Here is a 57,671-nt window from a genome sequence, read left to right on the forward strand (position 1 = left end):
CTACGAAAACCACCTTAGGGCACTGGTGAGCCAGGACCTCCTGGCTGACATCGAGATGCTGGCGTCCTAGGGAACCGATGATACTCCCCCGCGTTGCCTATTACGCCCACCATCACGGAACCGGACACCTGCGTCACGCCGTGGCGATCGCCCGGTTGCAGGTAGTTGATCTTCTGGTGACTGGCTCTACCGAGCCGCCCGGGCTAAGCGACATCCCCCACACCCGGTTTGCCCAGCTCACCACTGATGTCGCTCCCGACGGCGAGCCCTTCCCGGTGCCCCCTGAACCCTTCCTGCATTACACCCCCACCACGTCAACCATCAGGGACCGGTTCTCCCAACTGCATGCCGCCTGGCACGAGTTCAATCCCCAGGTGGTGATCATCGATGTCTCCGCCGAGGCTGCAGTCTTCGCCCGGCTCTGCGGATACCCGGTGCTGTATCGGCGGATGCCCGGTGACCGATCCGACGTGGCGCATCAGACCGCCTACGCTGCGGCCACCGGACTGTTCGCCTATTACCCCGCGGCGCTTGAGGATCCCGCCTATCGAGACGCGGATGGTGGCCGGACGCAGTACCTGGGAATGCTCGACCCAACGCGTTCAACGTCTACCAGGACCGCCGCCTCCGCCAGCGGGAAGGTCATAGCGGTGCAGACCAGCCTGGGCGGCACCGGGGTCAGCGTCGCGGAGATTACGAGAGCCGCACGGTCCTGTCCCGAATGGCAGTGGAATGTGGTTGGCCTTAGCTCCGGCAACGCCGACCTGCCACCGAATGTTCGGTTGCTCGGCGTTCTCGAAGACCCGCGGCCGGAACTGTCGGCGGCAGATCTCATCATTACCTCCGCCGGTTACCACGCCGTCGCTGCGGCGGCTGCCGCGGGCAGGCCTACCATCCTGGTGCCGGAAGAGAGGCCCTTTGGTGAGCAACTTGCCTTTGCCCGGGCACTCAACAGGTCAGCGGGAATCCCGATGGCTGAGACCTGGTCGGCTGCAGCGTGGCCGGACCTCCTGCGCCAGGCGGTGGAATCGGATGCTGGAGCGCTGCGGGCAGCCCTGTTTGTCAGCAGCGACACCTTCAGTGACCGGTTACTCGACCTGGTCTCCAGGGCCTCGGTGACAGGCTCCTAGTACGGCGCGTCCACCCTGGCCGCTGCCACCTCACCGGTAGTGGGCAGTCTGAGCATGTCGATGGTGGCGCCGTCGGCCGCCCATGCGATGTACCCTGCGTCGGCGAAGGCGGTCAACCAACCGGTCATCGGCCACACCCCCCGTTTCCGGTGGAACACCCTACTGTTCGCAACAATGTCCGAGAAGTGTTGCAGCGGGGGCCGGGTTACCCCGTGGTGCTGGTGGAACATGGTGGCACTGGAAAACGAGAGCGTCACACCACAATCCCTGGCGGTAAAGGAAAAGTCGGTGTCTTCGCCGCCGTACCCGGTGAACGCCTCATCGAAACCGCCGATCCGCCTGAAATCGTCGGCCGTGACAGTAAAACCCAGGGACCAGAACAGCTCATACCGGTCGGTGGGGGTAGGTGGTTCGCCGTTTGCCGGAGCCAGGGCCGTCCTCGCGTGGTGCGGGATCGAGGCGCGCATCAGCCCTGCATCGCCGTCGTGCGTAGGGGTCCCTGCGGCACTCAGGTAGCGCGGCTGGGCCATGACTATTCCCCCGGCGTCGGCCAGATCCAGGAGCAAGGTTCTGCACAACGTGGTGGCTGGGATGCAATCCACATCAAGGAAAATGAGGATGTCGGTCGAAGCGGCTGCAGCTGCTGCGTTGCGGGCTGCAGCAAGGTTAAGTGCTCCTGTGGACGACGGCGGTAGGTGGACAATCCGCTGGGGGATCCTTGACCTCAGTGGTGCCGGGTCGGGCTGGCCCATATAGGCGACCACCAGCTCGGTGGGCTGTAAGGATGACCGGTTGAGGCCCGCCACCAGGTTGGCGAGGTGGTGATCACGGTTGGCGCTGAGAACGAGAACGGAGAATCTGGGGCTTGAGGTACTGGAGACTTCCGGGCCAGTCATGAAGCGACCGGTTCAATCAGCTGCGGCCCGTTGTTGCGAACCGATCCGACGGCGTTGCCAACGATCCGGGGAACCAGTTGAGGTTCGGGAATGGAGTCGATCAGTGTCTGCACATCAGCACTACTGGTCATTCGTGGGTTGAGCCACTCCGGGTAAAGGTCAGGGGGAAGAATGAGCGGTGTCCGGTCGTGAATATGACCGAGCGTGTCGCTGGCAGTGGTGGTGATAATGGTGCAGCTACGCAGCCATTTATTCTGATGATCCTCCGGAAGTGCTGGGTCCGGCCAGTATTCGTAAAGTGCAGCAAAGGCGAGCATGTCGTTGGTTTGGCCATGAAGATAGGTAGGTATTTTGCCGTTAGGGCCCTTCTCCCACTCGTAATAGCCGTTGGCCATCACGATGCCCCGGCGACGTGAGGCAGCGGTGCGGAAGGAGGGCTTTTCGAGGATGGTCTCAGCCCGAGCGTTGATCAGTGGCGGGCCTTTCTTTGGGTCCTTCTGCCAGGACGGCACCAGCCCCCATCGGGCGGTGGTCAGGCGTCTGGCGGGTCGACCTGTTGAGTCATCCAGGCGCTCCAGCAAGAGCCTTACGGTGTCGGTGGGAGCAACATTGTAGGAGGGTTCCGGGAGGTCCTTGTCAACAAAGTCAACATCAAACAGGTCGATGAGGTCCTTGTCAGATCCTGCCACCACAAAACGTCCGCACATGAGGATAGGGTACTCCGGGGGACCTCCCTACCGTGTGTCTGGAGGATCTGGAGCGCTGAACAACCGATTGACTTAATCGAACATATATTCGAAAATTAAAGGGTGAGTGCACCAGCAACCAGCCCAGTGATGGATCCGGGATACACCCCGGATCAGGACTTTCCAGTGCCCGAATCCGCTGGTCAATCCCGCAGTGAATCTGGGCTGCAGGAAAAGATCAATCAGATGCAGGGCAGCCGGTTGGGATCCCGGCGGTTACCCACCATTCCTGCTCTCGGACGGATCCTCCCCGGCGGTGGCCTGATGGCTGGTGCGGCCTACTCGGTGGAAAATTCCACCACACTGGCCATGGCATTACTTGCTGGCCCATCAGGCTCTGGCGCCTGGTGCAGTGTGATCGGTATCCCCGATTTCAACGTTGAGGCTGCATCAAACCTGGGTATTGATCTTGATCGTTTGATTCTCATTCCTCATCTGGATGGCCAATGGTTAGCAGTCACCGCAGCAATGGTTGATGTGGTGTCGGTCATTCTGACCAGGGCGCCATCAACAATTACTGGCTCGGATGCAGCGCGACTCAGGGCACGGCTCCGACAGCGCGGTGCAGCATTGATTACCATGGGCGCCTGGCCGCAGAGCGAAGCAGCGCTCAAGGTGTCAGAAAACAGCTGGGGAGGCTTGGGGTCCGGGTCGGGGCATCTCCAGGTCCGGAGGTTTAAGGTCACCGCCACTGGACACAACGGCCGCTCCCGGAGTTCTGAGCTCTCCCTGACCGAACTGCGGCAAAGCACCTGGTCCCCATTCCCCGGTAGTGGGAACTCCCTTGCCGGGCAACCGTTCATCCCCCGGGTGGTCGGAGCATCGTGACACTGCAGGTACTTCCTCAACCACTTCTGCATGGCTCCACCAGAATCATGATGCTCTGGATCCCGGACTGGCCAATAACAGCCGCACTTCGTGAACACGACGTTCCAGTCAATGCTCCACTTGCACTGATCGACAAGGGAGAGGTGTTTGCCTGTTCCCCTTCGGCTCGTGCTGAGGGAGTAAAACGTGGGTTGAGGGTCCGTGAAGCCCAGGCTCGGTGCCCTGAACTGGTCGTTGAACGTTATTCCTCGGACCTCGATGAACGGGTCTTTGAACCGGTAGTCGCTGGCATTGAAAAGATCATGCCGGGGGTCCAGGTGGTACGTCCTGGGTTGTGCGCCATCCATGCCCAGGGGCCCAGCAGGTACTACGGTGGTGAGTCTCCCGCGGCTTCGGTACTCCTCACCACACTTGCTTCGTTTGGTCTGACCACCGCAAGAGTTGGTGTTGCCGATTCACCGTTCGCAGCAGAGCATGCTGCCCGTGCCACAGAAGTTCTCGAAGGAGCTGAACAGGACCCTATCTGGGTTGTCCCACCTGGAGAATCACCACATTTTTTGAGCACCTTCCCCCTGGATGTGCTGGGTGAACCAAAGCTTGCAGTTCTGTTGCGACGGTTGGGAATCAGGACTCTCGGTGATTTTGCCTGTTTGGATCCTGGCGATATCCGCAACAGGTTCGGCATCGAGGGAGCCATCGCTCACCGCAAGGCCAGCGGGCTCGATCACCGTAAAGTGGTGGCGCGAAAACCCCCACCCGAACTGGATGTCGTAGTCGACTTCGAACCTGCACTGGTTCGAATTGATGAACTCGCTTTTGCCTTCCGCACCGCTGCTGACCGCTTTGTTGATCGGCTTCACGCAACAGGTCTTGTGTGTACAGCAGTGCGCGTGGTGTTGTACTCCGAGTCAGGTGAAGTCTCTGACCGGCTCTGGCGGCACCCACGATGGTTTGATGCCGACGATGTGCTGGATCGCGTCAGGTGGCAGCTGCAAGGCGGAGGACTGATTGAGCACGGACTGCAATCAGGCATCACCCGGGTACAAACCATTCCCGACACTGTTGAGGATCTCGGTGACCATGCTGACGGGTTGTGGGGTACCGGACCCGATGAAAGCATTCATCACGGGCTGGCACGTGTCCAAAGCATGCTGGGTCATGGAGCAGTGCTCACTGCCATGGTTGCGGGAGGCAGGATGCTCAAGGACCGTAGGGTCTTCATCCCCTGGGGTGACTCATCAACCGGTTATCCAGCAACGGCACATTCGCACCAGGGCCAGCCCTGGCCAGGACGGTTGCCGGGGCCGGCTCCGGCAACCGTCTTCGATAGTCCTCTTGAGGTACTTGTTCAGGACGGTGCGGGGTGCACCGTTGACGTTGACCCGCGCGGGATGCTCACCAGCACTCCCGTGCAATTTGCTGCGCCCGGAACTACCAGTACCCAGCGAACCGTGCAGCACTGGGCTGGTCCTTGGCCAATCAATGAACGCTGGTGGGATTCAACGGGCCGTATCCTGAACCGCTTCCAGTTGGTCGACAACACCGGCGCAGCCTGGCTACTGCTCCTTGAGGATCATCGATGGTGGGCTGAGGCCAGCTATGACTAAGGGCATACCGCTGGGGAAACAGTGGGGCAGTCATGGGATGGAGTAATCCGCCCATCTCGTGGTCTGAGTTTGAGCGAACCCTCTCCGACCGCCGTCGTCCAGGCGCACCACCCGTCGGTGCCGATGGTGGTGACAGCCCTGCTTGGTCACCGAAACGCCAACCGTACTGTGCGCTAGATACAGAGATTGCCGAGCACACCGGACCTGTGGTGCCCTATGCGGAACTCCACGTTCACTCCAACTTCAGCTTTCTCGATGGTGCATCAAGTCCCGAGCAACTGGTTGAGGAAGCTCACCGGCTGCGGCTGCATGGTCTGGCATTGACCGATCATGACGGCCTCTACGGTGTGGTGCACCTCGCTGAAGCCGCTGAAAAGTACCCGCAGTTGAGCACCGTCTATGGCACTGAGCTATCCCTGGATCTGCGGAAACCCCAGAACGGTGAACCTGATCCGGAGGGCAGCCATTTGTTGGTCCTCGCCCGCGGCGCAGAGGGGTACCGGAGGTTGGCTGGTGCCATCACCGCTGCACAGTTGGCCGAAGGAGCAGAGAAGGGAAAACCAAGGTACAGCCTTGAGGGGCTGGCAGGGCAGGCATCTGACAGTTGGATGATCCTTACGGGCTGCCGTAAGGGCACAGTCCGTCAGGCACTGATGCGCGACGGTGAAAGGGGTGCCCGATCCGCCGTCGGACAACTGGTTGAGATGTTCGGGCGGGACAATGTTGCTGTCGAGCTTTCAGACCAGGGGAACCCCTTGGACAGCGCTGTGAACGATGCGTTGGCTACAGTGGCTGCCCGGCTGAGGCTTCCAGTGATCGCCACCAACAACGTGCACTACGCCTCACCTGCACAGCACCAGTTGGCCACAGCCCTTGCTGCTGTGCGGGCTCGGAGGAGTCTCGATGAGATGAACGGGTGGTTACCCGCTGCAGGAACGGCACATCTGCGCAGCGGTGCGGAAATGGCTGCACGGTTTGCTGCCTTTCCTGGTGCCATCGAACGAACAGTGGATCTCGCCGATGATCTTGCGTTCAGGTTGCGGAGCGTCAAACCAGGACTGCCCAATCTGACCCTTCCCGACGGGCATACCCAAATGAGCTACTTGCGGAAGCTCGTCTGGAAGGGTGCCGAGAAGTTCTACCCTGGACGCACCGATGTGGTGGAGCGGATTGAGAAGGAATTGAAGGTCATCGAGGACAAAAAGTTCCCCGGCTACTTTCTGATAGTTCATGATCTGGTGCATTTCGCCCGGAACCAGGGGATCCTCTGCCAGGGACGTGGTTCGGCAGCCAATTCGGCTGTCTGCTACCTGCTGGAAATCACTGCTGTCGATTCGATTCTGTACAACCTGCCCTTTGAGCGTTTTCTTTCCAGCATGCGGGATGAGGAACCGGATATTGACGTCGACTTCGATTCCGACCGTCGGGAGGAAGTCATCCAGTATGTGTACAACAAATACGGGCGATTCAATGCGGCCCAGGTGGCCAACGTGATCACGTACCGGCCCAAATTTGCTGTCCGCGACATGGCCAAAGCGCTGGGTCACAGTCCGGGGCAGCAGGATGCTTGGTCCAAGCAGATTGAACGGTGGGGTGGGCTCGTATCCAGCGACGACCACGACATCCCTGAGGCTGTGGTGCATCTGGCCCAGAGCGTGCTGAAATTTCCCCGGCACCTTGGTATCCATTCGGGAGGGATGGTGCTCACTGATCGGCCAGTGGGTGAGGTTTGCCCGATTGAGCATGGACGCATGGAGAACCGCACCGTCCTGCAGTGGGACAAGGATGACTGTGCGTGGATGGGGTTGGTCAAATTCGACCTGCTGGGGCTGGGAATTCTTGCCGCCATCCAATACAACTTCGATCTAGCTGACAGGCATTTTGGTGAAAAGTGGAATCTGCACACCATCCCGAAGGAAGAACAGGGCGTCTATGACATGCTCTGCTTCGCAGATTCCATCGGCGTCTTCCAGGTGGAAAGCCGCGCCCAGATGGGTATGCTGCCCCGCCTCCAACCACGGGAGTTCTATGACCTGGTGATTGAGGTGGCGCTGGTCCGGCCTGGACCCATTCAGGGTGGCGCCGTCCACCCGTACATCAAACGGAAGCTCAAAGAGGAGAAGGTCACCTACCTGCATCCCAAACTGGAACCCGTGCTGGAACGAACCCTGGGGGTACCGCTTTTTCAGGAACAGCTCATGCAGATGGCCATGGTGGTGGGGAACTGTTCGGGCGCGGACGCCGACCAGCTCCGCCGGGCCATGGGATCAAAACGAGGACTGGAACGCATTGATACCCTGCGCGACAAACTGTATAAGGGGATGGCTTCCAATGGCATCACCGGGGAGACGGCTGATTCCATCTACCTCAAGATCCAGGCCTTCGCCAATTTTGGTTTTGCTGAGAGCCACTCCATCAGCTTCGCCCTCCTGGTGTACGTCAGTGCCTGGTTGAGACTGCACTATCCCGGGGCTTTCCTTGCCTCACTGTTACGAGCACAACCGATGGGCTTCTATTCACCACAGACCCTGGTGGCCGATGCCCGCCGGCATGGGGTGATGGTCCTTCGACCGGATTTGCTGCACTCGGGAGTGCATGCAGATCTTGAGCCCCTCGAAGGACCTGCTGGTGGTGCAACCGGACAGCCCCCCGGAATGGACATTTGCTGTGATCCCCAACAACCACCTGTTGGACCTTTTGACCGGAAGATCCCTTTCGATTCAACGTTACATAGGCGGGATACCAACTTTGCCGTGCGGTTGGGGTTGGATAGCGTCCAATCCATCGGGACCAGGGTGGCAGAACAGATTGTGTCCGAACGGCTGAGCAACGGCGTCTTCGCTGATATGGCCGACCTGGTGCGGCGCACTGAACTCAATGCCGCCCAGCTTGAATCGCTGGCAGCGGCGGGGGCATTCGAGTCGATGGGGCTCACAGAGCGGGAAGCATTATGGAACGCCGGGCCGGCTTCAACCGAACGGGCAGGACAGCTCAAGGGCACCACCGTGTATATCCAACCTCCGTTGTTCCCCGACCTCACTGCTGCTGACCGGGTGGCCTCTGATCTTTGGTCCACCGGTATCACCCCCGATGACCATCCGGTACGGCACATCAGGCCCACCTTGGCCAGGCGTGGCGTTCTGACTGCCGCTGAACTGGTCCACGCTGACTCAGGACGCAGGGTTGAAGTAGGAGGTGTAGTCACCCACAGGCAACGACCAGCAACTGCCAGCGGTATTACCTTCATGAATCTCGAGGATGAGACGGGGCTGGTGAACGTGATCTGCTCGGTAGGAGTCTGGCAGCGTTACCGGCGGATCGCCCGGGAGGCAAGCGGTGTGTTGGTCCGGGGGATGCTGGAACGCTCCTCTGAGGGCGTCGTCAATATTGTGGCTGACAAGTTTGAAGTACTGAAGATGAAGGCGACCACCAAATCGCGGGACTTCCAGTAGCAGGAGGCTCACCGGCTCACATCGTCCTGGTGCACCGTGCACCCCTACCCACGCGAAGCTTAACGAAAAAGACCCCCGGATAACCGGGGGTCTTAGCCGTGCGCGAGGGGGGATTTGAACCCCCACACCCTTTCGGATACTGGCACCTGAAGCCAGCGCGTCTGCCGTTCCGCCACTCGCGCGCAACCGCTCGAAACATCATCGAAAAACCTTCGAAGACCTCCGAGAACAGCAGAAATAAGCATAACGGAGCAGCACCGGAATCACCTAAACGCCCGCCTCCCACGTTCCGGGACAGTCAGCGGCACGCACCCGATCCCTGGCGTCCGGGTACCGGAATTGTTATCACAAAGTGGTGGACGGACAACTGGTGGTTAAGGCCTTTTACAGAGGTCCCCAGTAGTATCGAACTGATCGTGTCGTACGTCGACCATGCCTTCGCGCACAATGAAGGCCCTGGACGGCTGTTCCGACCAGCTAACCAGTGAAAGGGTGAGGAGGCAGCGCATGGGCATTCTGGATAACGTTGAACGCGGATTGGAAAAAATTGTCCGGGGCGCCTTCTCCACCGGATCGCGATCCCAGGTACAGCCTGTCGAAATCGCCAGTGCCCTGCGGCGGCAGCTGGACAACAAAGCCATCACCCTCGCAGAGGGCCGTACCCTCGCGCCGAACGTCTTCACAGCCCGGCTGTCCGAGTCGGACTTTGTCCTGGCCCAGGAGTGGGGCGCGCCACTCGCTGAAGAGCTGTGCGACGTCGTCATCAAGCACGTCAACAGTCAGGGCTACACCCTGCGGGGCCCCGTCAAGGTGTCATTCACCCGGGACACTGGCCTGAAGGCCGGAGTTTTCGAAATCGATTCGGCGACCGAGAAACAGGATGGGCCGCGACGGCCCGCCACCCCCAACGCTCCCACCCGCCAACCGACCAGGTTGCAGCCCGTCCTTGATCTCGACGGCCAGCGGTACTCACTCAATGCTGGATCGATAGTCCTTGGCCGCTCCTCCGAAGCCGACATCCTCGTTGATGACACCGGGGTATCGCGAAAGCACCTCGAGATCCGCACCCAGGGTGGCACCACCCAGGCCGTCGACCTCGGCTCAACCAACGGCAGCTATGTCAACGGCCAACGCGTTCAAGGAGAAGCCGACCTGACTGACGGATCGATTATCACCATGGGTCGCACGCGCATGACCTTCCGGCTCATCCCGGTCCCGAACGGTGGCCGCTAGACATGAATGACCTCAGTGAACTGACCCTTACCGTGCTCCGGTATGGCTTCCTGATCCTGATCTGGATTCTCGTGATCAGTGTGGTCAGCGCCCTCCGGCGCGACCTGGTGGTAGGCAGCAGAAACCGCCTCGGTACCCCCTCGGCACGTCAGGCACGGAAGCACCCCGAACTGGTTGAGGAGGCGCCCCCCCGCGTATCGGCGCGCACCCTGGTGGTCACCGAGGGTCCGTTGAAGGGCACCACGCTCGACCTTTCCTCAAGTCCCATCCTGCTGGGGCGGGCACAGGAGGCAACCCTGGTGCTCGAGGACGACTATGCCTCTGGTCGCCACGCACGACTGTTTCCCCAGGGAAGCCGTTGGTTCATTGAGGACCTCGGCTCCACCAACGGCACTTTCCTCGCTGGCAGTCAGCTGACCCGCGCGCTGCCCGTTGACCTGGGTGTTCCCGTTCGGATCGGCAAGACGGTCATCGAATTGAGGTCATAGCGTTGGCCTTCATCATGCGTTTCGCTGCGCGCTCGGACGTTGGAATGGTCCGCGCCAAGAACGATGACTCCGCCTACGTTGGCCGCTACCTTGCGGTCGTGGCTGACGGTATGGGTGGGCACGCGGGCGGCAACGTGGCATCCGCGTCGACCGTACTGGATCTGGTTCATCTGGACCGGAAGGATTACGACGACGGTGAGGCTGCCAACCAGCTCGCCGACGAAATCCAGACTGCCAACTCCCTTCTGTCCGAACTGGTCAGTGCCAATCCCCAGTTGGCTGGGATGGGCACCACTGTCACAGCACTTTTGCTCAACGGCAACCGGCTTGAATTTGCCCACATCGGTGACTCCAGGGCGTACCGGCTCAAGGGTGACGAGTTCGAACAGATCAGCGTGGATCACACCTTCGTGCAACGGCTCATCGACGAGGGACGCCTCAAACCCGAGGAAGCGGACGTCCACCCTCACAAGAACGTGTTGATGAGGGTCCTCGGTGACGTTGACGCGAGCCCCGAACTGGATCTAAATTCCTATGAAGTCACCGCTGGAGAACGCTGGCTGTTGTGCTCGGACGGGCTAAACGCTGTTCTCGGAGATCCCCTCATCGCGCGGATCATGCGTGAGACGCCTGATCTTCGGGCCTGCGTGGACACACTCGTCGATCTGACCCTGGCTGGCGGGTCTCCCGACAACGTGACAGTCGCCGTCGTTGAGATCGTCGAAGCGACCCCCGAGGACCTCCGGACCGCGGCACTCACCACCATCCCTCCTGCAAAGGCTGCTGCGGGCGAAAAAGAGGACACCGAAACACCCGATCTAGCGCCCGGCACGGCGATCCGGGCCGACGCCATCCGTCAGGACCTGTCATCGCGGCCGCATCTGCTGGTCGGTTCGGCGGCCTTGGCCACCGAAACTGGCCAGATTCCCATCGTGACGCAGCGCACCACCGAGCGCCGCGCCGCCATGATGCTGACCCATAAAGCCGCAGTTGATGCGGAAATGTTCGACGACGACGATGATGAGCCCACCAGTGCCCGCAACCGCTGGCTCATCCCATCGTTCCTCGGGTTGATGGCCCTCATCCTTGTTGCCGTCCTGTGGTTTGGTTATGCGTGGACCCAGACCCGCTATTACGTAGCGGCCTACGAAGACAATGTGGCGATCTTCAACGGGGTGTCCCAGACCATCGGGCCAGTAAGGCTCAGCCACCTCGACCAGGAAACTGACATCCCGGTATCCAACCTCCCCGAGTATCAGCGTGCCCGGGTTGCCGGATCGCTGCCAGCCACCGACCTTGAACACGCCCAGCGCATTGTGGAAGACCTCCGCTCCGACCTGCGTGCGGTGGCGTGCCCGCCGGACGATGAAGCTCCGTCACCGTCCGCTTCACCGTCGACGTCGCCGTCTGGGTCCACCACACCGTCCCCGTCAGGCACTACCGATCCATCAGCCGAACCATCCAGCAGTCCCAGCCCGGAGAGCAGCGCCCAGGCCACATCCGGCGACGCACAGGATTGCCGAGACGAGACACCATGAGCGACGTCCTGACAATCCCCAAATCCCGCCGCAACGTTGAGGCACTGCTCTTGGTAGTGGCTCTTGGCGTAGCGATCAGCGCCAACCTCATCGTTGGCCTCGAAAAGGACAATCCGCTCGACTCCGCCTTTTGGACCCAGAGCGGCATTCTCACTGGCCTCGCCCTGGCATTCCACCTCGTGCTGCGCGTCCGGGCAAAATATGCCGATCCGGTAATACTTCCGATTGTGATCGCCCTCAACGGGGTTGGTCTGGCCATGATCTATCGGATCGACCTCGCGAATGACACCACCGTCGCCGAAAGCCAGTTCCTCTGGACCTCGGTGGCCATGGCAGCATCGATTGCCGTACTGCTGGTCTTCAAGGACCACCGGATGCTTCGACGGTTCACCTACATATCCCTGATAGCCAGTGCCGTCCTGCTGTTGCTGCCGCTGTCGCCGCTCGGGCTCGAGATCAACGGTGCCCGGATCTGGATCAATGTGGGGTTCGGTACCTTCCAGCCCGGAGAAATTGCCAAAATCACCCTCGCGATCTTCTTCGCAGGCTACCTGTCAACCAACCGGGATCTCATCCTGCTGGCCGGCAAGAAGGTGGGTCCGCTCCAACTGCCCCGGTTCAAGGATCTTGCTCCCATGGTCGCCGCCTGGTTTGTGAGCATTGGAGTCCTGATCTTCCAGCGCGACCTGGGATCCTCGGTGCTCTTCTTCGGCCTGTTCATGGTGATGATCTACGTAGCCACCAGCCGGATCAGCTGGGTCCTCATCGGGCTCCTGATGATCGCAGCTGGCGGGTTTGCGGCCATCCAGCTATTCAGCCATGTGTCGTTGCGCATCGACAGTTGGATCAACGCGTTCGACCCGGAGGTATTCAACCGTCAGTCCGGGAGCAGTTTCCAGGTGGTGCAAGGGCTCTTTGGTCTCGCCAATGGTGGTCTCTTTGGCACCGGTCTTGGTGAAGGCCGCCCGGATCTGGTGATATATGCCAACAGCGACATGATCATCGCCGCGCTCGGCGAGGAGTTGGGGCTGATCGGGCTCTTCGGCATCATCATGCTGTTCGTCCTGTTGGTATCCCGTGGCATCCGCACGGCACTTGGCACCCGTGATGGATTCGGCAAGCTGTTGGCCTGCGGCCTGTCCTTTACGATCGCCCTACAGTGCTTTGTCGTCATGGGTGGGGTGACCCGGCTGATTCCCCTGACCGGCCTCACCACGCCGTTCATGTCCGCCGGCGGGTCCTCGCTTCTCGCCAACTGGATCATCGTCGCCATCCTGCTGCTCATCTCGGAATCCGCACGCCGTCCAGCAGTCACGGGGCCCATGAAGGACTCGTTCCCTGACCGGCAGGATTTCCGCGCCGGGCCGTCAACCGGCCGATCCAAGGAGGTCAGCGTATGAATCAGGCAATAAGGAGCGCGTGGCTGGTAGCCCTCGCCATGTTCACCCTGGTCCTCGGATCGCTTACCTTCGTCCAGTTCTTCGAGGCCGAAGCCCTGGCCGACAATGACTGGAACAACCGCTCACTGCTTCAGGACTTCGGCAAGAACCGCGGGTCCATCCTCGTCGATGGACGGGCCGTGGCTGAATCGGTCCCCTCCAATGATCAGTTCAACTATCAGCGCGTCTACAACGAACCGAACCTCTACGCCCACCTGACCGGTTTCTACTCACTGGCCAACGGTGCCACGCAGTTGGAAAGCGTCATGGCCGATGAATTGTCGGGTACCAGTGACGACCTGTTCTACGATCGCATTGTTCAGCTGTTCTCCGGCGCCCAGGCGCAGGGCGCATCTGTTGAACTGACCATCGACCCGGAGATCCAGCAACTGGCATGGGATCTGATCCCGGACGGTCAACAGGGTTCCATCGTGGTGATGGAACCCGGCACCGGCAACATCCTCGCCATGGTGTCCAAACCGTCCTACGACCCAAACCTGCTGGCCGGGCACGACACCGCGGTGGTGCTTGAGAACCTTGAGGAACTATCCACGGTGCCCGGCCTCTCGCCCTACTTCAACCCCGCAACGGAATCCCTCGTGGCCCCCGGCTCGGTGTTCAAGCTGGTGGTGGCGGCTGCAGCCCTGGAATCCGGAGAATTTGACGCCGACTCGGAAATCCCCAACCCGGCGGTACTCGACCTCCCGGGAACCGACGCCGGCCTTCCCAACTTCGTGAACGGTGGTTGTGCGTCACGGACGACGGCGGATCTCGAGTTCGCGCTGGAGCAGTCCTGCAACACACCCTTCGCCCAGATTGCCTGGGAACTGGGTGCACAGGCGGTCCGGGAGCAGGCCGACGAGTTCGGCTTCGGTGAGACCTTCAACATTCCCGTCCGGGTCGAGTCCAGCCAATTCCCAGCGGAACCTTCCGAACCTGAACTGGCGCAGTCGGCCATCGGCCAGTTCGATGTCCGCGTGACCCCCCTCCAGATGGCCATGGTGAACTCAGCTATCGCCAACGATGGTGTCCTGATGAAGCCAAACCTGGTCAAGGCCCTGCGGGCTCCCGACCTCGAACGCATCAGCGCACCGGAGCCCGAGGTGTTCAGGGAATCCATGAGTGCTGAGTCAGCGAACCAGCTCACCGAGTGGATGGTCAATGTGGTAAACAACGGCACAGCGCGCGCGGCTGCCATCCCCGGCGTCGACGTCGCAGGCAAGACCGGCACTGCCGAGGTGTCAGGCCAGGGCGACAACGCCTGGTTCACCGGGTTTGCACCGGCAGATGATCCCCAGGTGGTGGTGTCGATCGTGATGCAGAACGTGGACATCGCAACGGGTGCCCAACTAACGAGTCCAAGCGCTAAGCAACTGATAGAGGCGGTGTTGAATAAGTGAGGCCTACATCAGGAATCACCTTAGGCGGACGGTTTAAGCTCACCGACCGGATTGCCATTGGCGGAATGGGCGAGGTCTGGAAAGCGATGGACCAGGTCCTGGGCCGCGAAGTCGCCATCAAGATCCTGAAAGAGGAATACACCGGCGACCCCAACTTCCTCGACCGTTTTCGCGCCGAGGCACGGCACACTGCGCTGCTTAACCATGACGGGATCGCCAACGTCTTCGACTACGGCGAAGAGGGCGGTTCCGCCTACCTCGTGATGGAGTTGGTCCCGGGCCAGCCTCTGTCCACCATCATCGAGCGCGAACAGATCCTGTCACCGGACCGCACCCTCTCCATCGTCGGACAGACCGCCACTGCCCTCTCCGTGGCACACCGCCAGGGGTTGGTGCACCGCGATGTGAAGCCGGGCAACCTGCTCATCCTGCCTGACGGCCGGGTCAAGATCACCGACTTTGGTATTGCACGGCTGGCTGATCAGGTTCCGCTGACCGCAACCGGCCAGGTGATGGGCACGGCCCAGTATCTTGCGCCCGAGCAGGCCACCGGTCAGGCCGCCACCGGTTCCAGCGACATTTATGCCCTCGGGGTGATTGGCTACGAGCTGCTCGCAGGCCGCCGGCCGTTCTCCGGCGAATCCCAGATCGCAATCGCCCTGGCCCAGGTCAACGATGCGCCGCCGCCCCTGCCCGAGACCATTCCCACCCCGGTCCGCGCGCTCATCGCTTCGATGCTCGCCAAAGATCCCGCTGAACGTCCTGCCGACGCCGAATTGTTGGCACAGGCGGTTGCCGCCATCCGACGCAATGACATCCGCGCCGCCGAAGCCGCCGTCCCGGGAATGCTCCTTTTCGGGGCGGGAACCGGGCCGATCACGGCTCCGGTACCCGCACCCCAAACCTCGGCGACGCGCGCTGTGCCGTCGACGTCGACGTCGTCACTACCCATCGCCGGAACCGGTGCAGTTGCCGCGTCCCGCGAATGGCATGAGGACGATATCGACAGGGCCGAGCCCGCCCAGGAATCCCGGGGCCGGAGTCCCTGGCTGATTCCGCTGATTCTGCTGATCCTCCTCATCGGGTTCGGCGTCGGCCTGTTCTTCCTGTGGCCTGTGCTCACCGGGGGCGATGACGACCCGACTAGCCCACCGCCGGCGACGACAACGACGACGGTGTCCACCAGCGCGTCGCCAACCGAGACCGAAACCGAGACTGAGACGCCAACCGAAACCCCGACAACCGAGCCCGCAGAGACCGCAGAGCCAGAGATCGTGATCAGTGCTGCACAATTTGAAGGCCGTCCAGTCGACGAGGTAGTGGCTGAACTTGGTGAGCTCGGTTTGGCTGTAACACCTATCGAAGAGAATTCCGCCGACGTCCCCGAGGGCTTGGTACTCAGCGTGAGCCCAGTCGGTACACTTTCCCGCGGCACAGCAGTGACAGTGACCTCCTCATCAGGGCCGGCTCCGGTCGATGTCCCGTCTGGGCTGGTAGGGTCCACCGAGCAGGAAGTTTTGGAGGCGCTCATCAACGCGGGCCTGCAGGGCGCCAATTCAGGCCAGGAGGAATCCGACGAACCCGCCGGCACCGTCCTGAGAGTCGATCCCGGCGAAGGTTCAGAGGTTGAGCCTGGCAGCACAGTCAACTACGTGGTGTCCACGGGGCCGGTGGAGACCACCCCGCCCGCTGAAGAGACCACCAGCCCCCCACCCACCACCCAAGCGCCGTAGCGGTTCTCGGCTACGACTCAGATGCAGGCGGAAGGCGGACACGTGACCACTGACAGGGTCCTTAACGGACGTTACGAAGTAGGTGAACTCATCGGCCGTGGCGGTATGGCCGACGTTCACCTCGGTCGTGACATCCGGCTGGGCCGGTCGGTGGCTATCAAAGTGCTGCGCCGGGATCTTGCCCGTGATCCGTTGTTCCAGTCCCGGTTCCGTCGCGAGGCGCAGGCGGTCGCGGCGCTTAACCATCCCACGATCGTCTCCGTCTACGACACCGGCGAGGAAGATGTGCCCGGGCGGTCGGTAGACGACGTCCGCGTCCCTTTTATTGTGATGGAGTACGTGGCGGGCCGGACATTGCGCGACCTGATCCGTTCCGGCGACCTGACGCTTGACGAGTCTGCCGAACACATGATGGGTGTGCTGTCGGCCCTGGAATACAGCCATAAGGCTGGCATCGTGCACCGCGATATCAAACCGGCCAACGTCATGATCACCCCAGAGGGCAACGTCAAGGTCATGGACTTCGGCATTGCCCGGGCTATGGCCGATTCAGCTGCCACCATGACCCAGACCCAGGCAGTCATTGGCACTGCACAGTACCTCTCCCCCGAGCAGGCGCGTGGGGAGACCGTCGACGCCCGCAGCGACCTGTACTCCGCCGGTTGCCTGATGTATGAACTGTTCACAGCGCGCCCGCCCTTCGTTGGGGATAGCCCCGTTTCGGTGGCTTACCAGCACGTCCGCGAAGTGCCTAAACCGGCCAGCCACTTCAACCCCGAGGTGTCCCCAGCGCTCGACGCCGTACTGCACCGCGCACTGGAGAAGGACCGTCAGGACCGTTACCAGGATGCTGTGGCCTTCCGTCTGGCGCTGCAGACGGCCCGAAAAGGTGTCATTCCTACGACGTCACCGCAGGAGCGCGCCACCGAAGCCCTGTCGACTCTTCCGGTTGCCGCCGAGGCCCCTGACGACGACGAACCACAGACCCGGGCGATGGCAAAGGTGCTCGCCGGCGGTTCCATGAGTTCCGGTCCCGTCACCGAGGATCACCCCTTGGCAGGTCCCCCCAACGACCGGCACGCGGAGGACGAGGACCGGCGTCGAGCTACCCGACGGGCCTGGACGACCACCTTTTTCATCATTGTGGCTCTGGTCCTGGCCGGCGGAGCCTTCGTGTTGTTCAACCTGTTGAACAACGAACCTGAGGGTCCAGTACTGCAGGCCGTCCCCACGATCGAGGGGATGACCCAGGACGAAGCCGCCAACGCCATTTTCGCCGCGGACCTGCGTCCCCAGTTCGAGGAAGACTTCAGCGACACGGTTGATCCGGGATTGGTCATCGAGTCCGATCCCGGTGCCGGTGACGAGGTGGAGCCCGGATCGACCGTCAACGTCACCATCTCTGAAGGGCCCTCCGACGCCATCATTCCCGAAGCCATCACCGGGATGACCGAATCGTCCGCCCGGGACGCGCTGACGTCAGCCGACCTCAGCGGGGGCGATGTCACCGAGGAGAACAGTGCGACCGTTCCGGCGGGCCGCGTGATTTCGACTAATCCCGCGGTGGGAGAGTCTGTCCCTGTCAATTCCGACGTCGATCTGGTGCTGTCCACCGGATTGGTTGACGTACCCCGGGTGATCGAACTGCCGGTCGATGAGGCCCGGGCCTTGCTCGAAGACCCGGCGAAGGGTCTGACCGTTCGGGTTGCCGAGGTCGAGAACGAGGTGGTCGAACCGGACCTCGTGACGGATCAGAGTGTTGAAGCCGGCTCGGCCGTGCCCCCGGGCACAGAGATTGTCCTCACCGTCGCAATGGAACCGGCGCCCGAAGAGGAACCGGCAACTGAGCCGGAACCGACGCCGACTCCAACAGCGACCCCTTCGGAAGCGCCGGCAGAACCCTAGCCGCGTGGCGGAGGGGGGTTAAGGGTCGAGCCTTACTTCGAGATCAGCGGGCTCAGCGTTGAGGACTTGACGGCTGCGCCGGCCAGCCCGAGGGACTCAAGCCAGTTGCCGAGCATCCGATAGCCGCCTTCGGTCAACACGGATTCGGGGTGGAACTGAACTCCACACAGGGGGGCGGTTCGGTGCTCCAGCCCCATGATGATCCCGCTGGCCGTCCGTGCGGTCACCACCAGGTCGGGTGGGATAACATCGCTGACGGCTGCGAGCGAGTGGTAGCGTGTGGCGGTCAGCGGCGAGGGCAGCCCGGTGAAAATGCTGCCCGCCTCATGCTCCACCAGCGAGGTTTTGCCGTGCATGAGTTCTGGCGCGTGGGTGACCGTCCCGCCGTATGCCTCGGCCAGCGCCTGATGGCCGAGACAGACGCCGAGCATCGGCATCTGGTTGGCGCCGCACCACTTGATCATCTCAATGCAGACTCCCGCGTCCGCAGGAGCACCGGGGCCCGGTGACACGAGCACGCCGTCGCGGACCTCGGCAAGGGCAATCGCCTCGGCCAGCGTGACGTCGTCGTTCCGCACCACAGTGGTCTCGGCACCCAACTCCTGTAGATAGCCGACCAGGGTGTAGACGAAGCTGTCATAGTTGTCGATAACCAGAATGCGGGTGGTTTCGCTCATAGTGCGCATATGCCAATCGTTGAACTGTCGAAGCCGGAAGCATGTCTCACCAGGACCGCCGGGATCACCGGTAGCGCTCTGGGGGTTGCGCCTACACGACGTCCTGCACCCCGGTGCCGGTTCATTGGTTAGAATTGAGCGGAACCGTGCCGATCACAATGATCCTGTTTCAGGATAGCGTGTGTGATCGCCGACCGCCGAGCCCTTGTGAGGGTAAACACTATGGCGAAGCTGCTCCGGCTTCACCTATCTAGGAGGACAAGTGCCCGAGTCGAAGTCCCGCAAGAAACCGACCCAGTCCAAGACCGCTGCAGCCTCCGCTGAACGCAAGCCGAATCCCGTTTGGTACAAGCCGGTGATGTTCGGTCTGATGATTCTGGGTTTGCTATGGATCATCGTTTACTACGTGTCCGAAGCGCGGTTCCCGATTCCCTCCATCGATTCCTGGAACATTCTGGTTGGATTCGGTCTGGCGATCATTGGGTTCCTCATGACGACCCGGTGGCATTAGCCTCCATCTCCCCGGATGCCCCGCTCCGCTACCGGAGCCCCTGTCCCCTCGACGACGCGCCCGTACTCTGTGTAGAAAGCCGACACTGAGTGCGGGCGCGTTTTCTGTGGCCGGGATACCCGAACGTCCGGAGCGGTTTACGCTCCGTACACACGTTGTGCACTAAGTTATCCACAGGTGTGGGTAACTTTGGGGATTTGGTGGTCATTCGAACCGGAATGCGGGCCCGTGCTTATCCACACCTGTGGAATTACATGTGTGTAAGTTATCCCCGCTGTTGATAAACCTTGTGGATAACGTCTACCCCAGGGGCAGCCGCACCAGAGTGGAACCGAGGAGTGTCAGCCCAACGAGGAGCACTGCCAGACCCGCAAGGCCGCCCCAGTGAATCAGGGCCCGATTCCCGCCCTTCGGCGCGTAGGCGATGATTGCGGCGGCCGCAGCCCCCGCAAGGAGCCCGCCCAGGTGGGCTTGCCACGAGATGCCGGACACCACAAATCCCAGGACACCGTTGATCGCTATCAGCACCACCAACTGCCTCACGTCGCCGCCCCTGCTGCGCTGCACGATGAACATCGCCCCGAATAGGCCAAAAACTGCTCCCGAGGCGCCGACCACCGACTGCAAGGGGCTTGAGAGCAGGAGGACGGCCACTGAACCACCGAAAGCGGACAGCAGGTAGAGGGCGAGGAACCTGGCGCGCCCCAGCAGCGGTTCAAGCGCCTGGCCCATAATCCACAGGGCATACATGTTGAAGGCGATGTGCAGCAGGAATCCGGTTGAGTGCAGGAACGCCGCAGTCACCATCCGCCATGGTTCAGGGGGAAGGTACTGGGAGGTGTAGAGGGGCGCGTATGACAACGCCTCGGTGAGGCCGGGGGTCACCATCTGCAACAGAAAGAGTACGACGCAAATACCGATGATTGAGTAGGTGAGAATCGGTCTCCCCGGCCTCGCTACCCCTCCGAAAATGGTTCGATGCGTAGGGGCGTTGCGTGCACTTTCCCTCACACAGTCGACACACTGGATCCCGACGGCAGCCGGCCGCTGGCACTCCGGGCACGCGGGCCTGCCACACCGCTGGCAGCGGACATAGCTGACCCGATCAACGTGTCTGGGGCACACGGGGACTTCCTGTCGCGGCTGATCCGCCGGGATTCCGTATGTCATGAGGGGTTTAGAGCTGCTTGACCGTGATCGACTTGATGACTACATCTTCCAGCGGCTTGTCCCGTGCATCGGTGGAGATGGCGTTCAGCTGCTCGACGACGCCGCGCGAGGCTTCATCGGTGACATCTCCGAAGATAGTGTGCTTGCCCTGCAACCAAGTGGTGGGTACCGAGGTGATGAAGAACTGCGACCCGTTGGTGCCGCGCCCCCCCTGAATGCCTGCGTTGGCCATCGCCAGCTTGTAGGGAGCGGTGAAGTCGAGGTCAGGGTTGATCTCATCGTCGAACTGGTAACCCGGTCCACCGATTCCCTGGCCCAGAGGGTCTCCACCCTGGATCATGAAGTCCTTGATGACGCGGTGGAAAATGGTGCCGTCGTACAGCGGCTTGGTGGATTCCTCACCGCTCTGGGGGTGGGTCCACGACTTTTCGCCGGTAGCAAGACCCACAAAGTTCTGTACTGTCTTCGGTGCATGGTTCCCAAAGAGGTTAACCAGGATGTCACCGAGGTTGGTATGGATAGTTGCCTGTGCTGTTGCAATAGCTGTCATCTGTCTATTCTTTCACGGAGCCCCTGGCAAACCGCTGAGAATGACCTGTTCAGCGCACAGTGAAAATTGCCGTGAATACGATGAACGAATAGCACGTCAAAGCGATAGCACGTAGGCTGACAGTCAACAGCCACTATCCCCGGGAGGCAGATGTGAAGAAGAACAAACGTATGACCCGCGACCTCGAGAAGAGCGTCGTCACCAGTGCCGAAGCCGCACGGGATTGGGCCGCGCCCCGCGTGGATGCCGCCTACAACTGGGTTGCACCACGTATTGAAAAAGGCTACGGATCAGCGTCACCCAAGATCCAGCATGGAGTGCAGCGAGCCGCCCACGGCATCTCCGACGGCATCTCCACCGTCACCCCCCGCATTCAGGACAGCCTGGACAAGGTTGCTCCCCGTATTTCGCACGTCGTGGACTCCACTACGCCTCACATCCAAAAGACCCTGGATCGCGCAACGCCGGCGATCACCGGCGCCCGGGACAAGGTAGTCGATGACTACCTGCCGACGCTTTCCCACAAGCTCGGCGATGCAGCGGATTCCGTGTCCCGGTCATTGTCCAATGCAACGATCCCCGAACCAGTAAATCGGGCCGTTACGCGAATCACCGGCGACAAGAAAGCCGTCAAGAAGGCCCAGAAGGCTGCAGCAGCGGCGACCCTCAAAGCATCACGTGATCTGAAGAAGCGGCAGAAGAGCGGCAGCAAGGGCTGGCTGATCTTCGGTATCATCGCTGCAGCCATCACTGCAGGTGTCGCGGTCTGGCGTGCGTCAAAGCCAGTTGAGGATCCTTGGAAGACCCCCGTCAAGGTGGAAACCAAGCCAACCGGTGAGGCCGAGCGCGCCAAGGAAGCCAAGGATGTTGTAGCTGACATCAAGGAAGCTGCCGATCGCGCAGCAGCTAAAGCCGGCGATGCAGTAGATGACGCATCCGACGCAGCTAAGTCCGCTGGCACTACGACAACCGGCAAAATTGCCGATGCAGCAGAAGACGTCAAGGACGCTACCAAGTAGCGTCTTCGGGTTGAGCAGTACGGGAAAGGCGGTTCTTCGGAGCCGCCTTTGCCGTTTAATCACATCTGAGCCGCTAGGGCTACCTACGGTGATAGATTTGCGGCCGTGCACCCCTTGAAGAACTCCGTCTCCATAGTCGTTCCTGCGTATAACGAGGAAAGCGTCATCAGGCAGTGTCTAATCGCTGCCATCTATCAGTCAGTGCCGGCCGACGAGATTCTTGTGGTCGATAATCGATCCACGGATGGCACAGCCCGGATTGTCACCCAGATGCAGCTGGAATACCCGGAGAGCAACCTCAGGCTTCTGAAACAGTCAGCTGACCAGGGCCTCATCCCTACCCGCAACTATGGCTTCGACAGCGCCACCGGGGACATCATCGGTCGAATTGACGCAGACTCCGTGCTGGAACCCGATTGGGTGGAAAAAGTGCTTGCCGGGTTCATCGATCCTGAGGTGGCGGCCGCTACGGGACCGGTGGTCTACTACGACATGCCCATGCGTCGCTGGGGGCTCCTGGCCGATGACAAACTGCGCCAACTGGTTCTCAAGCTAGCCCGGAACCAATACCACTTCCTGTTCGGCTCGAATATGGCGATCCGCCGCACGGCTTGGGAACAGATCCGCGGATCCACGTGCCGTGATGCAGCCGATGAGATGCACGAGGACATTGACCTTTCGCTGCATCTCGCTGAACGGGACCTCGTGATCCGCTACCTTCCATCCATGGTGAGTGGAATGTCAGCGCGCCGCCTGGAGGATTCTCCTAAAGATTACCGGTACTACGTGACGCGCTTTGATCGCACTTACAAAGCCCACAGCATCAACGAGCGCATCCTCAAGGTCCCCCCGCTGATCTTCATGTCCATCTACTATCCGGCGAAGATGATTCGCGCAGTCCACTCCGCGCGCGGCCCCCAGAATGTCCGACGGGGTGGAACGGCTCAGCCCCTCGCCGAGGATCACGGGACCCTGGCCTAGGGCCCGCCCATCGCCGGCGGGGCCTCTGTGGCCCCACGGGTCCTTGATCGCGCCCGCCCCGAGGTCTGTCCACCCACCACGATCGCCAGGCCTACCAGGATGAGCAGCAGGCCCGCATAGGTTCCAGCTGGCAGCTGCTCGCCAAGGAACACCGCCGCGAGAAACGCAGCCCCGGGGATCTCCAGCAGAATGATCATGGAGACCACGAGAGGACTCATCACCGCCAGCAGGTGGTTGAACACGGTGTGGCCCAGGAGCTGGGCTACCAGGGTGACGGCAAGGATTCCCACCCAGGCCGCCGGGGAGAATCCCGTCAACGGTTGCTGGAAGACCAGGCACATCACCAGCAGGATCGCTGCGCACCCGCCGTAGCACAGCGTGGTGTAGGTACCGGTCGACATGGTCTTCCGGGCGCCAGCGCCGGCCATCTGGTAGATTCCTGCCAACGCTCCGCCAGCCAGAGCCAGCAGATCCCCCAGAATCGCGTCCCTGGACAGGGTCAGGTCAAACCCCGTAATGATCAGGACGCCGGCCAACGCCACGCCCAGGCCAACAATCACTTTGGTGGCGGGCCGGGAGCCCTGGATTGCATTGAAAAGCGCGATCCAAGCCACCTGCAGACAGACCAGAGCAGTGGCAGTGGCGACCGATGTCAGCTTCAGTGCAGTAATGAAGCACGCGAAGTGCAGGGCAAGAGCGGTAGCTGCCACAGTGAGGCGTAAATAGTCGGCGCGCCGCAGGGCCTTGAATTCGTGTCTCTTCGAGATGACCGCTGGCCCACCCATGACCACTGCGCCGATCGCATTTCGCCAGAAGGCTATCGCCAAGGCTGGTGCCACCGTCGCCGCCATGATGGGCCCGGACGCCGCCACACCAAGGACCCCAAGAACCGACAGAAAGATGATCACCCAGTAACACTAATTCACCCGGTGCGCTTCGGCTGACCTTCGGGTTAAAGGGTAAAGGTCCCGGTCTACAGACCGGGACCTTTACCCTTCGGTGGAGGCACGGGGACTCGAACCCCGAACCCCCTGCTTGCAAAGCAGGTGCGCTACCAATTGCGCCATGCCCCCGAACGATTGCCGTGATGGCAACCTCACCAGTATAGCTTAGTCAACCGTGTCGGTTGCCTTACTCCATACTGCTTTATCCCTTTCGGATTCCTGCCACCTCTTATAGGCAAGAACACTTCCGAACGCTGCTGCGAGTACCAACAACTTCTTCACAGTGTTCCTCCTATCGCAGTTACCTGCGGCTGGTAGGTCCGTGGGCGTACCAGGACTTGAACCTGGGACCTCTTCGTTATCAGCGAAGCGCTCTAACCGCCTGAGCTATACGCCCCGATGCCTGTTCGGGCCGAAACACGACTTTACAGGAGTATCTCGGCAATCATCAAATCGTCCCGAAACAGGCTCATCCTCGGGTGATTAATCGTCGGTGAGAGTAACGCCAATTCCGCCAACCAGCGTCGATGAAATGTTGTACAGCACGGCCGACAACATGGCCAGGGCAGTCAACAGCACAACGTTCACGACGGCGATAATCGTTGCAAAAGAAACCACCTGACCCAGCGACGCGAACTGCCGGAGATCAAAACCGCCACTTTCGGAACCGGCAATCTCGCGCAGCAGGTCGTTTACTCCATCGAAAATCCCTGTCAGGTCCAACACGGTCCAAATGACAATTGCAGCGACCACTGTCACAATTCCCAAGGCAACCGACAGCAGGAATGACATTTTCAGCACGGACCAGGGATCCACCTTGCTGACCAGGAGTCTCGCCTTGCGCGCCTTGGCCTTTGGTGCCGGTTTAACCAGACCGGGGCGTGCGGCGCCCGGGCGTGTGCCGGGAGCGGGACCAGCCGGCCGCTGGGTTGGCCGTGCGGGGGCGTTCACTCGGGGCCCGGTACCGGTCTGCTTGACCGATCCTCCGGTTGCCCGTGGGTTTGAGTTAGGCGAGCTCACTCGGTACCTCCATTATCTGGCGACTGTGCTTCCCGCTCAGCCGTTTCTTCTGACGTCAACGGTACTTCATCGGTCGCTGACACAGGTGATTCGCTATCGTCAGCCCCTGGCTCCGTTACTCCATCCTCGACCGTCAGTCCCCGCTCGCTGTTGCGTGCGACGGCGATGATTCGGTCCTTCTTGTCAGGCTTGGCGAAGATGACACCCATAGTGTCCCGTCCCTTGGCCGGAACTCCGGTCACCGCTGAGCGGACCACCTTGCCGCCGCCCATCACCACGAGCACCTCGTCCTCTTCCTGAACGATGAGCGCCCCGACCAGGTCACCGCGTTCCTCTGCGAGCTTGGCCACCTTGATCCCGAGGCCACCTCGACCCTGTACCCGGTATTCCTCGACCTTGGTGCGCTTCGCGAAGCCGCCCTCGGTCACGATGAACACGAAAGATTCGTCGGTCACGACGTTGGCGGCCAGCAGTTCATCGTCTTCGCGGAACTTCATTCCGGTGACACCCGATGTTGCCCTACCCATCGGGCGCAGGGCATCGTTCGTCGCTGTGAAGCGAAGCGATTGACCCTTCCGGGAGACGAGCATCATGTCATCGCTTTCGGAAACCAGCTGTGCGGAAACCAGCTCGTCCCCGTCGCGCAGGTTGATCGCGATAACCCCGGCGGTGCGGTTGGTGTCGTAGTCTTCCAACCGGGTCTTCTTTGCGAGACCCCGCTTGGTTGCCAGGACGAGATAGGGAGACTGCTGGTAGTCCCGCAGATCAAGAACCTGTGCAATCGATTCGTCGGGCTGGAAGGCGAGCAGGTTGGCCACGTGCTGCCCCTTCGCATCCCGCCCGGCCTCGACCAACTCGTAGGCCTTGGCCCGGTAGACCCGTCCCAGGTTGGTGAAAAACAGCAGCCAGTGGTGAGTGGTGGTGACGAAGAAGTGCTCCACGACGTCGTCCCCGCGGAGCTGGGCTCCCTTGATGCCCTTCCCTCCCCGAGCCTGCTGGCGGTAGTTGTCGCTGCGGGTCCGCTTGACGTAACCGCCGCGGGTGATGGTGACAACCATCTCCTCCTCGGGAATCAGGTCTTCCATGCTCATGTCCGAGTCGAAACCCATCAGGATTTCGGTGCGCCGGTCGTCGCCGTGCTTGTCGACGATCTCGCGGAGTTCGGTGGAGACAATGTCGCGTTGCAGCTGATTGGAGGCCAGAATCTTCTGGTATTCGGTGATCTCCGCCTCAAGTTTGGCGTGCTGGTCCTGGATTTTCTGGCGTTCCAGCGCGGCCAGGCGGCGCAGTTGCATGTCAAGAATCGCCTGGGCCTGGATTTCATCAATCTCCAGCAAACCCATCAGGCCGTTGCGGGCGTCCTCAACAGTTGAGGACCTGCGGATCAGCGCGATGACCTCATCGAGCGCGTCGAGTGCCTTCAGCAGACCGCGAAGAATGTGGGCTGCTTCTTCAGCTTTCCGCAAGCGATACTGGGTTCGCCGGACGATGACCTCAAGCTGGTGGGTAACCCAGTGCCTGATGAACGCGTCGAGGCTGAGCGTGCGGGGCACATCATCAACGATGGCCAGCATGTTGGCACTGAAATTGTCCTGGAGCTGGGTGTGCTTGTACAGGTTGTTCAGTACAACCTTGGCGACGGCGTCCCGCTTCAGGACAATCACCAGGCGCTGGCCGGTCCGGCCGGATGTCTCATCGCGAAGGTCGGCGATGCCACTGATCTTCCCATCCTTGACCAGATCGGCAATCTTGATAGCCAGGTTGTCGGGGTTGGCCTGATACGGCAGTTCGGTGACAACCAGGCAGGTACGGCCCTGAATTTCCTCAACATTGACCACGGCCCGCATGGTGACCGACCCGCGGCCGGTCCGGTAGGCGTCCTCGATGCCCTTGTGTCCAAGAATCTGCGCACCGGTCGGGAAGTCCGGGCCCTTGATGCGCACCAGGAGTTCTTCAAGGAGTTCCTCCTTGGTCGCGTCGGGGTTTTCCAGATACCACTGGACACCCGAGGCAACTTCACGGAGGTTGTGCGGCGGAATATTGGTGGCCATGCCGACGGCGATGCCCGACGATCCGTTGACCAGCAGGTTGGGGAACCGGGCCGGGAGGATGGTCGGCTCCTGGTTCTTACCGTCGTAATTGTCCTGGAAGTCGACGGTTTCCTCGTCGATATCGCGGACCATCTCCATTGCGAGCGGTGCCATCTTGGTTTCGGTATACCGGGGGGCTGCCGCACCATCATTGCCGGGAGACCCGAAGTTGCCCTGGCCGAGAGCCAACGGGTACCGCATCGTCCAGTCCTGGATCAGTCGGACCAGGGCGTCATAGATCGCGGTGTCGCCGTGGGGGTGATACTGCCCCATGACCTCGCCCACCACGCGGGCACACTTGTTGAAGGAACGGTCCGGGCGGTATCCGCCATCGAACATTGCATAGAGAACCCGCCGGTGGACTGGTTTGAGCCCATCCCTGACGTCGGGCAGGGCGCGGCCAACAATGACTGCCATCGCATAGTCCAGGTACGACCGCTGCATCTCGGTTTGCAGGTCAACTTGCTCAACTCGATCGGAGATGACACGTCCTTCGAGGGGAAGGTCGGGTGTTTCTTCGTCGCTCATACGTTAGTTCCGTTCAGTGTCTAAGTACCAAGGCCGTTGGAGGTAAGCAGCGACAGCGGCGCGTCGCCCGCGCACCCTAAATATCGAGGAACCTAACGTCCTTCGCGTTCTGCTGAATGAAGTTTCGGCGGGATTCGACATCTTCACCCATCAAAACCGAGAAAATCTGATCCGCGGCAGCCGCGTCGTCGACAGTCACCTGCAGCAGCGTCCGGTTATCGGGATCCATGGTGGTCTCCCAGAGCTCGGTGTAGTTCATCTCACCGAGACCCTTATACCGCTGAACTCCATTGTCTTTAGGCAACCGCTGGTTGTTCGCCAACCCCATCTTGATCACTTCATCCCGCTCACGGTCGCTGAAGACGTAGGAATGGGTCGCGTTTGACCACTTGATCCGGTACAAGGGCGGCTGCGCCAAGTAGACGTAGCCGTTTTCAATCAGCGGCCTCATATAGCGGAACAGCAGAGTCAGGAGCAGCGTGGTGATGTGCTGGCCATCAACATCAGCATCCGCCATCAACACGATCTTGTGATAGCGGGCCTTGGCGACGTCGAAGTCCTCACCAATTCCAGCACCGAACGCGGTGATCATCGCCTGTACTTCGCTGTTGCCCAGTGCACGATCGAGCCGCGCCCGTTCAACGTTCAGGATCTTCCCGCGAAGGGGAAGGATCGCCTGAGTTTCAGGGTTGCGGCCTCGAACGGCCGAACCTCCCGCTGAGTCTCCCTCCACAATGTAGATTTCTGACTTTGAGGGGTCCTTTGACTGGCAATCCTTCAACTTGCCGGGCATTCCGCCCGATTCGAGGAGGCCTTTACGACGAGTCGACTCGCGGGCCTTGCGCGCAGCGAGGCGCGCCTGCGCAGCCTGGATCGATTTGCGGATGACATCCCGTGCAGGACCGGGATTGCGTTCCAGCCAATCGCCAAGCTGATCCGTGACCACCCGCTGGACAAAGCCTTTGGCTTCCGAGTTGCCCAGTTTGGTTTTCGTCTGACCCTCAAATTGCGGTTCGGAGAGCTTCACCGAGATGACAGCCGTCAGACCCTCACGGATATCATCGCCGGTAAGGTTCTCATCTTTTTCCTTGATGATGTTCTTATCCCGCGCATAGCGGTTGATGAGGGAGGTCATTGCCGCACGGAAACCTTCTTCGTGCGTTCCGCCTTCATGGGTGTTGATGGTATTGGCATACGTGTGGACACTCTCTGAGTACGCACTGGTCCACTGCATGGCAACCTCGACGGCAATCTTGCGGTCGGTGTCTTCAGTTTCGAACCCGATAACGTCTTCGTGGATCACGTCGACCCGTTTGGAGGAGTTCAGGTGGTTGACGTAGTCAAGCAGCCCGTTCTCGTACATGTAGTCCACCATGCGGTGCTTCGGAGCGTCCTCGCCTGCCCCGCCGTCAGCCGAGGTTTCGGCGATTTCCTCGGTCTCCACCTCGGTGACCCGCTCGTCCACGAGGATGATGCGGAGTCCCTTGTTGAGGAAGGCCATCTGCTGGAACCGGGCGCGCAGGGTTTCGAAATCGAACTCCACGGTCTCGAAAATGGTTGCATCGGGATAGAACGTCTGGGTGGTGCCTGTTTCGGTGGTTTCTGACCCACGGCGCAGCTCACCGACCGGCTTGCCGCCGTCGGAGAAGGACTGGTTCCAGACATACCCTTGGCGTTTCACTTCGGTTTCCACCCGCGATGACAGGGCGTTCACCACTGAGATACCCACACCGTGAAGGCCACCCGACACTGCGTACCCGCCGCCACCGAATTTACCGCCAGCGTGCAGGATAGTCATGACTACCTCAACCGTGGGACGCCCCTCAGTGGGGTGCATGTCCACGGGGATTCCGCGACCGTTATCAATGACCCGGACACCGCCGTCTCCCAGCAGAGTCACCCTGATGGTGTCGCAATGCCCAGCAAGCGCCTCATCGACCGAGTTATCAACTACCTCGTTGACCAGGTGATGAAGCCCGCGCGGGCCGGTCGAACCGATGTACATGCCTGGGCGTTTGCGAACCGCCTCAAGGCCTTCCAGGACGCTGATATCGCTAGCGTCGTATCCGGTGGTCCCATTCTGGGCTCCTGCAGCAGACTGCGGAGTGTCCTGGGTTTTGGCGTCCAGCTCGTTGTCATTGGCCACAGGCGCTGTCGGCTCCTCAAAGGTAGGAAACTTTAGGTAATTATCTTCACTGTTTGACACCTGCGGAGCAGGCAACAGGTCAAAGGCATCCCCGCGGGAATGCCCATTCCCCTCATTCTACCTTGCCGCGATGGACAATACGGCACTAAACAGGCCCCTACTGGCTAATAAAGCCGGTTAGGAGCCATCCGGGGGGCGCCCACTAAGGCCGGATACCTCTTGCGGGAAGTTCACGGCCCTACACGGCGTTTATCGAACTGGCAATAGGCTGGTCCGGTGCTTCGAAACGCTGCCTACCCGTAGGTGTCACGGGGTCCCCTTCCCTTGACGGTTCGGCCTCCTTTTCGCCAGTTAGGGGAAGCAGGTCCAAGCACCGAGATGCGGGTGACTACGCCGGGACCCAGCTCAGCGTCGAACTTCTGGATCAGCATGGGGCTGATCAGTCTCAACTGGGTAGACCAGGCTGTTGAATCACACCTCACCAGAACTGTATTGCCGTCGAAACTTTCCGGCCGGCAATGGAGCGCGATTTCCTGTCCAACGAGTTCGTCCCAGCGCGCCAGCACAGATCCCACAGCCACTGGTGAGTTCCACCCTCGTTCGCTGAGCAGCCTGTTGAAGACATTTCCCAGACCTTCAGGGTCGCGCCCCGAATAGGTGATACTCCCAGTCTGTCGGCGCTTCGGAACAGCGGGTGCGCGCCGGCCTGTCGGTAGCCGGGTGTTTCCACGACTTCTTGAGGCATCCCTGACCCGGTTCAGTAGAGACTGAGGTGCGTTCACATAAATCTCATCGGCTACCGGCTGATGTGGCTCGGCGGGCCCTTCGGGGGTGTCGCCTTCGTGCTGGGGCTCCTTAGGCGTCACCATCGACCAGTCCTCCGGGTATTACCTGGAACTGGCGTCCGGCAAGAGCCTCGGGAATATCTTCTCCAACGGCCGCCGTCACCAGTACCTGCTCGGCCCCGCTCACAATTGCGGCGAGCTTCTTGCGACGGCTCGCGTCGAGTTCGGCGAATACATCGTCGAGGATCAGCACCGGGCCGGCCCCGGGCGTCTGGTCATCATCCATCAGCAGGTAGTAAGAGCTCAGCCTCAAGGCCAGGGCAAGGGACCAGGTTTCCCCATGGGAGGCATACCCCTTGGCTATGGTCCCACCGAGGATCAGCTCCACATCGTCACGGTGGGGGCCCACCAAGGAAATCCCCCGATCGAGTTCCTTCTTCCGTTGGCTGAGAAGCTCTGCGATGAACCTGTCGGTGAGGTCCGCTACTCCAAGGGCCCCCAGGAAATCATCGCCTCCGCCGGGCGCACCGTCGTTGGGAGGACCCGACAGGGTGGAACGGTAGATCGCCTCCGCTGTCTTGGATCCGTCGGTCAGCTGACGGTAGGCCCGTTCCAGGTGGGGCTGTAGTTGGGCGAGTACCTCCAACCGGGCATGCAATAGCCGGGCCCCTGCCTGGGCAAGATGCTGATCCCACACATCAAGTGTTGCCTCGTGGGAAGCGGAGAACTTCCCACTGATCCGGGCAGATTTGAGGAGGGCATTCCGCTGCTTGAGAACCCGCTCGTAGTCAGCGCTGATGCCTGCCCGGTGCGGGAGCAGAGTGACCATCAGCTCGTCGAGGAACCGACGCCGGCTTGAGGGATCTCCTTTAACCAAGGTGAGGTCTTCGGGTGCAAAAAGAACTGTGCGGAGAATCCCCGCGGCGTCGCTGGCCCTTACCGGGTTGGCGCGGTTTATTCTGGCCCGGTTGGCGCGGTCGGCATTGATCTCGACTTCAACACTGGTGGTTTGGGCTCCGCGGACGAGCCTTCCCCGGATCAGGGCCCTTTCGGCGTCGAAAGCAATCAGCGGCTTGTCCGTGCTGACCCGATGGGAGGACATCGAGGCAAGGTACCCGATTGCCTCGACAATATTGGTTTTTCCTACCCCGTTTGGCCCGACAAAGACTGTTATTCCAGCCTCGAGAGGAACTTCGACCTGGCCATAACTGCGGAAATCCGTCAACGAGAGATGCTGGACGTACACAATGCTCCACTCACGGGGACTTGTTGGGGGCGCGAACCGCGTGTCCACCAAACTGGTGGCGAAGCGCTGCAACCATCTTCATTGCCGGAGCATCGTCCTGGCGGGAGGAAAACCGGGCGTAAAGCGCGGCGGTGATGGCAGGCACCGGAATTTCACTGGCAATAGCCTCCTCCACGGTCCACCGACCTTCACCGGAATCCTCAACGTATCCAGCGGTCTTCGCCAACGCAGGGTCTTCTTCGAGAGCTTTGATCAAAAGATCAAGCAACCAGGAGCGGACGACCGTTCCGTGCTGCCACGCCTGAAAAGTACCATGCACATCCTTGATGATGTCCTTCGCCGCCAGCAGCTCGTATCCTTCGGCGTAGGACTGCATCAACCCATATTCGATACCGTTGTGGACCATTTTGGCATAGTGGCCAGCTCCCACATCGCCGACATGAACGAAGCTTTCCTCGCGGGGGCCTTCAGGGCGAAGTGCGTCGAAAACAGGGAGGACTCGATGCACATCGGCGGTCGAACCTCCCACCATGAGCCCATAACCATTCTCCAAACCCCAGATACCCCCGGAAACGCCACAGTCAACGAAGGCGATACCCTGTGCGGCCAGCAGGTTGGCGTTCTTCTGGTCGTCGGTGAACCGCGAATTCCCGCCATCGATCACCAGGTCGCCCGCATCGAGACGCCGAGCAAGATCCTGAACCACGGACTCGGTGGCAGCACCGGAAGGCACCATAATCCAGACCACCCGCGGGGCCTGGAGCGAGCCGATCAGATCATCGAGTGAATCAACATCTGAAATCTCCGGATTCCGATCGAACCCGGTGACCGTTATCCCCTTGTGGCGGAGCCGTTCGCGCATGTTGAAGCCCATTTTGCCAAGTCCGATAAGGCCAATCTGCATGACTGCTTCGCTTCCTGTGGCAGGTGAGGGGGCGGCACCTGAGCCATTCCTGGGGTGGACGATTTTACTGGTTGGCCATTCGAACTGGCATCAGCAGGTAGCGGTAATCGGTGCGGTCCTCGCCGGTAGCGTCTTCCTGTGCGGAGATCACCACCGGCTTGGGGGGTGTGGTGAAGGAGAAGCGAACAAACTTGCTGTTGAAGGCGCCCAGCCCCTCACTCAAATAGTGGGGGTTGAAGGCAACGGTGATGTCATCGCCATCGAGGGTCGCTTCGATGGCTTCGGATGCCTGGGCGTCCTCGCCTGTGCCTGCGTCAAGGGTGACCTGCCCGGCGCTGAAAGCCATCCGGACTGCAGTATTCCGTTCCGCAACGAGCGAGACACGGCGGACAGCTTCAACCAGGACACTCGTTTCAACAGTTGCGTGAATGGGAGTGCTTTCAGGAAACAGGGCCCGGATCTTCGGATAATCGCCGTCGACGAGCAGTGAGGTGGTGCGACGGCCACCGCTCTCAAACCCGATCAGTTCCCTGTCATTGGAGAGAGCAATGCTGAGGTCGCCCGAGCTGCCAAGGGTCTTGGCCACCTCATTGAGTGTTTTCGCTTTGACGAGGGCACTGGTTGATATTCCCGGTGTTCTCGGTTTCCAGCTGACTTCCCGGAGGGCCAGCCGGTACCGGTCGGTCGCGAGAAGGGTAATCAGATCATCTTCAATCTCCATCCGCACCCCGGTGAGGATGGGAAGGGTGTCATCGCGGCTCGCCGCGATGATGACCTGCGAGACAGCCTGGGCGAAGGCGTCGCCGTCGACGACGCCGCTAACCTCTGGTGGGGTGGGCAGTTCGGGGTATTCACCTTCAGGCATGGTCGCTAGGTTGAAACGGCTGTTGCGGCACGTCAGGGTGACCTTGGTGCCTTCGGTTTCCACTTCCACTGGAGCGGACGGCAAGCTGCGGCAAATATCAGCCAGTAACCGGCCTGACACCAGAATGGTGCCTTCCTCAGCGATGTCCGCGGGGATTTCCAGGCGAGCGGAAATTTCATAGTCGAAGCTCGCAAGACTGAGGGTTCCGCCAGTCGCTTTGATCAATAGCCCAGACAGCACAGGGACTGGCGGACGGGGGGACAGCGAACGCGCCGTCCAGGTAACGGCCTCAGCTAGAACATCCCGCTCAACTCTGAATTTCACTGAAGGGTGCCGCCTTTCTCAACATCATGCTTGGGAAGATCACGTGGCCAGCGGGAAAATGGCTCTGCCGCAGGGCAAGGAACAAGACTACTCACAGAAAGCTTAGCCTGACTGTCCAGGCAGGTTCTGCGGCAGTTGACGAGCTTTTGATACAGGAACGGGTCGGTGAACGGGCGGGGAAATGTTATTTGGAAGAACCCTTGGATTTAAGGTTCGTAGTGGTAGTAACGCCTGTTGAAACTGTGGATAAGTGGCTTACAGCTAGTCCCAGCGGGCCGTGCCCTGTTGAGAAACTGTGCATAGTAGTCCGAGGAGCCGATCGGGGGGTGTGGGCAAATCCCTTGATATTCTGCGGATCCACAGGTGAGGTGAAGTTGTCCTCAGCAGAGTTACCGTTGTTCGACCAGTTATCCACAGAGCTATCCACACCTGTTAATACCACTGGTGTGGTTAGGCGTCTTTCCGGCGATGTTTGATCCGGTTGGTCAATTCAGTGACCTGGTTGAAGATGGCTCGGCGCTCAGCCATCAACTCGCGGATCTTACGGTCCGCGTGGATCACAGTGGTGTGGTCCCGACCGCCGAGTTCCTGGCCAATTTTTGGCAGAGACATGTCTGTCAGTTCCCTACAGAGGTACATGGCAATTTGCCGCGCTGTGACCAAGGTCCTGGTGCGGGACTTACTGCAGAGCTCTTCCATGCTGATCTGAAAGTAGTCGGCGGTTTGGGCCATGATGACCGCTGAGGTGATCTCCTGGGCGCCGTCGTCAGTAATCAGATCCTTGAGCACTACTTCTGCGAGTGTGACATCGACTGGTTGGCGGTTGAGGCTCGCGAAGGCGGTGACCCGGATCAGCGCTCCCTCGAGTTCACGGATGTTGGTGGAAATTTTCGAGGCGATGTACTCAAGCACGTCGTCGGGCGCGCTCATACCTTCGCTGATGGCTTTCTTTCGCAGAATAGCGATTCGGGTTTCCAGTTCGGGAGGCTGAATATCCGTCAGAAGGCCCCACTCGAACCGTGACCGCATACGTTCCTCGAACCCCGATAGTTGTTTTGGGGGCAGGTCAGAGGTGATAACAACTTGCTTGTTGTGATTGTGAAGGGCGTTGAAAGTGTGGAAGAACTCTTCCTGGGTCCGGTCCTTTCCCGAAAGGAACTGGATATCGTCGATCAGGAGGATGTCCACGTTTCGATAGGTCTGTTTGAAACTTGTGCCCTCGTCATCCCTGATGGAGTTGATGAAGTCGTTGGTGAACTCCTCCGAATTGACGTACCGGACGCGGATACCGGTGTAGAGGTGCCGGGCATAATGGCCGATCGCATGTAGAAGGTGGGTCTTACCCAGTCCCGAATCCCCGTAGATGAAGAGGGGGTTGTAGGCCTTCGCTGGTGCTTCGGCGACAGCGACGGCCGCTGCGTGCGCAAATCGATTGGATGAACCAATGACGAAGGTGTCGAAAATGTACTTTGGATTGAGCCGGCCAAACTCATGAGAGTTACTTGGCAGAGTCGGAGCCGGTTTAACTTCATCGCGCGCAGGCTCCGTCATCGGAACGGGTTCGGCTTCTTCCACCTCGACGGGAGTCAACTCCGGGTCGATGACAAAGGCGCACTGCAAGTCCTCACGGAATACAGCCCGCAGGGCTTCATCCAGGGCGGCCTTCAGGTGTGTCTGGAGGACTTCACGGGTGAGCTCGTTGGGAACAGCAACTAGGAGGGTAGTTCCGATCAGCCCCTGTGCCTGGGCCAACACCACGAACCCCCGCTGCCGGGGGGTAACCCTCTCGTCGTGTTCCAGAGTGCGAATGACCTTGCGCCAGGAACTCCCTACGTCATTTATCTCGTCCGGGCCCACAAAAAACCTCTCCACCATGTCCATTGAAAATGGCCATCATCCACAGAGTTATGCACAGCTAGTGGATAAATGACCCTTGGGCAAGACTAGAGGATGGGTAGTGCAGAAGATAGCTGGTCTCCGGGGCCCTTTAGACGGTTAGGGGAGGACACCAGGGGACGTTCCGGGCGCGGAAATCCCGGGTTGTCCACAGAGCAAAGGAGTTAACCCACGGCGCAGCAAGATCCCCCGGTTTGACTGGCGTGGGAGCGGTCGCCTAACGTTATGTAGTCCTATATGTCTGCATTCTGCATGCCTGCACATCGGTTTCATCAAGTGAAACGTGCCGGTCTCTGCTCCATCCGCAGGCATCAAACGTCGAATCGCCAGTCTGTTCTTCCCCCTTGTAGCAACGGACCGGACGCATCCTAAGATTGTCTTGGAGTAAATACAGTGAGCAAGCGGACCTTTCAGCCGAATAACCGCCGCCGGGCTAAGAAGCACGGTTTTCGCCTTCGGATGCGCACCCGCGCTGGCCGAGCCATCCTTTCAGCACGCCGCGGCAAAGGCCGCACCGAGCTGTCGGCCTAAACAGGCCCAGCTAGTTTGACGAAGCCTCGGGCCAGCCTGGCAGCACGCCATGCCACAGCAGTCCGATTGTTCGGGGCGTCCTGATGTTGTCACGCATCAACAGGGTCCGAACGGCTTCAGATTTCACCCACACCGTACGTTCCGGCTCCCGCTCTGGGCGCCGGAACTTGGTGTTGTATGCGGCACCCATTCCCGGGGCGGATCCGAGCAGGTTCGGATTCATCGTTTCCAAGGGTGTGGGGAACGCAGTGACACGAAACCTCGTTAAGAGGAGACTAAGACAAATGGCTTCGTCAGCCTTATCCCGGCATCCCAGTGGACTTGCCGTGGTGGTGAGGGCGCTGCCGCCTGCCGCTGACGCAACCTGGAGTCAGCTCGCTAGCGACTTCGACCGGGCCTTTGACTCGGTATCCAGCAGGAAGAGAGGCAGCACATGACGACCGCTGCCCCGCGTGTTTCCCCGCTGCGCGAACTACCAGCCACGTGCATGATTGCAGTACTGAAGGCATACCGGGTGGTCATCTCCCCTCTCTATGGCCAGGTGTGCAGATTTTTCCCTTCGTGCTCGGCCTATGCGCTCGAAGCCGTGACAGTCCACGGCGCCGTCCGGGGTAGTGCCCTTGCCGCCCGGCGGGTCTGCCGTTGCCACCCCTGGAATGATGGTGGGGTGGATCATGTGCCTGCAGGCGGCCGGTCCTTCCCCGATGGAAAAGTACCCAAAATTGTTGTGCTGAATCATCCTGTGATTCCCGCTGATGACGAGAGCCGCTCGGCGGCCTGAGGAGCAAATAGCTATGGATTTCTTCAATACCATCCTCTTCCCGTTCCAGTGGTTGGTGTCATGGATCATGACGTTCTTCCACGACGGCTTCACCTTTATGGGGATGGATGCGGCGTCCGGCTGGACGTGGACGCTGTCCATTGTGGGGCTCGTCGTCGTCATCCGTGCTGCCCTCATTCCTGTTTTCGTCAAACAGATCAAGGCCCAACGCGGAATGCAGGCGCTGCAACCGGATCTGAGGAAACTCCAGAAGAAGTACAAGGGCAAGACTGACCAGCTGTCGCGTCAGGCAATGACCCAGGAACAGATGGCGCTGTACAAGAAGCACGGGACCAACCCGTTTGCCGCCTGCCTGCCGATCCTGATCCAGATGCCGTTCTTCTTTGCGCTCTTCACTGTGCTCAACGGTGTGTCGCGAGCCTCGGAGACGGGCGACACCATCGGCGAGATGACGGCTCAGGAGGTAGTCCAGTTCGATGACGCCGAGATTTTCGGCGCCCCATTGTCCTCGACATTCCTGGGCAGTTTCGGGGACAACGCCAACGTCAGCGTGATCATCCTGTCAGTGATCATGATTCTGGCCATGACCGCTTCGCAGTTCATCACGCAGAAGCAGATTATGGCCAAGAATATGTCTGAAGAAGCCATGCAGAGCCCTTTCATGCGCCAGCAGAAACTGATGCTCTATATCCTCCCGCTGGTCTTCGGTATCGGTGGTATCAACTTCCCGATCGGTGTTTTGATCTACTGGACCACCACGAACATCTGGACCATGGCACAGCAGTTCTATGTCATTCGCCGGATGCCTACACCCGGGTCACCTGCCGCCAAGGCACTTGCCGAGCGACGCGCCAAAAAAGGCCTTCCGATGATGCCCCTTCTCGGGGAGAAGAAGGCCGATCCGGTACCCGAAGAGGTCATCGAGACCAAGGGACAGCGTACTCAGCCCCAGCGCAAGAACAGGAAGAAAAAATGACCGTCGAGAATGTTCCCGAGACCGCCCCTGACGAAACTGTCGACAGTGTCGAAGTAGGTACCGACTCCTCGGCGACGGTCAGCCGCCTTGAGGATGAGGGAGACGTCGCCGCGGATTATCTTGAGGAGCTCCTTGATATCGCCGATATTGACGGGGACATCGACATCGAGGTAAGGAACGGCCGAACCTATATTTCGATTGTCTCCGAAGACCCGGCCAGTGGGTCCCTCAGCGGCCTGGTCGGGAAGGATGGCGAAGTACTCGAGGCGCTGCAGGAACTTGCCCGATTGTCCGTATTGACCTCGACCGACAATCGCTCGCGGCTGGTCCTCGACATTGACGGCTTCCGTGAGGTGCGGGGCAAGGAACTGCGCAACATAGCTCTCGAAGCTGTCACCAAGGTCAAGGAATCGGGCGAGGAAGTCGCACTGGAGCCGATGTCAGCTTACGAACGGAAGATCGTGCACGACGTCGTGGCCGAGCTTGGATCTATCAGCGAGTCCGAGGGTGAGGGCTCCGGCCGGCACATCGTCGTCTCGCCCGCCGGCTCCTAGCACGCTGGTAGCAGGCCGATACAGGGTGGAAATGACTGAAGCGGAACTCAACGCCGCGCGGACGATCTTCGGCGAGCGGCTGGATCTTGCCGAGCGGTTTGTTGAGCATCTCGCCACGACTGGGATTGAACGGGGACTACTCGGCCCGAGGGAAGTCCCCCGGCTATGGAGCCGCCACGTACTTAACTGCGCTGTCACTGCGGAACTTTTCCCCGCCGGTGCATCAGTCGCTGATGTCGGCAGCGGGGCGGGCCTGCCCGGCGTGGCGTTGGCGATTGCCCGACCCGACCTCACCTTTACGCTCATTGAACCACTCGAACGCCGGGTGACGTGGCTAAAGGAAGTGGTCGAGGATCTTGAACTCGAGAATGTTGTGGTCTTTCGTGGGCGTGCCGAGGAAGCCGTCGGTAAGGTGACAGCGAACGTGGTGACGGCACGGGCCGTTTCGGCACTGGGCGGTCTTGCGGCGATGACCATACCGATTCTGGCCGGAACCGGTCAGGTGCTTGCGATCAAGGGACAGAGTGCTGCTGAGGAAGTCACCAAGGCTGCGAAACTGATCCGCAAGCTGGGTGGCAGGAAAACTGTAGTGCTTCAGGTCGGCGACGGACTTCTTGAACAACCCACGACTGTCGTCCGCATTACTGTTGGGCAGTAGCGGTAAGCCCCTGGAATGTTCTTCGCAACCGGCCGTTTCACGGCTGGTTCGCCAGGGTCACCGGCTACTCTAGAAGGACCGGCCCGGCATGTTGAAAGCGAGTTATCCCGCGTGACCACGAAAGACAATGCAAGGCGTAATCAGTCTTTGATGTCCGCAGGCTCTTCTCTCGCTGTCACTCTCAGGGAAATTCAACCGGAAGTGTTTGCAGACCCGGCCAATATGGGCATTGTTTCACGTGAAACAACCTTCATGGTCACCAACCCCAAGCCGGCAACAGTAGCTTCTGCTCCGATGAAGACCACTAGCGCAGCATCAAGGAATGTCATGGACGCGATGGACGACAGCACACCGCTGGCCCGTGAACTCGCCAGCGAAAACCGGCGTCGGGAGAAGCTGAATGGGCGCAGTCTCCCTCGACCGGGAACTACCCGCGTACTGACGGTGAGCAACCAAAAAGGCGGTGTGGGAAAGACCACGACAACCGTGAATATCGCCGCCGCGCTAGCCGCAGCCGGTCTGAATGTCCTGGTGATTGATATCGATCCACAGGGCAATGCCTCGACAGCGCTGGGGGTGCCCCACCATGCCGAAGTCGACAGTATCTATGATGTCCTGATCGATGACCTCCCATTAAGTGATGTAGTAGTCGCTTGCCCCGATGTGCCAAATCTTTTGTGTGCGCCGGCAACAATCCACCTTGCCGGTGCAGAGATTGAACTGGTCTCCCTCGTCGCAAGGGAACAACGGCTGCGACGCGCAATCGATCTCTATGCACAGGATCGCGCCAGCCAGGGGGACGAACGATTGGACTATGTGTTCATCGATTGCCCACCCAGTCTTGGCCTGTTGACCGTCAATGCCTTTGTCGCTGCCAAGGAAGTACTGATCCCGATTCAATGCGAGTACTACGCGTTGGAGGGCCTGAGTCAGCTGCTGAAGAACATTGAGATGATTCAGAAGCATCTCAATGCTGACCTCGTGGTGTCGACAATCCTCCTCACCATGTACGACGGTAGAACCAACCTGGCTGCCCAGGTGGCCGCCGAGGTGCGTGAACACTTCCCGAAACAGGTTCTAAAGGCGGTAGTTCCCCGGTCTGTGAGAATCTCGGAAGCACCTAGTTACCAACAGACTGTGATGACATACGACCCGTCGTCCAGTGGAGCACTCTCCTACCTTGAAGCTGCCTCAGAAATTGCCGAACGCGGATAGCCCGCTTCAACTACATTGCTCGCCACCCGCAGTAGGGTGGACCTAGCTATTCACACGATGCAGATTGTTTCTGCGCTCTTGAAGGGACCTGTCATGGCTGAGAAGCGACGCGGTTTGGGACGTGGGCTGGGAGCGCTCATCCCAAGTGCTCCTGTAGAGACACCGGATGAAGCCGATGAAACAGTGGCGCCAAGGAATGGCCGGCCAGCTGACCTGTTCTTCCCCGCAGCCCCACAACGGGCCGCCACCGAGGCCGGCGCTTCAGAAGTACCGGCGCGGTCCACCAGGAACTACGCGGGAATCAACAAGGACGCCCTCAAGGCTCCCACCAGGGCTCCAAAACGGGCAGCACAGCGTAAGGCAGCCGGAAACTCCGCCTCCTCCCCAGAGGCTCTGAAGCCTGCAATCAGCCCGGACCCTGGAACGCCGGAAGTAGGTCCAGAGGCTGGAGTGATAGCCGTGTCTCCCGCGTCTGAGCCAGCTCTCTCGAACGGCACGACAAGCGGCGGATCTCCCGGCGAGACTCAGGTCGAAGCCCAGGGTCGGCCAAGTCCTGAACAAGGCGACGATTTCCCCCTGGAATCCGCCGAGGTGGAGGACAAGGTGAAGACGGAGGACGTTTCACGTGAAACAACGAGGCCGGGCGCCGATTCCCACCTCGTGGCGGTTCCAGGCGCAACGTTTGCTGAGATCCCCGTTGGTCTGATTCACGCAAACCGTAAGCAGCCCCGTAGCGTTTTCGATGACGACGAGATGGCCGAACTCGTTAATTCGATTCGTGAGATCGGTGTGCTGCAGCCCATTGTGGTGCGTCCTTCCACGGAAGGCGGTGATCAGCCATACGAATTGGTGATGGGTGAGCGGCGTTGGCGCGCGACCCGCGAGGCCGGTTTCGCTGTGGTTCCCGCTATCATCCGCTCCACGACGGACGACGATCTACTCAGGGATGCTCTCCTGGAGAATTTGCACCGTAGTCAACTGAATCCGCTTGAGGAAGCAGCTGCCTACCAGCAGTTGTTGGACGATTTCGGATGTTCTCATGAAGAGCTGGCCGAGCGTATCGGCCGGTCACGCCCTCAAATTTCAAACACTCTTCGATTGATGAAGTTGCCGCCGTTGGTGCAACGGCGGCTCGCGGCAGGGGTCATTTCGGCCGGCCACGCGCGGGCCCTGCTCGGTTTGAGCGACCAGGTGGAGATGGAGAAGCTAGCCCAGAAGATTGTGGCTGAGGGACTCTCAGTGAGAACCACTGAGGAATTGGTCTCAATGAACGACGGGCTCAGGCGGCCGGTGAAACCCAATAGCCCTCGCGCGGGAGCGCGTCACGAGCGCCTGGACTATTTGGCCACGTCGCTCTCTGATCGACTTGATACGAGTGTAAAGATCACACTAGGTGCCCGGAAGGGCAAGGTAAGCATCGAGTTCGCCAGCGTGGATGATCTCAATCGCATCATGGGTGTTCTGGGAACGACACCATCGGCCTGATTGCGCCTCAGAGGGCATAGTTTCACGTGAAACAGCCTGCATCATGGGCACACGACGGTTGCCTACTCTGTGCTGGTGAAGTCGGCGTGTTCCACGTGAAACAGACGTGGAGGGCACCAAGATCTCGCCGGGATCACCTCCTGGACTCTGGATGAGGCATTCGCTCAGGAGGCATCAATTGAGAATTGCCGTCGCCCCAAATTTAGAGTGAAATGCCGAACGTATCGGGTAACGACGAACTGATTTGGGGCAGATATCTCCGTCTCTTCAAAGCATCTACTCAAGTCCTGATTAATCCTCGTGATTCACCACCTTGAGGGGAGCCTATAGCGTGATCCCTTTCCACTTGAACGTGTTTATGTGTGTGTTTCACGTGAAACGGAAGCGATCGGTAAACGGATCAGATCGGTGACCGTACCTATTGAGCGCCACATTCCCTCGGGTCGGTTCGGGATCCAGCAGGTGGAGTACTGTGGGCGCTCCAACTCCTCTTCGACCTGTTTGGGGTTGCGTCAACGAGGGACCATCCCCCTTCTTTGAGATAGCCATAGCTATCAGCAACACACAAGTGGGCCGCCAATTCGGTGTTGACGCATTGGGTCCGGAACTTCGAAGGGCGGGTCCCGACAATGTTTCACGTGAAGCCGACCAATGTCGGGCAGAAACCATGCCCCAGGGTCAAGAGTAGGACGGGCAACCTTGTGTCGGGCGTCATATTCAATTCGCCATGTGGTTTGAGAAGCCCTTCCCTCGAATCCTGAAGTGAGATCCGTTGCGATGGAGTCCACACGCCCACTTCGAAAGTTTCACGTGAAACACGACCATCCCCCAGCCGCGGTAACCGCGAACGCTCTACGGGGCAGCGGTGGCCGAGCCTTAGGCATCGTTGTGCTGGTTCCTCAATCAAGAACAGACCGAGCCGTTTCCCTTGTTCAGTGTCGCCTTCTGATTTTCCAGTCCGCTGATAGCGTTCCTCGCTACAACGCGGAGAACCATTAGCCTGACAGGAACGGCGTGGTCCGCAGCCATTGCGCCCTTCGCGGGAAATGCTATCCAACAAGGCCTGGATGGTGTCCGGGCCACGTGGCGGAGTGCGCCCCCTGTGTCACAGGATGGTCCCTCCTGAGGAAGGCGGGCTTCGATTGTCGTCACGATGGCCGCAGCATGGACGGTACCCGTTGAGCACACAAATGTCCTGGTTGTCCGGCGACCGGTTCGACCAACCGGGGTCGGATTGCCGAATCTAATGGCCCATCCCTTGCCGTCTGCGACGCTGTAAGCGCGGTATGCGGACGTAAAGCCCGTTCGGGCTGGTTGCCGGTCAAAGGTTTAACGTGAAACTGGCCAAACGGCGTCCCAGAGGTCGCACTTTCGGGCTCTATCATCCGAATCGCAGAAAGGCGCAATTACGGGAACACGTGCACTGTGGGCTCGTGGACTTCGGCTACAAATTGTTTTGCTTCCAAGAGGCGCTTTTGCCATCACTGGAACTCAAGTGATCAGGTAGGTGCCAGCATGTCGTTTCACGTGAAACATGAGACTTAACGGACTGAGCCATCGCCCCCCTCGAGGAGGCGATGGCTCAGTTGACACGGCTTAGTTGGAACGTGGATCCGGGTGGGACGAATCCGGTTTACTTCAGGAAATCTGCGAACTCCTGCTCGATGACCTGCTTTGGCTTGGCCCCGATGGATTGGGCAGCAACGACTCCATCTTTGAAAACGTAGACGGCAGGGATCGAAGTGATGCCATACTTGGCTGCAGTCGCAGGATTGTCATCGACGTTCAGTTTGACTACATCAACCTTTTCCGAATGTTCTCCAGCTATCTCGTCGAGGATGGGTGACAGTTTGCGGCAAGGGCCACACCACTCCGCCCAAAAGTCGACGAGGACTGGCTTGCTGGCCTGCAAGACGTCGGCTTCGAATGAGGCATCAGTAACTTCTTTAGCGGTCATAGTGCTTCTCCTAGGTTGGGGCTGAATACGCGTGCTTCTTCAGAGACTTTTTCCGCGGGCGGGGTTGGGACCGCCGCGGCGGTCTCCACTGAATCGCCGAGGTCAGCGAGATAATGTTCAACGTCAAGGGCTGCAACGCACCCGGATCCGGACGCCGTGATTGCCTGCCGATAGGTGGGGTCGATGACGTCCCCAGCAGCAAAGACCCCTGGGATTGAGGTCTTGGACGTGCGTCCCTGGACGGCAATGGTCCCCTCGGAGGTCAGCTCCAGCAGGTCCTTGACAAGTTCAACACGAGGATCATTGCCTATAGCAACGAAAACACCGGTCACCGCAAGTTGTTGGGTTGAGTCGTCGACGGTGCTCCCTAGCCGCAGGCCTGTTACCTTGGCTTCGCCGTCGATTCCAATCACTTCCGAGTTCCAGATGAAACGGATCTTCTCATGATTGAGGGCACGGTCCTGCATGATCTTGGAGGCGCGAAGAGATTCGCGGCGGTGAACAACAGTGACAGTCCGGGCGAACTTGGTCAGGAAGAGTGCTTCCTCCATGGCTGAGTCGCCTCCGCCAATGACGGCGATGTCCTGATCCTTGAAGAAGAACCCGTCACAGGTGGCACACCAGCTGACACCGTGACCGGACAGGCGTTTCTCGTCGTCAAGACCCAACTCACGGTATTCCGAGCCGGTGGAGATAATGACCGACCGCGCCAGGTAGGTCTCACCCGTTCCGATGGTGACCTTTTTGACCAGCCCGTCCAGCTCGAGGGCTGTGACGTCCTCAAACAGGATCTCGGTCCCGAAACGGACGGCCTGCTTCTCGAACTGTTCCATTAGGTCCGGGCCCATGACACCCTCAGGGAATCCCGGGTAGTTCTCCACATCGGTGGTGTTCATCAGTTCACCGCCAGCCTTGACTGAGCTGGCAATCATCAGAGGTTCCAGGTTGGCACGCGCGGTGTACACAGCTGCTGTGTAGCCGGCGGGTCCTGAACCCACGATGATCACGTCGTGGATCTTCTGTGATTCGTTGCTGGTCATTCCGGACGTGCCGGTTTCTATACTCACGGGTTTGGTGGACCTTCCTTTGTTGACACCACAACAGTAGCCCTACGGGGTGATGAAGCGGTTACTGATAAGAACCGCCCCATGGTTCAGCTTATTCCGTCCTCGCCCGGGGGGTGTCAACAAGGGATGGTGAGGCTAGGAGGCGCTGATTTCAGCAATCCGGACGCCCCAGGGGAACACTGCCTGCACATTGGTCAGGCGTGGAAGTTGGGTCAGGTTCACGATGATGTACTGCGCGGTCGCGGGCTCACCGTCGGCAGTGGGCGGTACAGGGATGTTGATGGTGGGTCCGGTGAACGAACTCTGCGCAATCTGCTCAGCACCGTCGAGCGAGGGTTCGTCGTTGAGGAGGACGGTGAAGCTGCCCCCCGAGCCGTTGAGCTGTTCGATCTGAATCTGGCTGATGGTCGACTCTTCCTCAAGTTCGACGACGAGGGCCATGTTCTGGGCGAGGCCGCCAAAGGTTTCGTTGGCGTAGACCAGGCTTCCCCAGAAACTACCGGGATTGCCGTCAATGATGAGGGGCAGGTCGCCGTCGCCTTCGGCGTTGAGCTCAGCGTTATCGGGGACGAGCCTGGTAACACCAGTGGGTACGGGATCGACTGGTTCGGCTGTTGGCTCGGCGCTGTCTGTCTCGTCCTCGGAGGGTGTCGTCGTCCCATCCTCGGTCGGTTCGGCAGCCTGGGTAGTGGTGGTACCCGGTCCCGCCGCAGGATCCGGAGAGAAGAAACCGCTGAGCTGGTTAACGGCCAACGCGACAACAGTGACCAGAATGATGGTCAGCACTACCCCGACAAGGACTCTTGTGTACTTTGGGTTGTTCCCGCGGTCGTCGTCTTCCTCAGACTCGTCGTACTCGTCATAGTAGTCGCCCGCAGGTGCGCCGGTCGCTGCTGCGGCAGGAAAATGAGACGCGGCACGGCCGGTCTGGTCGGCCCGCGAATTTCCGGAATCGGCGTCGTAGTCCTGATCGGACCAGAGCGATACTTTCGGCTGGCCCTCACCGCTGGTGCCTCCCGCAGCGACCCGGGGTGCTGACGCTGGGGGCGGGGGCACCTGGGACGCAGGGGCCGGTGAACTGGACGGGGCTGCCCCGGATGCCGCTGCGCCCGCGGCCACTCCCGCAGCTCCGGCTGCTGGAGCAGCTTTGCCGAACTTCGGCAGCCGGGCCTTTGACAGGCGGGACTTCCTGGCGGGTCGGTCCTCTTCCTCGTCGGGTCCGTAGTCATCGTCGTCGTCGTCGTCGTACAGTTCGGGTTCGGTAGACCGTGGTCCACCAAAAATTTCAGACCCAAGGGTGTCGGTGAAGAACGGCTCGACAAACGGAGCATCCTGGGGAACAACGAGATCCAGCAGATCGGCCGGCGATGCGCGGTTGGTTACCAGGTAGGTGCTTTCGTCAGTGACACCCAGATCCAGGACCTGAATATTGCCGGCGCGTTCACCGGTGGCAACCTCACGGGCGGTGGCGGCGATCTGGTCAGCGTTGGAGGTCGAGGCCACCAGGATACTCACGGGCCGGTTGAGGACCTGATCCATACCGTCGAGCACGAGATCCCGGTCAGCAGAAGCCAGTACGTAGGCGGTGACCTTATAGCGGCCCCCCAATACTGAACCAACGTCTACTGGTTGTGGCACGTGTTCCTCCCGCGGAATGGTTGGATTGTCGGGTGTTGAACGGCTTTTCCGACCAACACCTCAAAAGAACTGCAGATGATTCCTACCAATGCTACCGGTCAGTCCGGCTGATACCCGGGTTTTGCCTGCGCACGCCGGGACTGGGTTCACTGAGCTTTGCTAAACCTCGCAAGCAGGGGGGCCAAAAATTCGTCCAGTTCCTTGATCCTCAGGACCTTCAGCATGGCCAGGTACACGCCTGCCATCAGAATCCCGCAGATCCCGAGCACCATGAACGCAGCGGGTACCGACTGCCAGACGAAACCCTCCGGGGCATACCCGCCGAAGAGCCACAACGCGCCGGCGCCGGCAGCGGCAGCGGCCATTCCGGCGAGAGCAAGGCGTACGTGCACGTCATACACATGCCCGGCACCATAGGAACCGATTTTGCGGACCAGGAACGTGTGGCTTACGACGACGGCGACCACGTTGCCCAGGGTGAAGCTGAGGGCGAGCAGCGGAACAATGTATTCGGGCGCGAAGGTCCCGGAGATGAGCGCCAGTCCTACGCCGACCACCGACAGAATGAGTTGGATTCTCAGCGGAGTGACAGCATCCTCGGCCGCATAGAACACCCGGTTGAGGAAGAAGTTTGCACTCAGGAAGGGGGCGCCGACGGCCAGTAAGGTAATGAGCACCGCGTTGAGCGCACCATCCGGACGTATCCCACCCGAGAACAGCATGCCCAAGGGCACCGCCAGCGCCAGGAGGACTGCGGCACCAAACACCGTTGCCACTCCCATGATGCGCAAACCGCGTGAGAGTGTCTCCTTGATCAACGCGAGATCATTGTTGCTGTGTGCGGCGGCCAGCTGGTTAAACATGACTGTGGCAATGGACAGCGCAATCACCGAATGGGGCAGCACGTACACCATGGTGCCGATGTCGAGGTTAAACGGCCCGGCGATTTGTTGTGGTGGTACGCGGGCGAGGTAGTCGGGGCGAGCTTCGGCGGCGATCGAGGCAACCCGGATATTGACCAGATACAGCCCATTTCCAACCAGCATGGTGATGATCGTGATGGACGCCAGTTTTCCGGTGCGGCCCAGTCCCACCCCGCGCCAACCGAAGGTTGGTTTGAGGCCGAGGCCAAGCTTCTTCAACGGCCAGAAGAGGACAAACGCCTGAATGACGATCCCGAGGGTGGTTCCGCCGGCCAGCAGGAGCGTCTGGGAGGAGGTCCATGATTCCGGCGTGTGGGTGCTGTCGAGCTGCGAACCCATCAGCACAATAAAGGCCACGAGCGCCGCAATGGAAACGATGTTGTTGGCGACCGGGGCCCACATGTAAGGGCCGAAGGACCCGTTGGCGTTGAGCACTTGGCCCACGATCGCGTAGAGGCCGTAGAAGAAGATCTGAGGCAGGCACCAGTAGGCGAAAATAGTGGCCAGCGCCAGGCGTTCACCGGAGAAATCGGTGACAAGCGTCATGATCAGCGGTGCTGCAAGCGTGACCAGGGCAGTCAGGACCAGTAGGACGATGACGGCCAGCGTGATCAATCGACTGATGAAATCTGCGCCGCGGTCCGGGCTTTGGGTGGCTTTGATGATCTGTGGCACCAGCACGGCATTGAACACCCCGCCGGCCACCATGAGATAGATGAAGTTCGGCAGACTGTTGGCGATGGAGAACGCATCCACCACACCCCCGGAGGCACCCAAGGCCGTCGCGAGGAGTGCCACGCGAACCAGTCCGAGCACTCTGGAGACGAGGGTTCCCGCGGCCATAATGGCGCTGGAGCGTGCTGTGGTATCCGGTGTCTCAGGAGGAGGGAACTTGCTACCGGCGTTGGTGGTGTGGGCTGCGGCGTCGCCAGGACGAACCGTGTGGCTGGGTAAAACCCCAGCATCCTGGACGGGAAGGGAGGCTGTATTTGAGTCCGACATCGTTGTCTATCGTCTCACCACTAGCCCGGCAGAGTTGACCCGGGTCAGAGGTAGTCCGGGAGAACTTCCCGGGCAAGATCGGCGATGCGGCGCTCGTTGGGGAACGACAGTTTCTTCCCCAGGTCTGCCAATGGAACCCACGCCACGTCCACGGCTTCGTGGTCGGGATCGTTTTCGATGGTCAGATGGCCCCCCGTAGAAATCAGCAGGTAGTGGTGGACTGTCTTGTGTACGCGGTGTCCGCTGACGGTGAACCAATAGTCGATGCTGCCCAGAGCCGTGAGGATCCGGCCCTGGATTCCGGTTTCTTCCTCGATTTCCCTGACCGCTGCCTCGGAGTTGTTTTCGTTGCCTTCAGGGTGCCCCTTCGGAAGGCACCACTCAAGGCGGCCGCCGCGGTTCAGCCGCGCGATGATTGCCACGTTGAGGAGATCATCGGAGGTATCCACCACTATCCCGCCTGCTGAGACTTCTTCGACGGTCGGGAGGGACTGGTGGACCTGTGGCGCGCCAGCACTGCCCATTGACACTGTCAACGGGGTCCGCTTTGGTGCACTTGGAACAGGACGGTCCATGCAGTCCACTCTAACGATCTTTCGCTTCCGCTGATGACGACAACCGGCCCTCCCCGTCCCCTCGCGCCGGTTCCCGCGTGTCGGGCCCAACCGGGGCCCCACGGCCCCATAGTGGAGATTCCCGTGTCATCTGGCACCCTTAAAGCACTATGGCGCACCCGTTAGACAACTCAACCCTGACCGCCCCGCTTCCACCGGTTGTTACCGAATTGGGACAGCTGTTCGTCGCTGCCGGACATGAACTGTCCCTGGTGGGCGGGCCGGTCCGCGATCTCTTCCTGAAGCGCACTTCCCCGGATCTCGATTTCACCAGTGACGCGACACCGGACCAGACCCTCAACGTGATCCGCCGATGGGCTGATTCCTATTGGGAAATCGGCAGGGACTTCGGCACGATCGGGCTCCGCAAGGGCAGCTTCATGATTGAGGTCACCACGTACCGGGCGGAGGCGTATGACCCGGCGTCCCGCAAACCGGTCGTCGCGTTCGGTGACACGCTTGAGGACGATCTGCTGCGCCGGGACTTCACGATCAATGCCATGGCACTCCGGCTTCCAACGATGGAGCTGATTGACCCGTACGGCGGGATCAGGGATCTGGAGGCGGGTGTCCTGCGCACCCCCGGGACGCCGTCGTCGTCGTTCTCGGACGATCCACTACGGATGATGCGCGCTGCACGGTTCGTCTCGCAGTTGGGAATCGAGGTGGCGCCCGCGGTGTCAGAGGCAATGCGGGAAATGGCTCAGCGCATCACCATCATCTCAGCGGAACGGGTTCGTGACGAACTGGTGAAGCTGATGCTGGGGGACGCCCCCCAGCGGGGCATTGATGTGATGGTGGAGAGCGGGTTGGCGGAGTTCGTCCTGCCCGAAGTGTCAGCCCTGCGGCTCGAGATCGACGAGCACCACCGGCACAAGGATGTCTACCAGCACTCGTTGACGGTCCTTGAGCAGGCATGCCGTCTGGAGACAGGACCCGACGGCGCGGTACCCGGCCCTGATTTCGTGTTGCGGTTTGCGGCGTTGATGCACGACGTCGGCAAGCCTGCCACGAGGAAATTCGAGCCGTCCGGGGCTGTGAGCTTCCGCCACCACGACATGGTGGGCTCCAAACTCACCGCCAAGCGGATGAAGGCCCTCCGGTTCGACAACGACTCGATCAAGGCCGTGGCGCGGCTGGTGGAGCTGCACATGCGTTTTTACGGTTACGGCGAGGCAGGCTGGTCGGATTCGGCGGTGCGCAGGTATGTCAACGACGCCGGGACCCTGCTGGAGCGGTTGCATCGGTTGACGCGGTCCGACGTCACCACCCGTAACCAGCGCAAGGCCGAGCGCCTGGCCTTTGCGTATGACGATCTTGAGGCGCGGATCGAAGCGCTGGCCGAACAGGAGGAGCTGGAATCCATCCGGCCGGATCTTGACGGCGCCCAAATCATGGGCCTGCTGGATATCAAACCCGGCCCGGTGGTGGGCAAAGCGTACCGATTCTTACTGGAGGAACGAATGGAACACGGACCACACTCGGCTGAGGAAGCCGAATCGAAGCTTCGGTCCTGGTGGGCACTGCAACCCGAGTCGACGTCGTCGTGAGCCTCTCCGGCGCCGCCTCACCGGACCTGACACCCGCCGGCACGCCCCTGCCGCACTTGTGGTTACTCCGGCATGGCGAGACTGAATGGTCCAGGGACGGCAACTACACCGGCCTGACAGACCTCCCGCTGACCCGCGTCGGGGAGGAGCAGGCGATTTTTGCGGCACGGCACCTTGAAGGAATCACCTTTGACGCAGTGCTGTCCTCGCCGTTGCAGCGCGCGGTCCGGACAGCCGAGCTGGCGGGATTCCCCAACCCGCAAATCCTGCCCTACGCCCATGAGTGGGACTACGGGGACAATGAGGGCCGTAACAGCTCCGTCGTCAGGGCCGAGAATCCCGGTTACCTCATCTGGAACGACGGCGTACCAAACGGGGAGACGCTTGCCCAGGTTGCCGGCCGGGCCGACCAGGTGGTGTCCCTGGCCCAGGCGGGGTGCGGCACCCCCGCCGACCGGCAGCCAGCGGCGCAGCCAGCCCGCCATGTGCTGCTGGTGGCGCACGGTCACTTCCTCCGGGTAGTCGCTGCCCGTTGGCTTGAGCTGGACGCTGCCCAGGGTCGCCGCTTTGTCCTGGGCACCGCAGCCGTGTGCGCTCTCGGGTGGGACAAACGGACCCCCGCCATTGTGCACTGGAACCTCTAACAGATTTCCCTTGTCACCCCAACGGCTCCCCGTCCCGTGAAGAGTAGGTGAGCCGCCGCAGCAGCGCCTCCAGGGGGCCGACGGTGAACCGTGTGAGCCAGAGTCGGCTCAGAATCAGTTGTCCACCGCATACGACGACGACGAGCAGCAGCACCAGCGCGGGCGCCAGGACATTGGTCAGGCCCAGCCCAAACCCGGTGAACACGAGGGCCAGAACGAGTGACTGACCCACATAGTTGGTCAGCGCCATGCGACCGGCCGGTGCGAGCATGTTGAGGAGTGCCGGACCGGCCGCTGAGCGGAACAGCAGGAGCAGGACGCAGACATAGCCGGCGGTCGCCAGGGGGGCGGTCAGGGTGGTGATGCCGGTGGTGAGCAGGGAAAACCGGTCCCGATCCGCGTAATAAAGCAGGTATGACTGGCCTCCCGCAGCGAGGAGGCCGATCGGCAGGCAGAGGGCTGCGGTGCGGCGAAGTGTGCCGCTGCTGACCGGCCGTTCGAGCAGCCCGGAACGAGCCGCAGCGAAACCCAGCAGGAACATCGCCAGCGCCAATGGTCCCTGGAAGAACAGCACCGAGGGAAGGGCAATCAGATAGCCCTCAATATTGGCGGCCAGCGCTGCTCCTGGCCCTGAGGTGATCGCTGCGACGTCGGGTGGTGGCACAGCGCCATCATCCGGGGGCAGATTGACCGCAGCGACAATGCCCCCGACCACGATCAGCAGGCTCGCCATGCCGACGGTGATGGCCGTCGCCGTCAGGATGGCCGCCCGCTGGCTGATGGCCCGCAACCCCAGGAGCACCAGGCCTAGCACTGCGTAGGTCAGGAGGATGTCGCCGTAATACAGCAGGAGACCATGGGCCAGACCCAGGACAGCCAGGCCCGCCAATCGACGCAGGGTTCGCGGCACGGGCGATACGTTCATCCGCTGGGCTGCCCGCTCCTGTAGCACAAAGCTGTATCCGAAGAGGAACGAAAACAGGAGGTAGAACTTGCCTTCAAAGAGGGTGGTGGCAACAAACCGGACCGCCGTATCCCACGTCGACCGATGGTCGGGGCTGAGTTCACCCGAGAGCGTCCAGGGGTCAGCGAAATACCAGACGTTCACTGCCAGAATGCCAAACAGGGCGAAAGCACGTAGCCCATCGAGTTCACGGACCCGTTCCACAATTGCCCTCATCCCGGTGTTCTGGACCCGCACAGGCAGGTGCCGCCAGCCTAGCCGGGAGCAGCGGAAGGGCGCGCCCCTTGCGGTCCACTGGTGGAGAAGTTCCCGGATCAGCAAACATTCTGAAAATAGTTGGATCAAACCCTAGGCGCCCGGCCTTCCGTGGGGTAGCTTTGTCTTGTGCCATTGGGAGTTCTCAATCGAGGAATCGACTGAAGAAGCCGGGCGCTGTCTCTATTCGCGCACTACAAGAAAGGGAGGTGGGAACTGTGATGACAAATCTACGCCGATCGTTTACCGCGTACACCAGTCCGACCTCCGTCGTCGCTGCGCATTAACTAACTGCTGATCCATTCGTCTGTCCAAATTCAGGACGGCGAATCCCTTCCGGCACCCCCTTTTGTGCTCAGACGGCCTTTGTCTTTCTGTCCCGTGCGCACTTTTGCACGCGAACCTCATGCGAGGACCCTTCACAACCCTTCACATCATGGAGACCGCTATGTCTACTGTGCTCACCACCCACCCATCCCCGGCACCGGATTCGGTTGCCGCATCGACCACACCCCGCACCGCCCGCCAGCACGGCGAGTTCATCATGGCCGGCAGTCTCACTTCTACCGGAGATCCGGAGACCGGGACGCTCAGTTCGCCAGTGACCGTCATGCCCGACTACGCCCACCGAGAGGAGGTGCACATCATGTTGAAGAAGCTAAGGGACGGCGTCGCTCTGTGGAAACGAATACCCAACCCACCTCCGCCGTCCGCGAGGGATTCTATTGACCGCTTTCTCCTGCCACAGCACACCATGCACATCAAGTGACTGGTTCATCCACGCTGCGAACGGACCCTTCCTGACCAGATCCGACCACCGCGAAGGAGGACCTGATGCAAGTACTCAGTCCCACCACTAGAGAAGCCCGGCTTCCCAGCGCGGGCTTCCGCCTTTAACCGACGCGGCCACCGCAACGCGTCGTCGACCTGCGCGGAATGTGCAGCCCGCACAGCACGTTATAGGGTCAATAGCGGCAGCAAACTGTCCGACCATTCGAGCGCTTGGTAATCTTCAAGGCCATCCATGCGAGAGGAGTTCCTATGCCTCCGGTCAACCGTGTGGCAATGCTCTCCCTGCACACGTCCCCGTTGGATCAGCCTGGCGCCGGTGACGCCGGCGGAATGAACGTCTACGTGCGCTCGCTGGCGCTGGAATTGGCGCGCGTGGGAATCGACGTCGAGATCTTCACGCGGGCGGCGTCGGAGGGTCAACCGCACTCGGAAGAGCTGGCCCCGGGTGTCATGGTGCGGCATCTGCGAGCCGGCCCGCAGCGCAAGGTACCCAAAGAGCAACTGCCGGGCCTGTCAGAATCATTCACCGATGCCATCGCCGAAGTCACCGATCTGCTGGCGGACGGTCACTTCGATGTCATCCACTCCCACTACTGGGTGTCCGGAAGTGTCGGGCTGACCGTCGGTGCCAGCCTGAACCTTCCCCTGGTCCACTCGATGCACACCATGGGCCGGGTCAAGAACATTCGCCTGCACGCCGGCGGCACGCCTGAGCCCGACGTGCGGGTTGCAGGTGAACAGGCGATCGTCGACGGTGCGTCACGGCTGATCGCCAACACGAGTACCGAGGCAGCCGAGTTGGAGTCCCTGTACGGTGCCGCGCCGGAGCGCGTGGACATCGTGGCGCCGGGCGTTGATCTGGAAACGTTCAATCCTGTTTCCCGCAACGAGTCGAGGGCTACTCTCCACTTCCCGTCGGATGTGTTTCACGTCGTTTTTGCTGGACGGATCCAGAAACTGAAGGGACCGCAGGTGCTGGTGGCTGCCGCCGCGGATCTCGCCGCCCGCCGCCCGGACATTCCCTTGCACCTGAGCATCCTCGGCTCCGGTAGCGGTGCTGAAGCCCTGCGGCTGCAGCCACTGATTGACGACGCCGGTCTGCGGGACACGGTGCGGCTCTACCCGCCAGTGCAAGCCCCACAGTTGGCGCACTGGTTCCGGGCAGCAGATCTGGTGGCGATGCCCTCCTTCACCGAATCCTTCGGTCTGGTGGCGCTTGAGGCCCAGGCCTGTGGCACACCGGTCCTCGCCGCCAACGTCGGCGGGTTGCCGCAGGCGATCAGCGATGGCCGTACCGGGACGCTGGTCAACGGACATACGCCGGCGCTCTGGTCTGCCGCCCTGGAAACCATGTACGACGACGCCACCACCCGCGTCTCGCTCGGCCGCGGTGCCGCGATTCACGCGCTCGCTTTCGGGTGGCAGCGGACGGCCCTCCTGACCGCGCAGAGCTATCGCACCGCCGTCGAGCGCTTCCAGGAGGCGGCCACACGCTGACCCACGGATGCGCTCCCGCCGGACAGCAGGGGCTCACCTAGGATGGACTCGTGAACTCCACTGAACTTGCCGCCTACCTCGACTCTGTCCGGATCACCGGGGAGGTCGCCACCCCCCGTGAAGACAACCTCCGCCACATGCACCTGTTCCTTGAGGGCAACGAGCACCTCGAGTTTGGCGTCCGCACCACCCGACAGTGGGTGTTCGATGAGGTATTTGACCTGATGCGCGACCGGGTGGGGATCAGCCCGGACCGCACGCACCTTGCGGGACAGGACACCATCGATTCAGCTAAATGCGTGGCGGCACTGGATCGGTTTGCCTCAGTCTTCGGTGCCGCGGTGGCGGCCGGGCAACGTATCCTGTTCGCCACAGGGCACCCGGCGGGCCTCCTCCCGGTTCATGCTGCCCTCGCCGCTGCGGCCCGACGCGCCGGCGCGACGGTGGTCGTGGTCCCGGAGGGCCAGCCGTTTCGGCAGGGCGATATCCGGCAGCTGTTTGGGGTGCTGGTCTGGCACCAGCATGGCGGGCTGGTGCACACCCATTCGCCGGAGCCTATGCAACTGAGCCTGGACCTACTGGCGGTGAACGGGGAGCCCGCACCTGACCTGGTGGTTGCCGACCACGGCTGGGCCGGTCATGCCGCCAGCGCGGGTATTCCTGCCCTGGGTTTCGCCGACTGCAATGACCCGGGGCTGTTCGTTTCGGAGGCGGAAGGCCAGCTCAAGGTGGCCGTACCGTTGGACGACAATCTGTGCCCGGGAGTCTACGAGCCCATGATCGAGTATTTGCTGGAGCGGTCAGGGCTCAGCTGACCGCCGGGACGCCGCTGGTAGATTTGAGGCTGTGCCCAGACCCGCGGCACCACAGGGGACTCACTCCCGACGCGCCATAAGCCCAGAGGACTGTTGACAATGAAGTCTTTGCCCACGCCAGCAAGCGATCTGGATGTTGCCCGCAACGCGGCCATCCAGCACATCGATCAGATCGCCACAAAAGCAGGCATTCCGATCTCTGCGCTCGAACACTACGGTCGATACAAGGCCAAGATCGACACCGCCAAGCTCCTCCCGAACCCCGCCAAGTCACCGGGCAAGGTGGTGTTGGTCACTGCGATGAGCCCCACTCCGGCGGGTGAAGGAAAGTCGACCTGCACCGTCGGACTCGCCGATTCCCTGGCGCGCAGCGGACGCAATGTCATGATTGCGTTGCGGGAGCCGTCACTGGGCCCGATTCTGGGCATGAAGGGCGGTGCAACCGGCGGTGGATACTCGCAGGTCCTGCCCATGGAGGACATCAATCTGCACTTCACCGGAGACTTTCATGCGGTCACGTCAGCGAACAATGCGTTGATGGCCCTGGTCGACAACCACATCTACCAGGGCAACGAGCTGAACATCGACCCGCGCCGGATCACCTTCAAACGGGTCCTCGACATGAACGACCGGGCGCTGCGGGAAGTGGTGATCGGCCTGGGCGGTCCCACCCAGGGCACCCCCCGCCAGGACGGCTTCGATATCACTGTCGCCTCGGAGATCATGGCCGTGTTCTGTCTGGCCTCGGACCTGCAGGACCTCAAGCAGCGGTTGGCGCGCATCACCTTCGGCTACACGTTTGACCGCCAACCGGTTACCGTCGGCGACCTCGGCGTCGAGGGAGCCCTCACCCTGCTGTTGCGCGACGCGATCAAGCCGAACCTGGTGCAGAGCATCGCCGGTACGCCTGCCCTGGTGCACGGGGGGCCGTTCGCGAACATCGCGCACGGCTGCAACTCGGTCATCGCCACCAGCACCGCCCGGCAATTGGCCGACATTGTGGTCACCGAGGCTGGCTTTGGTGCTGATCTGGGCGCCGAGAAGTTCATGGACATCAAGGCGCGGTACGCGGATGTGGCTCCTGCCGCCGTCGTCATCGTCGCGACCATCCGTGCGCTCAAGATGCACGGCGGAGTGGCCAAATCCGACCTGAGGGAGCCCAATACGGGTGCGTTGGAGTCGGGGGTGGCCAACCTGCGGCGCCACGTCCACAACGTGGAGAAGTTCGGTATCACGCCGGTGGTAGCGATCAACAGGTTCTCGACCGACACCGACGAGGAGCTCGAGTGGCTGCTCGCCTGGTGCGCCGCCGAGGGCATCGACGCTGCTGTGGCCGACGTGTGGGGCCAGGGCGGCGGTGGGGCCGGCGGGGATGAGCTTGCGGCGAAGGTGCTCACCGCGTTGGAGGGGCCGCAGGACTTCCATCACCTGTACCCGTTGGAGCTTTCCGTCGAGGATAAGATCCGCACCATCGTGCAGGAAATTTATGGGGCCGACGGCGTCGATTTCTCGGTGCCCGCGCTGCGCCGACTGGCCGAGATTGAAGCCAACGGCTGGGGCGGGCTGCCGGTCTGTATGGCGAAGACCCAGTACTCGTTCTCCGATGACCCCTCAATGCTCGGAGCGCCGAAGGGGTTCACCGTGCATGTGCGCGACCTGATCACCAAAACCGGAGCAGGATTCATCGTGGCGTTGACTGGTG

The 57,671-nt window shown here is 60.8% G+C and carries 51 protein-coding genes, 3 tRNA genes and 1 pseudogene (2 of these 55 running past the window's edge); 30 read left to right on the top strand and 25 right to left on the bottom strand.

From position 1 onward, the window contains the following. Positions 1-70 carry the 3' end of a glycosyltransferase gene (locus tag IWX62_RS01695; protein WP_196839623.1) on the top strand. Its footprint begins 1,040 nt before the window's first position, so only the last 70 of its 1,110 coding nucleotides appear in the window; the start codon falls outside the window, past its left edge; it ends in the stop codon at positions 68-70. Positions 71-77: 7 nt separating this feature from the next. Next, complete coding sequence (locus tag IWX62_RS01700; protein ID WP_196839624.1) at positions 78-1,130, top strand: glycosyltransferase; 1,053 nt, start codon at positions 78-80, stop codon at positions 1,128-1,130. On the opposite strand, the gene IWX62_RS01705 is transcribed toward IWX62_RS01700, so the two are convergent. Both IWX62_RS01705 and IWX62_RS01710 read right to left on the bottom strand, forming a co-directional pair. Continuing rightward, positions 1,127-2,026, bottom strand: a complete 900-nt coding sequence (locus tag IWX62_RS01705; protein ID WP_196839625.1) for a glycosyltransferase family 2 protein — start codon at positions 2,024-2,026, stop codon at positions 1,127-1,129. The genes IWX62_RS01700 and IWX62_RS01705 overlap by 4 nt on opposite strands. Continuing rightward, positions 2,023-2,733, bottom strand: a complete 711-nt coding sequence (locus IWX62_RS01710; protein WP_196839626.1) for an SOS response-associated peptidase — start codon at positions 2,731-2,733, stop codon at positions 2,023-2,025. Before IWX62_RS01710 ends, IWX62_RS01705 begins: the two co-directional genes overlap by 4 nt. 102 nt (positions 2,734-2,835) lie before the next feature. Here IWX62_RS01710 and IWX62_RS01715 point away from each other — a divergent pair, with 102 nt between their 5' ends. Next, positions 2,836-3,600 (top strand): hypothetical protein, encoded by a 765-nt coding sequence (locus IWX62_RS01715; protein WP_333483137.1) that lies wholly within the window; start codon positions 2,836-2,838, stop codon positions 3,598-3,600. 50 nt (positions 3,601-3,650) lie between these two features. Then, a pseudogene (locus IWX62_RS16165) lies at positions 3,651-4,067 on the top strand (Y-family DNA polymerase); the annotation flags it as partial. A 78-nt stretch (positions 4,068-4,145) separates the two neighbouring features. Here the strand turns inward: IWX62_RS16165 and IWX62_RS16170 are convergent. Then, a complete protein-coding gene (locus tag IWX62_RS16170) occupies positions 4,146-4,460 on the bottom strand; it encodes a hypothetical protein (RefSeq protein ID WP_333483171.1) in 315 nt (104 codons plus the stop codon). 30 nt (positions 4,461-4,490) lie between these two features. On the opposite strand from IWX62_RS16170, the gene IWX62_RS16175 reads away from it, so the two are divergent. Then, complete coding sequence (locus tag IWX62_RS16175) at positions 4,491-5,207, top strand: hypothetical protein (RefSeq protein WP_333483172.1); 717 nt, start codon at positions 4,491-4,493, stop codon at positions 5,205-5,207. A gap of 32 nt (positions 5,208-5,239) precedes the next feature. After that, complete coding sequence (locus IWX62_RS01725; RefSeq protein ID WP_196839627.1) at positions 5,240-8,659, top strand: error-prone DNA polymerase; 3,420 nt, start codon at positions 5,240-5,242, stop codon at positions 8,657-8,659. Between the two features lie 99 nt (positions 8,660-8,758). Here the strand turns inward: IWX62_RS01725 and IWX62_RS01730 are convergent. After that, positions 8,759-8,841: transfer RNA gene (locus IWX62_RS01730), tRNA-Leu, on the bottom strand. A 325-nt stretch (positions 8,842-9,166) separates the two neighbouring features. Here IWX62_RS01730 and IWX62_RS01735 point away from each other — a divergent pair. From IWX62_RS01735 to pknB, 7 genes are read left to right on the top strand one after another with little or no spacing between them, the layout of a single operon-like run. Further along, a complete protein-coding gene (locus IWX62_RS01735) occupies positions 9,167-9,892 on the top strand; it encodes an FhaA domain-containing protein (RefSeq protein ID WP_196839628.1) in 726 nt (241 codons plus the stop codon). A 2-nt stretch (positions 9,893-9,894) separates the two neighbouring features. Further along, positions 9,895-10,380, top strand: a complete 486-nt coding sequence (locus IWX62_RS01740) for an FHA domain-containing protein FhaB/FipA (protein WP_196839629.1) — start codon at positions 9,895-9,897, stop codon at positions 10,378-10,380. Positions 10,381-10,394: 14 nt separating this feature from the next. Then, positions 10,395-11,918, top strand: coding sequence for a PP2C family protein-serine/threonine phosphatase (locus IWX62_RS01745; protein WP_333483138.1), 1,524 nt, complete (start codon positions 10,395-10,397; stop codon positions 11,916-11,918). Next, positions 11,915-13,318 (top strand): FtsW/RodA/SpoVE family cell cycle protein, encoded by a 1,404-nt coding sequence (locus IWX62_RS01750; RefSeq protein ID WP_196839630.1) that lies wholly within the window; start codon positions 11,915-11,917, stop codon positions 13,316-13,318. Before IWX62_RS01745 ends, IWX62_RS01750 begins: the two co-directional genes overlap by 4 nt. Next, positions 13,315-14,757: a peptidoglycan D,D-transpeptidase FtsI family protein gene (locus IWX62_RS01755; protein WP_196839631.1), complete on the top strand. Its 1,443-nt coding sequence runs from the start codon at positions 13,315-13,317 to the stop codon at positions 14,755-14,757. Before IWX62_RS01750 ends, IWX62_RS01755 begins: the two co-directional genes overlap by 4 nt. Continuing rightward, the gene (locus tag IWX62_RS01760) at positions 14,754-16,490 is read left to right on the top strand and encodes a protein kinase domain-containing protein (RefSeq protein ID WP_196839632.1); all 1,737 of its coding nucleotides are present in this window, start codon (positions 14,754-14,756) and stop codon (positions 16,488-16,490) included. The genes IWX62_RS01755 and IWX62_RS01760 overlap by 4 nt, the downstream gene beginning before the upstream one ends. A gap of 42 nt (positions 16,491-16,532) precedes the next feature. After that, on the top strand, positions 16,533-18,395 hold the full coding sequence (pknB, locus tag IWX62_RS01765) for a Stk1 family PASTA domain-containing Ser/Thr kinase (RefSeq protein ID WP_196839633.1): 1,863 nt from the start codon (positions 16,533-16,535) through the stop codon (positions 18,393-18,395). A 32-nt stretch (positions 18,396-18,427) separates the two neighbouring features. Here pknB and IWX62_RS01770 read toward each other — a convergent pair whose 3' ends face one another. Then, positions 18,428-19,072 carry an anthranilate synthase component II gene (locus IWX62_RS01770; RefSeq protein ID WP_196839844.1) on the bottom strand — a complete coding sequence of 215 codons (645 nt, stop codon included), beginning with the start codon at positions 19,070-19,072 and terminating at the stop codon, positions 18,428-18,430. Between the two features lie 262 nt (positions 19,073-19,334). Between IWX62_RS01770 and IWX62_RS01775 the strand changes: the two genes are divergently transcribed. Continuing rightward, on the top strand, positions 19,335-19,583 hold the full coding sequence (locus tag IWX62_RS01775) for a cell division protein CrgA (RefSeq protein WP_196839634.1): 249 nt from the start codon (positions 19,335-19,337) through the stop codon (positions 19,581-19,583). A 300-nt stretch (positions 19,584-19,883) separates the two neighbouring features. Here the strand turns inward: IWX62_RS01775 and IWX62_RS01780 are convergent, their stop codons facing one another. Continuing rightward, positions 19,884-20,471, bottom strand: a complete 588-nt coding sequence (locus IWX62_RS01780) for a rhomboid family intramembrane serine protease (protein WP_333483139.1) — start codon at positions 20,469-20,471, stop codon at positions 19,884-19,886. A 289-nt stretch (positions 20,472-20,760) separates the two neighbouring features. Further along, a complete protein-coding gene (locus IWX62_RS01785) occupies positions 20,761-21,303 on the bottom strand; it encodes a peptidylprolyl isomerase (protein ID WP_196839636.1) in 543 nt (180 codons plus the stop codon). Between the two features lie 152 nt (positions 21,304-21,455). On the opposite strand from IWX62_RS01785, the gene IWX62_RS01790 reads away from it, so the two are divergent. Continuing rightward, complete coding sequence (locus IWX62_RS01790) at positions 21,456-22,322, top strand: hypothetical protein (protein ID WP_333483140.1); 867 nt, start codon at positions 21,456-21,458, stop codon at positions 22,320-22,322. A 105-nt stretch (positions 22,323-22,427) separates the two neighbouring features. Then, the gene (locus tag IWX62_RS01795; RefSeq protein WP_196839638.1) at positions 22,428-23,303 is read left to right on the top strand and encodes a glycosyltransferase; all 876 of its coding nucleotides are present in this window, start codon (positions 22,428-22,430) and stop codon (positions 23,301-23,303) included. Here the strand turns inward: IWX62_RS01795 and IWX62_RS01800 are convergent. From IWX62_RS01800 to dnaA, 12 genes are all read right to left on the bottom strand, one after another. Continuing rightward, complete coding sequence (locus IWX62_RS01800) at positions 23,300-24,211, bottom strand: DMT family transporter (RefSeq protein ID WP_196839639.1); 912 nt, start codon at positions 24,209-24,211, stop codon at positions 23,300-23,302. The two genes, IWX62_RS01795 and IWX62_RS01800, sit on opposite strands and share 4 nt — an antisense overlap. A 92-nt stretch (positions 24,212-24,303) precedes the next feature. Then, positions 24,304-24,376 (bottom strand) — tRNA-Ala (locus IWX62_RS01805). A 36-nt stretch (positions 24,377-24,412) separates the two neighbouring features. Further along, on the bottom strand, positions 24,413-24,529 hold the full coding sequence (locus IWX62_RS16180) for a DLW-39 family protein (protein ID WP_333483141.1): 117 nt from the start codon (positions 24,527-24,529) through the stop codon (positions 24,413-24,415). Positions 24,530-24,570: 41 nt separating this feature from the next. Continuing rightward, a tRNA-Ile gene (locus IWX62_RS01810) sits at positions 24,571-24,644 on the bottom strand. Between the two features lie 86 nt (positions 24,645-24,730). Continuing rightward, positions 24,731-25,267, bottom strand: a complete 537-nt coding sequence (locus IWX62_RS01815) for a DUF3566 domain-containing protein (RefSeq protein WP_196839640.1) — start codon at positions 25,265-25,267, stop codon at positions 24,731-24,733. Beyond that, entirely contained in the window at positions 25,264-27,885 is a 2,622-nt protein-coding gene (gene gyrA, locus IWX62_RS01820; protein WP_196839641.1) for a DNA gyrase subunit A, read from the bottom strand. Before gyrA ends, IWX62_RS01815 begins: the two co-directional genes overlap by 4 nt. Positions 27,886-27,961: 76 nt before the next feature. After that, a complete protein-coding gene (gyrB, locus tag IWX62_RS01825) occupies positions 27,962-30,031 on the bottom strand; it encodes a DNA topoisomerase (ATP-hydrolyzing) subunit B (RefSeq protein ID WP_196839642.1) in 2,070 nt (689 codons plus the stop codon). Positions 30,032-30,324: 293 nt separating this feature from the next. Then, complete coding sequence (locus IWX62_RS01830) at positions 30,325-30,900, bottom strand: DciA family protein (RefSeq protein WP_196839643.1); 576 nt, start codon at positions 30,898-30,900, stop codon at positions 30,325-30,327. After that, on the bottom strand, positions 30,887-32,062 hold the full coding sequence (gene recF / locus IWX62_RS01835; protein ID WP_196839644.1) for a DNA replication/repair protein RecF: 1,176 nt from the start codon (positions 32,060-32,062) through the stop codon (positions 30,887-30,889). Before recF ends, IWX62_RS01830 begins: the two co-directional genes overlap by 14 nt. A 10-nt stretch (positions 32,063-32,072) precedes the next feature. Beyond that, positions 32,073-32,966, bottom strand: a complete 894-nt coding sequence (gnd, locus tag IWX62_RS01840) for a phosphogluconate dehydrogenase (NAD(+)-dependent, decarboxylating) (RefSeq protein WP_196839645.1) — start codon at positions 32,964-32,966, stop codon at positions 32,073-32,075. Positions 32,967-33,030: 64 nt separating this feature from the next. Next, positions 33,031-34,155 (bottom strand): DNA polymerase III subunit beta, encoded by a 1,125-nt coding sequence (gene dnaN, locus IWX62_RS01845; protein WP_196839646.1) that lies wholly within the window; start codon positions 34,153-34,155, stop codon positions 33,031-33,033. A 450-nt stretch (positions 34,156-34,605) separates the two neighbouring features. Continuing rightward, positions 34,606-36,030, bottom strand: a complete 1,425-nt coding sequence (gene dnaA, locus IWX62_RS01850) for a chromosomal replication initiator protein DnaA (RefSeq protein ID WP_196839845.1) — start codon at positions 36,028-36,030, stop codon at positions 34,606-34,608. Positions 36,031-36,444: 414 nt separating this feature from the next. On the opposite strand from dnaA, the gene rpmH reads away from it, so the two are divergent. From rpmH to IWX62_RS01890, 8 genes are all read left to right on the top strand, one after another. Then, a complete protein-coding gene (gene rpmH, locus IWX62_RS01855; RefSeq protein WP_022892375.1) occupies positions 36,445-36,582 on the top strand; it encodes a 50S ribosomal protein L34 in 138 nt (45 codons plus the stop codon). Between the two features lie 83 nt (positions 36,583-36,665). Further along, positions 36,666-37,019, top strand: a complete 354-nt coding sequence (gene rnpA / locus IWX62_RS01860; protein ID WP_196839647.1) for a ribonuclease P protein component — start codon at positions 36,666-36,668, stop codon at positions 37,017-37,019. Beyond that, positions 37,016-37,363 (top strand): membrane protein insertion efficiency factor YidD, encoded by a 348-nt coding sequence (gene yidD / locus IWX62_RS01865; protein WP_196839648.1) that lies wholly within the window; start codon positions 37,016-37,018, stop codon positions 37,361-37,363. The genes rnpA and yidD overlap by 4 nt, the downstream gene beginning before the upstream one ends. 13 nt (positions 37,364-37,376) lie before the next feature. Continuing rightward, positions 37,377-38,339 (top strand): membrane protein insertase YidC, encoded by a 963-nt coding sequence (gene yidC, locus IWX62_RS01870; protein ID WP_196839649.1) that lies wholly within the window; start codon positions 37,377-37,379, stop codon positions 38,337-38,339. After that, complete coding sequence (locus tag IWX62_RS01875; protein ID WP_196839650.1) at positions 38,336-38,893, top strand: Jag family protein; 558 nt, start codon at positions 38,336-38,338, stop codon at positions 38,891-38,893. The genes yidC and IWX62_RS01875 overlap by 4 nt, the downstream gene beginning before the upstream one ends. A 31-nt stretch (positions 38,894-38,924) precedes the next feature. Then, positions 38,925-39,551 carry a 16S rRNA (guanine(527)-N(7))-methyltransferase RsmG gene (gene rsmG, locus IWX62_RS01880; protein WP_196839651.1) on the top strand — a complete coding sequence of 209 codons (627 nt, stop codon included), beginning with the start codon at positions 38,925-38,927 and terminating at the stop codon, positions 39,549-39,551. 252 nt (positions 39,552-39,803) lie between these two features. Next, positions 39,804-40,766 (top strand): ParA family protein, encoded by a 963-nt coding sequence (locus tag IWX62_RS01885; RefSeq protein ID WP_333483166.1) that lies wholly within the window; start codon positions 39,804-39,806, stop codon positions 40,764-40,766. Between the two features lie 93 nt (positions 40,767-40,859). Then, positions 40,860-42,251 (top strand): ParB/RepB/Spo0J family partition protein, encoded by a 1,392-nt coding sequence (locus IWX62_RS01890; protein WP_196839847.1) that lies wholly within the window; start codon positions 40,860-40,862, stop codon positions 42,249-42,251. Between the two features lie 1,633 nt (positions 42,252-43,884). Here IWX62_RS01890 and trxA read toward each other — a convergent pair. The 5 genes from trxA to IWX62_RS01915 all read right to left on the bottom strand — a co-directional run bounded on the left by trxA (position 43,885) and on the right by IWX62_RS01915 (position 49,413). Beyond that, entirely contained in the window at positions 43,885-44,208 is a 324-nt protein-coding gene (gene trxA, locus IWX62_RS01895; protein ID WP_196839652.1) for a thioredoxin, read from the bottom strand. Then, positions 44,205-45,248, bottom strand: a complete 1,044-nt coding sequence (trxB, locus tag IWX62_RS01900) for a thioredoxin-disulfide reductase (protein ID WP_196839848.1) — start codon at positions 45,246-45,248, stop codon at positions 44,205-44,207. The genes trxA and trxB overlap by 4 nt, the downstream gene beginning before the upstream one ends. 162 nt (positions 45,249-45,410) lie before the next feature. Beyond that, on the bottom strand, positions 45,411-46,913 hold the full coding sequence (locus IWX62_RS01905; protein WP_196839653.1) for an ABC transporter substrate-binding protein: 1,503 nt from the start codon (positions 46,911-46,913) through the stop codon (positions 45,411-45,413). 146 nt (positions 46,914-47,059) lie between these two features. After that, positions 47,060-48,838 carry a murein biosynthesis integral membrane protein MurJ gene (gene murJ / locus IWX62_RS01910; protein WP_196839654.1) on the bottom strand — a complete coding sequence of 593 codons (1,779 nt, stop codon included), beginning with the start codon at positions 48,836-48,838 and terminating at the stop codon, positions 47,060-47,062. A gap of 44 nt (positions 48,839-48,882) precedes the next feature. Beyond that, positions 48,883-49,413 (bottom strand): NUDIX hydrolase, encoded by a 531-nt coding sequence (locus IWX62_RS01915; protein WP_196839655.1) that lies wholly within the window; start codon positions 49,411-49,413, stop codon positions 48,883-48,885. 149 nt (positions 49,414-49,562) lie between these two features. Between IWX62_RS01915 and IWX62_RS01920 the strand changes: the two genes are divergently transcribed. Beyond that, positions 49,563-51,002 carry a CCA tRNA nucleotidyltransferase gene (locus IWX62_RS01920; RefSeq protein ID WP_196839656.1) on the top strand — a complete coding sequence of 480 codons (1,440 nt, stop codon included), beginning with the start codon at positions 49,563-49,565 and terminating at the stop codon, positions 51,000-51,002. Positions 51,003-51,028: 26 nt separating this feature from the next. Further along, complete coding sequence (locus IWX62_RS01925) at positions 51,029-51,646, top strand: histidine phosphatase family protein (protein ID WP_196839849.1); 618 nt, start codon at positions 51,029-51,031, stop codon at positions 51,644-51,646. A 13-nt stretch (positions 51,647-51,659) separates the two neighbouring features. On the opposite strand, the gene IWX62_RS01930 is transcribed toward IWX62_RS01925, so the two are convergent. Then, complete coding sequence (locus tag IWX62_RS01930; RefSeq protein ID WP_196839657.1) at positions 51,660-52,826, bottom strand: DUF418 domain-containing protein; 1,167 nt, start codon at positions 52,824-52,826, stop codon at positions 51,660-51,662. A gap of 487 nt (positions 52,827-53,313) precedes the next feature. On the opposite strand from IWX62_RS01930, the gene IWX62_RS01935 reads away from it, so the two are divergent. From IWX62_RS01935 to IWX62_RS01950, 4 genes are all read left to right on the top strand, one after another. Next, complete coding sequence (locus IWX62_RS01935) at positions 53,314-53,634, top strand: hypothetical protein (RefSeq protein WP_196839658.1); 321 nt, start codon at positions 53,314-53,316, stop codon at positions 53,632-53,634. Positions 53,635-53,906: 272 nt separating this feature from the next. Continuing rightward, positions 53,907-55,154, top strand: a complete 1,248-nt coding sequence (mshA, locus tag IWX62_RS01940) for a D-inositol-3-phosphate glycosyltransferase (RefSeq protein WP_196839659.1) — start codon at positions 53,907-53,909, stop codon at positions 55,152-55,154. Between the two features lie 50 nt (positions 55,155-55,204). Further along, complete coding sequence (locus IWX62_RS01945; RefSeq protein WP_196839660.1) at positions 55,205-55,969, top strand: phosphatase; 765 nt, start codon at positions 55,205-55,207, stop codon at positions 55,967-55,969. A 99-nt stretch (positions 55,970-56,068) separates the two neighbouring features. After that, a protein-coding gene (locus tag IWX62_RS01950; protein ID WP_196839661.1) for a formate--tetrahydrofolate ligase crosses the window boundary here: on the top strand, positions 56,069-57,671 show its 5' portion. It continues 89 nt past the right edge of the window; only the first 1,603 of its 1,692 coding nucleotides appear in the window; the start codon lies at positions 56,069-56,071; the stop codon falls past the right edge of the window.

This window comes from Arthrobacter sp. CAN_A1 (assembly GCF_015751665.1).
Taxonomy (GTDB): domain Bacteria; phylum Actinomycetota; class Actinomycetes; order Actinomycetales; family Micrococcaceae; genus Arthrobacter_D.

Bases quoted from the DNA above. Each gene is read 5' to 3' on its own strand.
- IWX62_RS01700 (WP_196839624.1), top strand. From the start codon at position 78: ATGATACTCCCCCGCGTTGCCTATTACGCCCACCATCACGGAACCGGA.
- IWX62_RS01705 (WP_196839625.1), bottom strand. From the start codon at position 2,026: ATGACTGGCCCGGAAGTCTCCAGTACCTCAAGCCCCAGATTCTCCGTT.
- IWX62_RS01710 (WP_196839626.1), bottom strand. From the start codon at position 2,733: ATGTGCGGACGTTTTGTGGTGGCAGGATCTGACAAGGACCTCATCGAC.
- IWX62_RS01725 (WP_196839627.1), top strand. From the start codon at position 5,240: ATGGGATGGAGTAATCCGCCCATCTCGTGGTCTGAGTTTGAGCGAACC.
- IWX62_RS01735 (WP_196839628.1), top strand. From the start codon at position 9,167: ATGGGCATTCTGGATAACGTTGAACGCGGATTGGAAAAAATTGTCCGG.
- IWX62_RS01740 (WP_196839629.1), top strand. From the start codon at position 9,895: ATGAATGACCTCAGTGAACTGACCCTTACCGTGCTCCGGTATGGCTTC.
- IWX62_RS01745 (WP_333483138.1), top strand. From the start codon at position 10,395: ATGCGTTTCGCTGCGCGCTCGGACGTTGGAATGGTCCGCGCCAAGAAC.
- IWX62_RS01750 (WP_196839630.1), top strand. From the start codon at position 11,915: ATGAGCGACGTCCTGACAATCCCCAAATCCCGCCGCAACGTTGAGGCA.
- IWX62_RS01755 (WP_196839631.1), top strand. From the start codon at position 13,315: ATGAATCAGGCAATAAGGAGCGCGTGGCTGGTAGCCCTCGCCATGTTC.
- IWX62_RS01770 (WP_196839844.1), bottom strand. From the start codon at position 19,072: ATGAGCGAAACCACCCGCATTCTGGTTATCGACAACTATGACAGCTTC.
- IWX62_RS01780 (WP_333483139.1), bottom strand. From the start codon at position 20,471: ATGGTGACCCCCGGCCTCACCGAGGCGTTGTCATACGCGCCCCTCTAC.
- IWX62_RS01785 (WP_196839636.1), bottom strand. From the start codon at position 21,303: ATGACAGCTATTGCAACAGCACAGGCAACTATCCATACCAACCTCGGT.
- gyrA (WP_196839641.1), bottom strand. From the start codon at position 27,885: ATGAGCGACGAAGAAACACCCGACCTTCCCCTCGAAGGACGTGTCATC.
- IWX62_RS01830 (WP_196839643.1), bottom strand. From the start codon at position 30,900: ATGGTGACGCCTAAGGAGCCCCAGCACGAAGGCGACACCCCCGAAGGG.
- gnd (WP_196839645.1), bottom strand. From the start codon at position 32,966: ATGCAGATTGGCCTTATCGGACTTGGCAAAATGGGCTTCAACATGCGC.
- dnaA (WP_196839845.1), bottom strand. From the start codon at position 36,030: ATGGTGGAGAGGTTTTTTGTGGGCCCGGACGAGATAAATGACGTAGGG.
- rnpA (WP_196839647.1), top strand. From the start codon at position 36,666: ATGTTGTCACGCATCAACAGGGTCCGAACGGCTTCAGATTTCACCCAC.
- yidD (WP_196839648.1), top strand. From the start codon at position 37,016: ATGACGACCGCTGCCCCGCGTGTTTCCCCGCTGCGCGAACTACCAGCC.
- yidC (WP_196839649.1), top strand. From the start codon at position 37,377: ATGGATTTCTTCAATACCATCCTCTTCCCGTTCCAGTGGTTGGTGTCA.
- IWX62_RS01875 (WP_196839650.1), top strand. From the start codon at position 38,336: ATGACCGTCGAGAATGTTCCCGAGACCGCCCCTGACGAAACTGTCGAC.
- rsmG (WP_196839651.1), top strand. From the start codon at position 38,925: ATGACTGAAGCGGAACTCAACGCCGCGCGGACGATCTTCGGCGAGCGG.
- IWX62_RS01885 (WP_333483166.1), top strand. From the start codon at position 39,804: ATGGTCACCAACCCCAAGCCGGCAACAGTAGCTTCTGCTCCGATGAAG.
- IWX62_RS01890 (WP_196839847.1), top strand. From the start codon at position 40,860: ATGGCTGAGAAGCGACGCGGTTTGGGACGTGGGCTGGGAGCGCTCATC.
- trxA (WP_196839652.1), bottom strand. From the start codon at position 44,208: ATGACCGCTAAAGAAGTTACTGATGCCTCATTCGAAGCCGACGTCTTG.
- trxB (WP_196839848.1), bottom strand. From the start codon at position 45,248: ATGACCAGCAACGAATCACAGAAGATCCACGACGTGATCATCGTGGGT.
- murJ (WP_196839654.1), bottom strand. From the start codon at position 48,838: ATGTCGGACTCAAATACAGCCTCCCTTCCCGTCCAGGATGCTGGGGTT.
- IWX62_RS01915 (WP_196839655.1), bottom strand. From the start codon at position 49,413: ATGGACCGTCCTGTTCCAAGTGCACCAAAGCGGACCCCGTTGACAGTG.
- IWX62_RS01920 (WP_196839656.1), top strand. From the start codon at position 49,563: ATGGCGCACCCGTTAGACAACTCAACCCTGACCGCCCCGCTTCCACCG.
- IWX62_RS01930 (WP_196839657.1), bottom strand. From the start codon at position 52,826: ATGAGGGCAATTGTGGAACGGGTCCGTGAACTCGATGGGCTACGTGCT.
- IWX62_RS01935 (WP_196839658.1), top strand. From the start codon at position 53,314: ATGTCTACTGTGCTCACCACCCACCCATCCCCGGCACCGGATTCGGTT.
- mshA (WP_196839659.1), top strand. From the start codon at position 53,907: ATGCCTCCGGTCAACCGTGTGGCAATGCTCTCCCTGCACACGTCCCCG.